A 57,671-nucleotide genomic window follows, 5' to 3' on the forward strand; every position below is an offset into this window, starting at 1 on the left:
AAGCGAATCCACGGTGCGATAGGTTACATGTCACCAGCTCGCTTTGCTGCGCAGTTCAAGAACAAAAAAACGGGATAAGAGTGTCCACTTTCTTGACAGAGGTCCAAAACTCCATCTATTTCGTTGGTAGCTGGGCGAAATCTGCTAGACTCCGTGAAATTAGCTGGAGAAATCGGCGTTAATTGCAAGCAAGTAGTGCGCTCATCCCATTGCCCTGCTCCTAAGCGACGATTCGTTACCTCGGCCTCAACCGGAGAAAGAATCTACCATTACACGGAGCTGCATCAACCCTCCCCGCTCCTACAAATACGTATAATTCTTATTAATAATTATCGCATTCATTCTCCACTGTGAGCCTTCGCAGGTACGAAATCTCAACTTCACGTAACCATCACTTTTTTGTGTGATCGGCAAAATATCCGTCGCAAATTCGCCCACTTTCAGCGGTTTTTCCGGCTTCCACATGCTTCCTCCAGAGATTTCTATCTCCGTATAGGAAGGTGCCCCTCCATCGCCGGATACGAAAAGCAAATCGTATCTGCCCTTTGGTAGCTCTACCACAAACGTCGCTTCGCTCCCTCCACCGACAAAATCCCTTCGCAGCTCGTCTGGTGTCCCGCGATCTATCGCTCTGAGATCCTCCGTACACTCCCAACCGATGCCGGAATAAGCCGTAAACATCGACTCCCGTGTTACTTTACGGAATGTCTGACCGAGAACACCTTCCACGTGAACCTGTCTGGGAAGCAGGATGTTATAATCCTTCTCCAGCGATTCCACGCCAAAGTCAAATCGATATGCTGCTAGCCTTGATTCTCGAGAATTGCCAGAGTAATAATCAAAGGTGAAATGGTCGAGCAATCTCTTATGCTGTGTGTCCGAATTTTTGCCAAGGAACACTCTTCGATGTGTATGAGCTTCATGCACAAGCGGATAGCCCTTCTTAACTTCTGACCCCTCGGAATCAGCTGCAAATAACTCAGGGATTATGAACTCCCCATGGGGATAAATCGCATACTCCCCGTTCTTCTCCGTATCAAACGAAATCCGTTCGCCTTCCTCCTGATGTTCCACTCTTCTCCAGGATTGACCCTCTCTTTTTGAAACCATTACGTCATTGCTATGGTGAAACGGATTGCGAATAACACCCCTCTTCCCAGCTTTACTATAGATGGTAACCCAAGTGGTTCGGCCATTTTTCAACTCTGCGCTAACTTCGAAGACGCCTACTGCCAGCAAGCCTCGAAAGGAGCAATGGCTCCACTCCTCATACTTCTTCCTATCTACCTCATGCTCGTAGAGACCAAATGCCCGCTCCAGTTCAGGCTCACCAGAAGGCAGCGCCGGGAACACGTCAATCACTCCATCGTAGCTCTGCAGCAGCATTTCGTTTACAGCTGCGACCATTTCTCCAGAGGCTTCCATCATGTGTGGATGGTATAAAGGTTCATTCGTAATGTTGCAGTAGTTCATCCAGCGTTCCGTTTCTTCCGCAAACAAGCCATTGCTCCTGAGCGACAAATCGATGCCTTGCTCATAAAGCAGCCTAAGCGCCGTGTTGCCCTTCCCTAATCTCGAAGCGGCACAGGAAAGCCAACCGAACTGAAACATGCCGTATTCCGTCCGATTTGCTGCATAACGAAGCGTATTTTCTCCTCTTTTTCGCAGATGAGGTTCGCTATATTTGTTAATTTCTCCAATGGGATAAATGGGCATAAGGAGCGAAGGATGTCGCAAATGCAAGTCGGCAGGCGCCCATTGCGAATCCAGGAAGATATCCCCGTACGAATTGGAAACAGCCGTTGGATACAAGGCCAAGTTGTCCGCAATCGCGCTCCACTCGAGTCGGTCAGCTTCCGCTTCACCGAGCAGCTCGCCTGCTTGCGCAGCTATCTTCAGCAAATATTTGATAGCAGCAAGGGAACAAGTTGAATTACGAGTCAAAGGCCCCTGCTCCGGCGAAATGTCAGGGAATACTTCATAGCGACCAGATTGCTCATTCAGCTGTAAATAGCCTTCGAAAAATCTGGCAATCTGTTTAAACAGCGGATACGCCTTTTCTCTAAGAAAATCAATATTCATGCTGTAGCGATAATAATCCCAAAGGAACTGTGCGCACCAGGGCCATATGCTGACATACAAGGCATGTGGATAATCACCAGCAACGCCTTCGAGCCCATGAAACTGCTGCGACATTCGCTCAGCGAGCTGAACATAAGAGAACAGCCCCTCATTGAACACTTCAGCTACTTCAAGGCGATTAGCCGTATAAAGCGGCCAAAATGCCGCTTGAATATTAACGTCCCAGTACCACATGCTGCCCCACTTGGTTGGCTGCTTAATATCCCACAAGCCGTTTAATCCGCACGCTTGCTCGCGCATCCTGCCGCCTTTTCCGCTGCTGCAAGCGATTGCGTATAGATTGATATACCAGAGATCTTCGATCATTTTATCCGGCAAGGTGATGGAGGTGCGAGACCAGAAACTTTTCCAATAGGCTTGATGATGCTCCACCATGTTGTCCACTTCCACATGCGAAGTTGGCTTCGCCAGTCTCATCAGAGCGGTCGAAAGCAGTTCCTTGGTCTCCTCCTCTGTTACCACCGTTGTTAGCAGGGTCAGTGTTGCCTCCGCATCACGGAGGGCAATTCGCAGGCTATCATCGGGACCTGCAACAACGCTTCCTTCGGCACCGATGATCCTCATCATCACGATGAACGAAAACGGATCGTATTGGTCCTTCTCTTCACCGTCCGGGTAGAAAGCGCCCACGTAGTAAAACGTCGTATCATCCAATTGATGATAGGTCACATTCATATCCACATATCTTCTACGGGGGACAGATAATGCTACTGAGGGTAACAATGCCCCATTCGTCTGACTGATTGTGGTGATGACGTAATCTCCATTTTGAGCAATCATCATGCTCACGCCAAGCTTATCCTGATCTTTTTCCACATTTAACTGAACAACTGCCCTTTCAATATCAAGTGATAACGAATATTTATCAGGATCTGACAGCTCCTCACATGGAAATAAGTGAAATTCCCCCGTTGGATAATGAGAGGACCCTCCCGAAGGTTTGCCATATTTCCTGTACATGCTGTTCGAGTTTAACGCATCCCCATATAGAAATAATGGGCCCTGTTCGGGATGACGATACATCTCTGCAGCCAGCTTTTTTAACTCGTCAAATGTGCGCCCGTACTGAACGGTGAAATCTGGACCTGCACCATTCCGGTATTTTTTGCTGTAACGATGAAGCTTTTGATAATAAACTTCATAATGATTGAGCGCAAGCGTCAGCTTGTTATCCTCGAAATACGCCATACCGCCAAAGTGTCCATTGCCGATCGGTAAAGCCTTATTCCAACTGCTCGGAGCATTATCGAATGTCACACCTCTCACAGGATCCCCTCCTTCTGCATCTATCTCATGGTGAAATCGTCCCTTTTTACTCCTTAATGGCGCCAATCAGCACACCTTGGACAAAATATTTCTGAAGGAACGGATACAAGCAAATGATCGGCAGCGTAGAAACCATAATGGCCGCATATTTAATGGTTTCTCCAATGGCATATTTGTCGTCGCCTCCGCCTGCCATCATCGAATCCGTATTGTTGGAAATCAGAATTTCACGGAGCACAAGCTGGAGGGGATACGCTTCACGGTTCCGCAAATACACAAGCGCGTTAAAGTAGGAATTCCAATGCCCTACTGCATACCACAAAATCATAACCGCAATAACCGGCATAGAGAGCGGGATGACGATTCGGAATAAAATCACCCAATCATTTGCGCCATCCATCCTAGCCGACTCCTCCAAGCTGACCGGGATGCCTTGAAAAGAAGTACGCATAATAATCATATTGAACGTATTAATCGCACCCGGAATAAGGATGGCCCACATCGTATTCATCATGCCAAGAGAGTTCACGAGCAGGTAACTCGGGATGAGTCCCCCATGGAAAACCATCGTCACGACGATAAAGAACATGATCATATTTTTAAAATAGAGATTCTGTCTGGACAACACATAGGCGCCAATCGCCGTCATAAGCAAGTTAATCGTCGTTCCTAGCACGACATAGATTAGCGTATTCTGATACCCCTTCATGATCATCGGATTCTCGAAAACAGCCTTATAGGCACCCAGATCAAAGCCTGCCGGTTTGAGCATGATACCTCGATGCTGCAGCAGTGATGTCGCATCACTTAGCGAAGCGAATGCCACGTATAAGAAAGGATACAGCGTGACCCCGCATAGCACGAGCATCAGCAGCATATTGAAGTAGCCAAATTTTCGCTCTCCACTGGTTAGTTTCATGTGCAAATCTCCTTACCACAGTTTGTTCTCGCTGATCCGTTTGACAAAGCTATTCGCCGCAACGATGAGAATAAAGCTGATTACCGAGTTAAATAACCCGACCGCTGCCGTGAAGCTATAGCTTGCCTCTAATACCCCTTTGCGATAGACATAGGTCGATATAACGTCTGCTGTTCCATAGGTAAGCGGATTGTAAAGCAAAAGCACCTTTTCGCTCCCAACCGTCAGCATATTGCCCATTTGTAAGATAAACAAGATCACAATGGTCGGCATGATGCCTGGAATCGTAATATGCAGCGTTTGCTTCCAGCGGTTAGCTCCATCCATCCTCGCCGCCTCATACAGCGTAGGATCGATCGTCGCCATTGCCGCCAAATAAACGATAGATCCCCAACCAATTCCTTGCCATATGCCAGACGAAACGAACAAAAAGCGGAACCATTTTTCATCCTGCAAGAAATCAATCGGTTCGATGCCAAAGATGCCGGTCAATTGATTAATAAGACCCGTGCGGCTTAAGAAATCGATCATCATCCCGGCGACAACTACAATCGAAATGAAATGCGGCAAATAAGAGATAGACTGTACAACCCGCTTAAATACGCTATGGCGGATTTCATTGAGCAGCAGCGCCAGAACGATAGCCGCCGGGAAGCCGAATAGCAGATCATAGAGGTTGATTAAAATCGTATTTTTAATTAAGCGCCAGAAATAAATGCCGTTAAAAAAGCTTTCAAAATGTTTAAATCCGACCCATGGACTCCCCAAAATCCCTTTCGCTGGCGAAAAGTCTTTAAAGGCAATTTGCAATCCGTACATCGGTCCATAATGAAATAGGAGGTAATAAGCAATGACGGGAAGTGCCATGACGTAAATGGACCAGTGCCGTTTCACATCAGCGCGTATGGTTTGCAGGACAGTCGGATTGCGAGTTGTTTTCGTTGTCGTTACGGCATGTTCAGCCGCACCATTTGCAGGACTTTGCCTCATCGTCTCCCTAACCTTTCTTTCAAGTTTCCGCAAGAAAACGAGGGGATAAACAAACCCGTTCACCCCCCCATTCAATTACTTTTTATCGTTTATTGAAACGCTCAAGCGCCCCTTGCTGGATTTTAACCGCTTCATCAATCCCCATGCCCTGAATCTTCTTCACATATTGATCGAAGTTATTGATCGGTTCGACCCCCATAATGAATTTCAGCAGCATCTCATCTTGATACGTTTGGATGTCCGTTACAATGGATGCAAATTTGCTGCTCTCATCCTGAGTCGGAGAAACAAGCGGGATCTTCCGCTCTGCCGTTGGCTTCGACCAGATTTCCAATGCTTTCTTCTGCTGTGGCAGAGCCAGATATTGCATTTGGAAATTATCGCTGAGTACAAAAGGAGCACTCCAAGTTGCCCGATTATACTTGGCAATCGCTTGCTGGATACTGGTCCCTGCAGGAGGATTCAAAATTTCAGGAAGGAAGGTTGCTTTGCTATTCTCCAACTTGTAGCTGGTGCCTTCCACCCCGTAGTTGAAGAGAAGATCGCCTTTATCACCGTAAGCATAATCAAGCCATTTGACGGTTTCGATAGGGTTTTTGTTGGCTGTTGAAATCGCCGCTCCAACGCCGTTGTAGGCAAAATCCTTTTGCCCCCAAATCGCTTTATCGCCTGCTTTTAAAACCGGATAAGGAGCAGCTTCCAGATCAAATTTGGGATCTTTGTCCTTCATGAGTCCTGCATATTTACCAATGCCTCCCCCATTAAATGAAGCGGTTGCTCCTATGAGATTGGTCGTCATTTTGTTGTCAAATAGTTTATCGTTAGGCGCTGCGAAATCCTTATCCAGCAAGCCTTCCTTGTACCATTTGTTCATCGTGGTCAGGAATTCCTTGTACTCAGGCTGGATCGGGCCGTATTTCACTTTTCCCCCGTCTTGATAGAAGCTGTAGTTAATGCCCCAAGCTCCGAGGAAAGGCGCGTCGGTAGCAAACAGATTTTTGTCCAAATAAATCGGAATCTCATCCGCTTTGCCGTTGCCATTCGGGTCCTTTTCTTTAAATGCTTTGAGGACGGTGTACCATTCGTCGATTGTCGTCGGCATCTTCAAACCCAGCTTATCCAGCCAATCCTGGCGGACCGATGGCCCAAAGAACACTCTGACTTTGTCATCGCCACGCAAGAATGGGAAGGCATAAATGCTTCCTTCATCTGTTGAAATTTGCTTTTTCCAATCCGGATGTTCATTCAGCAGCTTCTTAAGGTTTGGTGCATATTTATCGATCAAATCGTTCAATTTAATGATTTTTTTATCTAAAATGGCTTTTTCTGGTCCACCGGGGTATCTAACGACCGCACCGCTAGTGGCTCCCCAACTAGCTTCAATGACATCTGGCAGCTCGTTGGTCGCAACCATTAAGTTGAATTGCTCTTGCGCCTGAGGAACCTCAAGTGGGGGATGTTGAAACTCAACCTTGACGCCGGTTACTTTTTCAAGCTCCTTGTACATCCCCATTTCAGCGTATGTTTTCATCTGACCTGAAGCTGCAGGGTGATTCGGAACCCAGTACGATAATTTAGTCAGCTTTGGCGGCTCAGCACTATTGCCTGACTGCGGCGCAGCCGATGAACTCTCGGTTCCCGAATTGCTGCTGCAGGCAGCTGCCGAAGCCACCAGAGCCGAAAGCAACACGATAGATCCAACTTGTTTCAAACGTTTCTTCATTCTTCATGCCTCCCTTTATATGAGTAACCCTAAGCTTGGTTGGCACCGCAATCGTCAGCCAGCACCTGTTCCCAAGTATGCTTCTCCGGCCTCAACCTGACTACTACCTAGTTCTCGTCCCCGTTGTATTTAAGTAAGAAATACGGGTAATATGAGAATTCGTCAGTCCATATTAGAAATCGTCAGTAGCCAGCGCGAAATAAATAAGCAGCCTCAAGAGGCTGCCTTTTATGCGTCTGAACGAATGATTTCCGGCAACATCGTTTCACGATATTTACCCGGCGTTACGCCCTCGAGCTTCTTGAAAGCTCGAATGAAAACGACATCATTGTTGTAGCCGATCTTTTGAGCGATCTGTACAATGGTCAGTTCCTTGTTCTCCATTAACTGCTTCGCCTGTTGGACCCGTTTATGCGTAATGTAATCCAGCAGGTTTTGTCCCTGATTTTTTTTGAAGAAGGTAGAAAGATATTGCGGTGTCATTTGAATACGTTCCGCAATTTGTGCCACACCAAGGTTCGAGTCATCGAGGTGCTCGTGGACAATGCCTATAATTTCCTCGAGGCGCTGCGTACTATGATCAGATCGATCCACATTAAACGAACGGGTAAGCGTCTCGAAAAGCTCTTTTGTTTTCTTGTACATCCCTTGCGCTGTTGGATAGCTGAACACTTCCTTGATTGGATCGAAGTCAGCGCCAAGCACTTCCTCCTGATTTGTATTCGAGGAGTTAACAATTTTCAAAAGTGTACTCGTCACGTTGAAGAACAAACATTTGCCTAACTCTGGGGTCATATGACCGGAATCAAAATTCATCGCATATATTTTATTAAGCAGCTTTTCCACATTCTCAGAATCCCCGCTTCGGACAAAATTAATCAGCTGGATCTCACTTTCAACCGGATAGTAGTAATGCTGTTTAACTTCAAGGATATCCTGAAAATGGATCGTTGCATGTTTCCCCAGGATCAGCCTATATTCAAGCGCTGCCAGCGCTTCAGGATAGGAATCCCGAATGGCTTTGGGTCCCGAATGAATCCCGCCAACAGCAATCGTGATACCAATTTGAAATCTTTGCAAGGTGATGCCGAAGAGTGAATCTGCGATATCCCGAATATCGGATTCGGCGAATTTCTCTCGATTTGATGCTAGATTAATAAGAAGTACAATGCGATCTCGGTCAAGCTCGACCGAAAATCCCCGATGATTAGCCGCAATCAGATCCGTACCGATATTGGAAATAATAAATCTTGCATGCGCCCATTGCTGCTCATCTTCCTCCCCTAAAAAGGGAATATCTTCGATCTTAACGAGAAGCACGGCAAAGCAATCACTTGTAAATTTCAAATCCATAAATTGAAGCGAATCCCCGTTTGCTGCTGACACATCCACATCCATGTGACCATTCAGTAGACGGGTCAAATAGTTAGCCCGAATGAACGGAATTTGCTGCACTAGCGTCATGCGCAGGTTCTTCTCTTCATGGATAGAGCCCTCGACGGTTTGCCGAATAAACTCGTATTCATTCGAGGACGGGCGCCTGATCATTTCTTTTCCGCGCATAATCGCGTTTACCGTCTTTTGGAGAGGCTTGTACGTGCGGTAGGCGCCTATGCTGACAGCCACTAAACCGCAAATTAAGCATAAAATGAACAGGCCGATGGACCAACTCTGGATTTGATTCACCTGTTGCATAAACACATCATTGGGCATGATCGATACATATTTCCAACCAGCTTTTTGTGAGGAGGTAACCGAAACCACTTGATCGACACCTGCGAGGTGGTAATCAAAAGGGCCTGATCTTTCTTGAACGCGCCCTAATAAGTCGGATGGAAAAGGAGAGTCACTGTTGCTCATAATGGTGTTCCCAGCATGATCAATGATATAAACAGAGCTATGGCTGGCTGACTCCATTTGCGTGAACAATTCCTTGACTTGATCAACGTCAATCAGCACGATAAAGCTTCCGAGATTCTGGGATTGCGATTGAACGGGAAGTGATTGCATATAGGTAATCACGTTCTTCGGGACTTGCTCTTGCGCGCTAGATAAGGGAGCTACTGGCAAGTAAGACATTTTATGCTCCTTGTCCAGAAGTTGATGCCACCCATCGTATGACATGTCCCTATACGTGTAATAGACGGAATAGAAGGTCCGCGAATCCGTTACCAAGTCCGGTTTGACGATGGTATCGCTGCTTGCGAAATATACATAATAATCGAGGATAAAATTGCTGGTCATACTGTGATACTTGCTCATTTTGTCGCGCATGAATTGGATAAATTCATATTTGTCCACATCATTTGAGTTGGCAGGGATTCTAAGCATATAATCCAACTTCGGATCAAACACAACTTGGCGCATTAAGGTATCCACTTCTGCCAATTTGTTATCCAGTGACAGCTTCAACTGCTCGAGCATGGCGACGTTGGATCTCGTCGTGCTCCTCTCCAAGCTTTGTTCCACCTTGGTGTACAGAAAAAGCCCCATTGCAAGCGGTATCAAAAGTATAAATAAGTTGGAGGCGATGATCGTTGAAAGCGCACTTTTGCGGCTATCGACAAGGCGTAAAATGAAGGGCAATTTCAAAACAAGCCCACCGTCCATTCCGTAAACGAATTTACTAGAAATTGTATCTTCTCTTCACCAAAGATGCAATACAACATTTTAATCGTTGGTTGTGCCAACAAAAACATACACTACTATCGACACCACCACCAACTTCCACAACCGTCATTCGAATTTGCGCGGGGAGGGAACTGGAGTCCTTTATTTCAGCGAAAAATGAGATATTCCTCTCCAATCGGAACTACAGGCCCTTATTTGTCCTCCATGGCACGTTTCTCAGGTGAAATCGGCAAAATAGCGGAACGCAGTTCCCCTTACCGTGGAAAATGTGCCTTTCCAGCCAATTAGCGGACTGTAGTTCCCTTCCCACAAAAAATAACCTTCCCCTTATTCATGAGGAAGGTTTTTGGTGTTAGCTGAAAGATTCGTTCACTCTTCTATTTTTAATGAAAGTAATAAATATTGAACAATCGGCATTCCCTAACCCATAAAGAGACATGCAAAGAACCATACCACGGATCGAATCCTTTAATCTTATAGTTCTGTACGAAGACTCCATAATTCAGGGAAATAGCGCTGCGCAACGAGGTGTTTCAAATACTCAACACCAGCAGAGCCTCCTGTCCCCGACTTGAACCCGATAATCCTCTCAACCGTTACCATGTGATTGAATCGCCACTGCTGTTGACGGCTGTCGATATCTACCAGCTTCTCCGCCAGTTCATATAGATCCCAATAGCGCTCTACATCTTGATACACAGTCAACCAAGCGGCTTTGACACTGGCATTTCCCTTGTATTCCTGTGACCAATCTCGCTGCAAATGATCTTGATCAATTTCTAGGCCTCGCATAGAAAGAGCCGTAACCGCAGCATCATAAAGGCTAGGTTCGTTAAGAGCTTCGCTCAATTGTTGGTGGAGCTCCGGTTGGTGCTCATAGACAGACAGAACTTTGGTTTGTTTGCCTCCCAACATGAATTCGATAAGCCGATTTTGGAAAGATTGGAACCCGGATGACCTGCCTAGGCTGTTCCGGAATTGCATATACTCAGCCGGAGTCAATGTCGACAAAACATCCCAGGATTGGATCAATTGCTGCTGGATTCTAGAGACGCGAGCTAACATTTTGAAGGCCGGCTCCAAATTATTTTGCTGAATGAGAAGACGAGCCGCTTCCAACTCGTGCAAAATCAGCTTCATCCAAAGCTCGCTAGCCTGATGGATAATGATAAACAGCATTTCATCGTGATGCCCAGATAGCCGTTGTTGGCTGGACAATACTTTATCGAGTTGGAGATAATCTCCATAGGACATTTCTTTTGAAAAATCTCCATGAATGGCAGCATCGGCTGCTTTAGACTGCGTTTGTTCGTGGTTCTCTGAATTGGACACATCATTCACTCCTACTATTGATAATGTAAGTCGATTACTTCAAGGTACGCAGAACGGCTCTTACTGGACTTCCATCTGCCTCAACAAGCGGTAGAGGAAGTGCTATTAATTCAAAATCGCCAGGCTCAATGTGCTCCAGATTAATGCCTTCCAAAATATGAATATCGAAGGTATGCAGAGCATGATGGGCGGACAACGCCTTGCTGTCTAGCGGGTCAACCGAGGGGACATCCACACCAATAAGCCGTATTCCCTTTTCCGCTAAATAAGGCCCTACATCCTCTCTCAGATAAGTGATCTCTGTAGGAAAATCCTTCGGATTTGTCCAAGAATTGGTGCGGATTAACAAACGAGTGATGCCATCCATATCATACGCCTTCAAATCCTCGGCACCGATGCTCGATTTACCTGATATGTCAATAACACGCGCAACTCCGATGTACAGCTCCAGATCTAGCTCCATGACCTTCCGACCTTCATTGTCAAAATGGAATGGCGCATCGATATGCGTACCCGTATGGATACTCATCGTCAGCTTCCCAACATTCACTGAACCGCTTTGTTCCTTCGTCCAACTGACCTCGTAAGCGAAAGGCGTATCCCCTGGCCAAGTCGGCACTCCTGTTTGCAATGGGCGAGAAATATCAAACATGATCGTCATCATTTCCTTTCAACATATGGCGGATCGCTTGTTAAGCGACTACATCGCGTGTGTTCTCGAACTTCTCATACTGCTTTTCAACCATGATGACTTTCAAACGCTGCACCGTCTCCCACACCTCATCGTAAGTTGTATAGAGCGCAACGGGAGCGAGACGAATAATGTTCGGAGCTCTGAAATCAGGGATAATCTTATTTTCTTTTAATGATTTGCAAATCCGCGCTGCTTCCTCATGCTCCAAACAGACATGGCCGCCTCTGCGTTGATCATCCCTTGGGTTCCCGATTGTGAAGCCCATTCCGTCCAATTCCTGTTCAATTAAATCGATCATATAAGATGTTATATGCAAAGATTTTTTGCGGAGATTCTCGATCCCGGCATCTGCAAACATTTCCAACGATCCAATAAGTGGAGCCATACTTAAGATATGCGGCGTGCCAATTTGAAAAGCACCAGCATTCTCCGCCGGAACAAAATGATGCTCCATATCAAATTGTTTGTCTTTCCGCGAACCGAACCAACCTGCCAAACCTGGCAAGCGACCGAAATGATTGCGATTTACGTATAAGCTTGCTGCACCGCCTGGCCCATTGTTCAAATATTTGTAGTTGCACCAAAATGCAAAATCAACGTCCCATTTACTCAAGTGATGGGGAACAGCTCCGACAGAATGGCATCCGTCAAAGCCAATAAGAATTCCACGAGCGTGAGCTTCAGCCGTTAAACGCTCTATATTAAGCAATTGTCCGCTTCGGTAGAGTACCGTCGGCAGAATGATCAATGCAACTTCGTCCGTCATGGCTGCAATGATATCATCCTCTTCAATCGTGCGCCCATCACGGCTTTTCACTTGCATCAAATGCTCGGAAGGATCGTATCCATGCAGCTGCAATTGACTTTGAAGGGCATAAATATCCGATGGAAAGGTCAATTCATCCGCCAAAATCTTCGTTCTGCTGCCCTCAGGCTTATAGAAAGTCGCCACAAGCTGATGCAAATTCGTTGTCGTGGAACCAGTCACAATGATCTCATCTTCTGAACCGCCAACTAATGGAGCGCTTAAGGCTGCCAATTTTTCAGAAAGATAAAACCAAGGGTATTGGCCTTGTAACCAGCCATCAATTCCTTGCATTTTCCAAGCATCAACTACTTCCAACAAAGTTCGCTCAGCGCGTCTGGATAACAAGCCTAATGAGTTGCCATCCAGATAGATCGATTCCGAATTCATATAAAACTCATCTCGAAAATGTGCCAGTTCATCTTCTTTATCAAGTTGTTGGGCAAATTCTTTGGAGTAATAATAGGGTTCTCTGGACATAAAGCCCTCCTTGTGGATTATGAAACTAGATCGAATCGTGCTAATCTTACTTAAAATCGTAGATGCCGTCAAATCTTATGCTGTTACAGGGATGGGGACACTTTTAAAAGCCCTTGTAGTCGGTTATTTACCGATACAAGGGCTTTTTGTTGGGTCAATTGTACACTGTACCTCTAGTTTACGCTTCCACCAAGATACAGGTGCCCTCAGGCACTCCGGAATACCTGATAAGTAGCGTCAGTGATTTCGGATCCCAGCTTTGTTCCAGGATATCCGATCCATCCGCTGTTACACGGCTAGGCTCTTGTTGCAAATAGAGTCGTGTGCTAACGATTAAACCTTCTGGCGCCTCGGAGACGAAGCGTAAAACTCCGCCATCAGCTTCTTCATCCCGAACTCGGGATGAGCTGACTAACACTGCTGGCGCCACCTTGTCGTGCGAAGCCAGGTCGAAGAGCAAACTGCCCGAGCCAACGGCTACTACCGGACTTCCTACGACAGAAAGACGGGCGTCGAAGAGGTCGATATACTCGCCGGCTATGGCAACAGCCTTCTCCGACAACGACTCCTTCATCACGCGAGTCGCGACATAAGGGCCACGTCGGATTTGGAGGTAATGCTTTTCACGATACGTCGCTTCCTCTCCGCGCAATGCAAGCGCGCGCTTCACGCTGTCTCGGACCCAATCCGCACCTTGTACCGAATCGGCCAGTTTGGCCGGATGCTCATGGCGAAGGATCACAGTACCCTCTCCGACAACGTGCTCGCCCTCTTTGGGTCGCCGCCCAAGCCCCAGAGCCTCAAAGAGATGATCTTCAGGCCGTTCGTAGACTTTGGCCCCTCTGTTCCACCATTCTTTCACATTATGGTATGGATCGCTGCCATCGCCTACATAGATTAACACGCCTCCTTCGCGAATCCATTGAGCCAAAACTTGATGTAAACCGGCATGTTCCGGTTTCATGAACTCATAACTTAGCATCAAGACCATATAATCATCCAGATAGCCTGGAAAATGCAGCAAATTGTCCAATTGCACGGGTCTTAGCGGTATGCCGTGCTTCACAAGAGGCAGCGCCATACCGTAAAAAGCTGACCAATTGAGCATCGCTTCATGGTGCTCCGAAGGCAGGATCAACGAGCTGATCGTTCCGTCGTAACGGAAATCACCATGAATCGCCTCCTGATCGATGTCCCCCCGCTGGAACATGGCAGAATTGGCCAAGAGGAGTCCGATTCCGACCGTTTGTTCCTCAGCCCCCACCTCTTCATGACTGTGCATATCCCTCAGCACATGCATGACGGTTAGCAGCTCAGTCGCGTAATCTGACGGAATCATTTCTTTGCCATCACCGTCCTCCTTCGGGTAGGTCAATTCGAATACCCTCCGGGGCCACGGACAAACTTCGTAATTGCTTACGTAAGGATGCAGCAGAGAAGCAATGACTGTATCTTCATAATTCACTTTGTAGTCAGACCAGGTGTAATTCGGGTTGTCTTCGATGGGATCGTGCAAAAACCACATATCACGGTTGGTACCGCGTACGAGTTCCTGCATGACGCCATATTCGAGAAACGCGGTTTCGAACGTCCTCTCTTCCCGGACGCCACGATACACATTCCTTGTGCGTGACGTTCCCGTCCATATTTGAGCGATGAAGCCGTCGCAAGCCGGCATATTCACAAGCATCGCTTCGGGACTAATAATTCGCCACTGCGTATAATTGATCAAGCTGTGCGTTGGAACATAGAACCGGATGGCGCGCCCATAGTTCACCTCAGCATACTCCTTCATTTGGGCGCATAGACGGTCCAGCGCACGATAATAAAGATACGCTTTGAGTTTGGATGCCCGGTACTGCGCGTCCGGGGACTCATGAGGCGGGATCCACGGCTCCTGGTAGTAGATGCGCCATTCCCGCTGAAAAGCTTCCGAATATCCGCCAGCCGCCCAAAATTCGGGTTCCTCCAGATGGATCGCCTCTGCGCCGCAATCAATTGCGCGTTTGATACCTGCCGCAAGGAACTCGCTAAAAGCGATCGTCGGTACCATATATGGCACATCCTTGCCATGAAGCAGATGGTCTCCTTCACGGTTCATCTGTGCTTCGTCCCAATGGTCGCGGCCGTCGTACTCCCCATATAAATATCCTTGATACTCTCCCCAAGACACGCCAGTCATTAAGTGGATGATGTATCCTCGTTCTTTCCAGCCTGCGATTCTCTCCTCCAAGTCATCCGAGATGCCGTACACCATAACGAAGTCGCTGCGCAAATCATACCTCGCCCCATAGGGGCGCGACTCTTGGAATCCCGTCCATTCCTGTCTCCGGGATGCTGATTTTGACAAAGGAATCTCCTCCTTACGGTGACGCCCCGGCACGGAAATGAATAAAGGGAGAGTTATGACCCCCTCCCGCTGTTCGCTGCCGGAACGGCCGCTTTTATGAGTTTGAGTTAGTTAGGCATTTGGAACTTCAGCACTTCTTTGCCTTTCAGATTATCGTTTGTGAATTTGATCGCTTCCCGATAACCTGTTTTTTCCATTTGACCTCGCAAATCGTTCAAGATCTTCAGTGCGGCTTCATCGGATTTGGCGAAAATCGCTTCCTTCCAAGCATCGCTTGTTTTATCCATAGACGGCTTTAGTGACTCCCACTTCGGAGACTTCGTAATGACGTCCAATGGGTTGTAAGCTGTGATGACTTTAATGCCGTTAGGTCGAAGAACTTTACGCGCTTTTTCCAGCGATGCCAAACGATTTTGGTCAGCCCAGATATCCCCGGCGCCCTTGGAATTGATGCGATCCAACCCCGTCATATTTTCATAGCCTACGCCGATACCTTCGTTCTTTTTCAACTTTCCGGTCTTGTCATTGACAAACTTATCAAACCATTCCTTCTTCGCTGTCGGTTTTCCATTCACATTATCCCAATGAACGCCTTGAACGCCATAGCGTGTTAGCAAAAATCCTTCATCGGAAGCTAAGAAATCTAGAAGACGAAGAGCCGCATCCACATCTTTCGCTTGTTTGGTGATAACGGTCACGTTGTTGCCTTGCACGCCAAGATCAACTGGACGATTAGCTTCGGCACCTGCTCTTTCGAGTGGACCGACTGGAACATAATCATTGCCAGGATGTGCTTGAACATAATCTTTTGAAGCATCAAGAATAGCAGGATAGTGGGCTGCCAACACAGCTACACGGCCTTGTTTTACTTTTTCATTAGCAATCGGATCCGTTTGTGTAAACGCTTCAGGGTCAAGCAAACCTTGAGAAATCAATTTGCGATAGTATAAAGTATAATCTTCATAGGCTTTTGTAAAGAAATTGTTTTCTAGTGTACCGTCTCCTTTATCCAAAAAGCCCGTGCCCATAAACATCGTGTCACCGATGTTGACAGCCCAGCCGTTATGGAATCCGCCGAGCGGGATAACGGGTTGTCCGCTTTCTTTCAGTCCTGCGTCTTTAATCTTTTTCAGGAAGTTATAGAAGTCATCCTTCGTTTTGACGGACTTAGGATCGACGCCTACTTTATCTGCGATGTCCTTACGCACATAGAACCCGTAAAGCCAATCCATGGCGTCTTTATCGGTTGCTGGATGGTTCTGATACAGCAAATATTGTTTACCTCCATAGGCATCAATTGCTTTTTCGTAAAGGGCTGGCGATACGTTTTCTTTGGCAACTTCTTTGGAAAGGTTCGGATAATTGGCTAACTTGCCAGAAAGGTCGACCAATTGGCCTTCTTTGGCAGCTTTAATGATGCCATCGAGCTCGCCGCCCCACGCCGGACCCGTATAGATATCTGGAAGGTCTTGGGTTGCGAAGATCGTGTTGACTTTCTCAACTTCGCTGCCTTTGGTGTACTCCATCTGAACGGTGACACCCGTTTTCTCTTTGATCACCTTGGCAACAGCATTCATATCACTTTCTGAACCGCTAGAGCCATTCCAGTTATTTAAAATTTTGAGCGTAACCTCTTTCTTGCTTGAAGGTGCTGCAGAAGAATTTGGGCTTGCAGACGGTTCTTCATTCTGGGTACAGCCAATCAAGCTACCAGTTACCGATACAGCTAACAACACAGAAGCACCTTTCGACCACCATTTTTTCATGAAAACCCTCCTTCATTTTTATATGATAAGCCCCCAATCTGGAGAGCGATTATCCCTTGACGGAACCTAACATAACGCCCTTGACGAAATATTTCTGTAAAAATGGATACACACACAAAATCGGGAATACCGTGATGACCAGCAGCGCCATCCGCAGCGATTCGGGTGTGGAACCAGCAGGACTTGCGCTAATCGTTTGTCCTCCCTGTTGGGCAGCACGCTGCATCGAATTCGATAGCGCTTCAGCTTCAGTCAGCATTTGCTGCAAGAGCGTTTGGACGGGAATTAAATTTTTGTTAGATACGTAATAGGCTCCCGAGAACCAATCGTTCCAATGGGCGACACCGATGAACAAACTGATCGTGGCTAACACCGGACCGGATAACGGCAAAATGATTTTCAGAAAGATCATGAAATCGCCGTACCCGTCAATGCGGGCTGATTCGTCCAGTTCTTCCGGTATTCCTTGCAGAAATGTCCGGATGATAACGATGTGCATGAAGTTAAACAGCATCGGAATGATGAACACCCAGAACGTGTTGATCAAATGGAGCTTCTGTAAGGTGATGAAGTAGGGAATAAATCCCGCGCTGAAAATCGTCGGCAGAAAGATGTAGAATGTGAAGAATGTTCTTCCAGGCAATGTTTTCTTCGACAGCGCATAAGCCATAAGGGTGCATAGTAACACGTGCAGGGCTGTGCCAAATATGGTGCGCATCAATGTGATCTTATAAGCCTGCCATATTCGGGGATTATCAAACACTTGTACATAGTTATCCAGTGTAAACTGACGTGGCCAGAAGTACAGAGCGCCCTGCATGGAATCACTGCCTTCATTCAGTGAGTACACGAGGATGTAAATGAACGGGTAAATCATTGAAAAACCTATTAGCGCTAGAACCAGATAATTGACAATGCTGAACAAGGAAACATGGCGATTCATCTAAACACTTCCTTAAAAAAGGGATACGTCGCTGTATTTCCTCGCTATACGATTGACAACGAGAATCAGGACGAGACCGATTATGCTTTGAAATAATCCTACTGCCGCCGCATAGCTGAGCCGGCCTCCACTAATACCGGAGCTGATGACATGTACGTCAAGTACGCTGCCGATTCGTGCCGTTGCCGGGCCATTCAAGAGAAGCAGCTGCTCGTAGCCGGCGCTCATTAATCCTCCGACTGAAAGTATGAACAGGATAACGGCGATATTGCGGATACCAGGTATGGTTACATGCCACATCTGCCGAAAGCGATTTGCACCGTCGATCTTCGCCGCTTCGTAAAGCTGCTGATCGATCCCGGCAATGGCAGCCATATAAATAATGGAGTTCCAGCCGATATTTTTCCAAATATCTGAACCAACGATCATTTGATAAAACCAGGTTGTATTGTAGAGAAATTGGATTCGCTCCATGCCCAGTGATGCGAGCAAGTCATTCATCGGTCCTCCGTAAGGGGTCAGGAGACGCTGCATCAGTGTCACGACGACAACCCAGGAAACGAAATACGGCAAATAAGAGAGCGTTTGAATCACTTTTTTGAATTTTAGCCGGCGTACTTCATTTAAGAGTATTGCAAGAATAATTGGCATCGGGAATCCGATGAGCAGTTTCATCAGACTGATAACTATTGTGTTCCTGATGAGCTCGGTTGATTGATAGTAATCAAAAAACTGGCGGAAATATTTCAAGCCGGCCCAGGGACTTCCGGTGAACCCCCCGTTAAACGTAAAATTACGGAAAGCCACTTGAATACCGTAAAGAGGAACGTAGGAAAAAATGAAGAACCAAACGATGCCTGGGAGCATGAACAAGTAGAACACCTTATGCTGCCAGATGCGCTTCCACAGCAATCGCTTGAACAACGATGCTGTCTGGCGCTTAGTATCAGTTACAGAATTAGTTAATGATTCCAATGTAAGCGCTCTACCTCCTTCTGGGGCTTGCTCTTGGTTTCGTTCCTACCTGTATCATACCGCCGGCGGATGCCTGCTCGAAAGTCCAAATAATTACGATGAGGTATCACTTTTTTCGGTAAATTCAGCGGTTACGCACGCTTGAGTTTTTCTCTGAATTGCGTTGGCGTCATCCGGTAATAATCCTTGAATACTTTGGTAAAATAGCGATAACTCTGATAACCCACCTCTTCACCGATTTGAGCTACCGTCAGACTTGTTCGCTCAAGCAGTTCCAAGCTTTTCTCCATACGCAGCCTGACTAGGAAATCTACGAAATTGTGACCTTTTTCCTGCTTAAATAAGCTGCTAAAATAAGAAGGGCTAATCCCTACATAATCGGAGATCTCTTGGAGCGATATATCCCTCCCTAATTTGAGCTTCATATATTCGATGCCTTTGGCCACCGGTGAAAGCGATAAGCCTTCGATCGCGATCGTTTGCACCATAAACCGAATCAACTCCTTAGCCTTCTCGACAAGCTCCACGTAGGTTTCCAGAAGGCGGATTTCTTCGATGAAAGATTCCATGATCTCACTGGATACAGGAAGTGACTTGACTTCCCTCAGCTGTCTGAACAGGCTGACCAACATCTCTCCTACTGCGAAACGGATCGCATCGGCCGATCCTCCGTTCCTGCACAAACTATGCACGAATTCGTCAAAGCAAGCGTAACCCTCTTGTTCATCATTTTGCTTGAAAGAAGTGATCAGCATCTTCTCAAGATCGATAGGGTAATAGTTTTCATTTTGTTTCTGCAAGTGAGAGCTAAATGTATGGACCGTTCCTTTCCCCGTGAAAAATTTATATTCCAAGGCTTTGACGGCTTGTTCATAAGCTACAGGAGCATCGGACACGTTCATGAACGCCATGCTGCACCCAATGGAAATTCGGACTTCAAATAGCCGTAAATAGGTATTCAAGGCCGATTGAAAAGCATGCCCTGTCCGAAGTCCTTTGTTCTCCTCTCCGCTTGCCGCATCGCCATTCATAAGAAACATGTACCGATTTGGAGCCAGCAGCACGGAATCGATAACACCATGGATTTGTGCAATTTCGCCCAAAATATTATGAACGATGAATCGGCACAGTTTCTGGTCTTCATCGTTGTAAAGCTCTGTGAATTTGACATAATCATCGATTTCAGCAACGAGCACAAGAAAAGAACAAGCGTTATGATGAAATTGCATCTTTGATGGTTCAAGCCATGGCTCTGGCGTCAACTGCGTTTCTTTGCGGACGAGCCACCGTTCGTAGAAATAAGCTTTTTCCAGCGTTTCCTTTTCCTTCTTCATCTGATCAGCGAAAATAATCTTACTTGATTGCAAGTGACGTTCGTCGAGTCTCAAGGCAACCGTCTCAAAAATTTCCGTAAGCTGCTCTTTTGTTGCGGGCTTCAGCAAGTAATCCCGTACCCCGAGCTTTATAGCCTGCTGTGCGTACTCAAACTCTCCAAAACCGCTCAACACGACGATTTCCACAGGTTTGCCCGGCAGCGAGCGGATTCGCTGCGCAAGCTCCAATCCATCCATGTTCGGCATCCGGATATCCGTCATGACCACATCTACATCCATTCCTTGCTGCAAGAAATCCCAGGCTTGCTGCCCGTCCTCCTTAATCGCGATGACTTCAAAGCCGATCTGCTCCCAATCGATGACTTTAGCGAACCACTTGCGTGTAGATAATTCGTCTTCCACGATAAGCAGTTTATACATGTTTAACCCCCTCCAAGATCGGCAGTGTAAGGACAACTTCCGTCCCATGACCTGGCTCTGACTTCAAGGTCAGACCATACTCATTTCCAAAATACATCCGAATCCGGTTGCTCACATTGCTGAGACCAATTCCTTTACGGGTTGAATCATTCGCGAAAAGTGCTTCCACCTGTGTTTTTGTCAATCCGACACCATTATCTCGAATCGTAAATAAGACCGCATGTTCCTTCAACTCGCCTATTACCGTAACATTACCGTCGGATATCCCTTTCAGCCCATGTTGAATAGCGTTTTCCAGGAGCGGCTGCAGAATAATTTTCAGGGTGTATAGCCCCGGAATACCGGGATCAATGATCCAGTTCACCGTATATTTGACGCCGAAACGGATTTCCAGAATCCGCAAATAGCATTTCGCATGGTAAATTTCTTCCTCGAAACGAATCGTGTTGCTTCCTTTGGAAACCGAAATCCGAAAGAGGTCGGCTAATGCTACCACCATGCCAATGGCCGTCTCCTTTTCATCCATATCGATTTCGTTCTTAATCGCATCCAGCGTATTGTACAGAAAATGAGGGTTAATCTGGGCTTGCAGAAAGTTAAGCTCCATTTCCCGTTTGTCCAATTTCTCTACATAATTTTGGTGAATAAGATCCCTTAAATTATCCAGCATATTGTCAAAGTTGCGATCCAATTCATCGACTTCATCCCCTTTCACGCGAACCCTGCGGTTCGTGGACAGCACGCCCCTTCCGGCACGGGAAACCTTGGCATGGAGACGGCGGATCCCGCGTGTCAGCTGACGGGTGATGAGCAAAGTCAGGAATGAAAAAATAATGGCGCTGATAATGCTAACCGTCAATATCGTTTGCCGCATTTCATTCACTTTAGATTGAATCATCTCTTTCGGAACCAAAAGATACATCGTCCAATCGACGTTCTGCAGTTTCCGATACCACATCACGTAATCGGTTTCTTGGATCTTAAAACTAAGCTCGGATTCAGATCTGAGATCTTCGCTGGTCTGTTCGATGATTTCTTGAGGAAGCAACTGGCCGAGCTTTTCGTTATCGGGATGGTACATCACAATCCCCTTGCTGTCGGCAATAATCAGTCTTCCGCTCGTGTCGGTCCTATCCTCCGACGTTTCTTGCACATTCGTGATGGATGGGATTTGGATTGTAAGCTTGATATATCCAATTTTCTTGAACTCGCCAATGCTATAGATCGGACGCACCAGCGCATAATAATATGTGGCATCCGACTGCTCCAGCATCCAAAATTTTGTATCAGGAATTTCGTTCATGCCTAAAATACGCTGCAATCTGTCAACAGGAAACAAATAGACGCCATCCGACATTACATCTGGGGAGATTGAAAAAAACTCGATACTCTCGACATCCGTCGCCTGATACGTTTGAACAAAGCGAACCGCTCTATTGATTTCCCGGTTCATGATGATGACGCCTTTTTCCCTATAATCCTCCTGTTTCGTCAGCACATTCTGTACGGCGTCCGAAACAGTCAAATTATCAAGAATACTTTCGTAGAAACGGATGTTGTAATAAATGCCGTTGCTCGACTGACTTAGTATTTTCTGATAAGAGTCGGAGACATATCGAATGATCAAATCAGACGTATGGTTAAGAAAGTAATTGGTTAACCCTACGATTGGAAGCAAAATCGTTACCATATAAACGAGCATCAGCTTCTTATGCAGCTTCAAGTATGTCAATCCCCCTTGGCTTATATGGGTCTTTTGGCCATTATGTTTCTCATCGTCTTCGTATTATACGGTATGTATTATCTATGTTCAATATGTCATTTAGATCATATTGAAATCCGTTACATCCGAGGGTAAAAAAAGGCTGTCCCAAAAGTCATCAAATGACCGAGGGAGAGCCCTTTTCTTGAACTTTCGGGACAGCCTCTTCAGATTAACGGGAAATTCTCCCGCTATTCAGTGGAGTAACGCAGCTAAAAGATGAATAGATGGAATTTCTCCTGTTAATGTGGACGATTGAGCAAGGAAGCAGGGTTGTAGGAGCAAATTAACGGGAGTTTTTCCTGTTAATTGACTTTCTAAGCCAGGACTCGCTTGAATTAACGGAAGGATTTCCCGTTAAATATTAAATTTGCTTAACGCGGCAAGCGGATCTTGACCGCCCTGACTGTGTCAGTCAATGGCGCGCAGCGAAGGTGTACGAACCTTCGCTCCGCAGACAAAAGAAGCTGTTCCAAAAGTTATCAAATGGCCGAGGCAGAGACTCTTTTTTGAACTTTTGGGACAGCCTTTTCTTTGTTATTCGGGTTTTGGCCCCGTCGTTTGCCTGACGACCAACTGAGGCTTCAACACCCTCTTGTTATATAGCACCGCAGATTTAACAGGCGCTTCGATTTGATTGAGCAATATTTTGGCAGCCTGTACCCCCATCTCCTCTTCAGACTGGGCGACATACGTGAAATAATTGAACTCATCAAAGCCCGGTGAAGGATCATCAAACGTAAGAATCGAGATATCTTCGGGCACCCGCTGATTCAAGCGCTTCGCTATTGAAGCGATATGCAGACCGAGCTTCCCGTTTAGGGTAATAAAAGCGGTCGCCATCCGGTTCTTCACATATCTGTACAACGCATGTTGGTCTTCCTCCAGATTGTTGTAATCGACATGGAATTCAGTCAATATTAAAGCCGGATTAATCAAGGCGCCTTTTTTCTTCAGGGCATCCATGTATCCGGATATCCGGTCCTCCACCGTAAACGTCGGCAGCGGCGAGTCGGAGCATATAGCAATGTCCCGATGTCCAAGCTCCCAGAGGTGATCTACCGCTAACTGCGCGCCAAGGAACCCATTGGAGCATACATAGTTCGTCTCTACGCCAGGAAAATAACGATCTACCAACACAAACGGATACTGACGCACTTTTAAAGTCAAAATCTCTTCATTATAGTTTTCCGCATCTGACGGGAAAATGATGAGACCGACAGCTCCTTTTTGAACCAGTTCGGCTATCCCTTCTTTTTCACGCTCAATGGAATTGTAAGTGTACAAAATAAGCGGGTAATATTCCGAATCCGCCAACACCTTATTGATCCCTTGAACCAAGCGAATGGCGAAAAAGTCTTCCATGGACGGAATAATAAAACCGATCATCTTACGGCGCGAGAAACTGCTGGTCCCTGATGAAGCAGCCAAAGTCTCTTCAGGTTTCGCATCCGATTTTTGCTGTTCGATTAACGATTGCACACCTTGATTGATGAAGCTTCCCCGCCCTGGAATCCGGTAAATCCAGCCTTCTTTAGCCATTTCGGTCAAAGCGTTGGCCACCGTAATTCTACTGACGTCGAACTGCTCCATAAGCTCTTTTTCCGACGGAATTTTGTCATTTTCAGACAGCTTCCCCGATCCAATCAGCGATTTAAAATACGTTTGTATTTGTATATATAGCGGCTGTCTCTCATTTTGCAACGTCGACCGCGCCCCCAACCTATTTAGATTATTTTAATTATATCAAATATGTCATTACGGTCAAGAACAAGTAAAGCTTAGACAGAAGGCCAAAGTGCCTTTCCATCTAAGCTCGTTTGATAGAATTACTTGCTAAGCCCTGCCAGTTCAATCGTCTTGATTTCAAACGGCGTGAAGTGAAGCTGAAGCGCATGGTTATGGCTGGAAAGCTGCTCCAGTTCGTTTTCCATCAGATCAACGAGCATCGCGTTTTCGTACGGTATAGCAATGCCTAAATCAGTCGTTACGTGTGATCCCGATGCTTCATAAAGCCTGATGATCAGAGAGTTCCGATCCTCTGCTTTTTTGACGGCCTCGATCATCACTTGAGAAGACTGGAGCGTGAAAAAAGCATTTTCTGCTGCCAGGTCGCCTGCTTTCGCCTGAACTGGGATCGTTTGAAGCGGCACATTGAATTCATAACCTTGTTTATACACTTCTGAGCTTACGAAATCCCCTTGGTGCGGAAGAAGCGCATAGGCGAATTCATGCCTAGCTCTATCGCATGTCGGATCCGGATACGAAGGACTGCGCAGCAGATGAATGTCCATTACGTTCCCCCGGGCGCTGAATCCATATTTGCTGTCATTTAACAGCGCTACACCGTAATCCGGTGCGGATAGATCAATCCACTGATGGGCACAAATTTCGTCCTTGGCAAAATCCCAAAGCGTATTTCGGTGTGTCTGACGTTTCAGATGACCGAATTGGATTTCGCAATTAACGTGCTCGGTATAGACCTGAACCGGGAATGAAGAACGAAGCATTTTACCGTCTTCCTGCCAATCCACTTTGCTCTCAAAGTCGACCCTCTTGCTGCCCGATGTCACAATGATGGTTTGAGTCAATGTTGATTTACCATAAGCATATTGCTGCTCAACGACCGCTCGCGGCCCGTCAACATAAGCCTTAGCAGCCGTCAGTTTCATCGCACCCGCCTGCATGTGTGTATAATCCGCTGGAAAATCCCATGCGTCTCCATCGTCATGATAAACGGCCAATACGTTCGCTTTGCTGCCGGCAGCGATGATTTCTTTCCCCAATGCTTTGTCGAAGACTGAGCTGATGCTCCCGTTCAGGTCGAACTCCACCCGCACAAGTTCGTTTTCCAACGCATCGCGATTTGCGCTTAGCGCGTTCAAATTCCAAACGGCCGCCTCTGCCATATCCATCGTCCGATATCCCATGGATGGTACCGTGGCTTGCATCCAGCTCCCTTGGATATGCAGCCATTCTTTACGCTCCCAAGGGAGTGAATTGAAGATAACGACCGGTTGCTTTTCCCGGGAAGTATCTATCCGTTTTGCTAATTTCACATAAGTAGAGTGAATGAGTTCCTGAACGCGGTTTAACAAGATTTCGTATCTCTCCAGCGATTCGTCATATACACGCTTAATCGATGATCCAGGTAAAATATCGTGAAACTGGTATAACAGCACTTCTTTCCAAATCTCATCCAGCTCCTTGCTCGGGTAAGGCGATGCATGCTGCAGATTGAGCGCCGCAGCAAATTCAAGCTCGCGAAGCGCCTTTTCAATTTTGCGGTTATATCGTTTATTTCTGGCTTGACTTGTGAGCGTGCCTTGATGCTTCTCCAGGTATAACTCGCCTTTCCAAGTTTTATACCGCTGACTGCCAAGCTCCAGCTTCTCAAAAAAGGTCAAAGCGGGTTCTTGCTTGACCGGGGCAAGCCCTTGTAAATTCTTTTCACGCTTCAAGCGCTCCAGATGTTCTTCGCCTGGCCCCCCTCCCCCATCGCCGATGCCGAATAAAAGCAGGCTGTGATCGGAGACATTTTTATCTGCGTATTCTCGTTCCGCTTTCAGAATCGATCGCGGCGCAGCAGGTCCATTATAGGTATCCTCCGGAGGCAGGTGTGTCAGCACACGGCTCCCGTCCAGCCCCTCCCACATAAAGGTGTGATGAGGGTGGTCGTTATAAACGCTCCAAGAAAGCTTCTGCGTCATCATATAGGTCATCCCCGACTTTTGCAGCAGCTGCGGCAGAGCAGCACTATAGCCAAAAATATCAGGCACCCACAAAATTTTCATATCTTTGCCAAACTCCTGCTGAAAAAAACGCTTTCCATATAATATTTGCCGTACCAAAGCTTCGCCACCGGAAATATTAGAATCCGGCTCCACCCACATGCCGCCTTGAACCTCCCACCGGCCTTCCGCTATGCGCTGCTTAATTTGCTCATACAGCTTTGGATGCTCTTCTTTGATCCATACATATAATTGAGGCTGGCTGGCGCCGAACACATAATCGGGATACTGTTCCATCATCCGCAAAACCGTCGCGAACGTGCGGGCTCCTTTGCGCTTCGTTTCCCTAATTGGCCATAACCATGCGAGGTCGATATGTGCGTGGCCGACCGCGCTGATTGACAGCGTTGGATCTCCTCCACGTTTGGTTAATTCAACGCCTAGAATATCACGGGCTTTCTTGACCGTTTCTTCATTTATTTCCACTAACAAAAGGTGCACATCGTAAAGCGCCTGCAAAATGCGATGTTTTCTGGCCGAATGCTCCTCCATGTGTGCCCCTAGTTCCAATAAAACCTCGTAGTCATAATAGAGCTGTCTCGTTTCTTCCGAACAAATGGCAACATGAGCCTCTTTTAGCGTCCCGCTTCGGTAATGGCCAAATAAGTCATTGCAGCCGGCATCGCCCCAAATATTAATCGTTTCGTCGCCATGTGCATTCGCGGAAATCGGAACAACGCGTTTGCCAGGCAAGCCAAGGGAAAGGTCAAATTCCGAGTTCACATTCGTGAGCCCCTGTGTGGGCGTCCCCTCTTCATCAAAGAGACATAGCTCTCCATTGATATCAATGAGCAGAACCACTTTACTTCCGGCAGCCGAAGCTGGTATCTCCCCTTGAAAATGAAACCATGCGCAATCCCAAAGCTCCCCCCATTTGTCCCCAGGCTTCAGCTTAATTGGAATTCCCGCCTTTTTCTCCTTATAGGAAACTGGCTCTTTGGTCACATAAGCGGTTACCGACAGATCAGCTACAGGCGAGTAAATTTGTTTTTCAATCTTATGCAATGTTTGTTTAAGCCGACCTAGGCTGATCGTTTCGTGAGGCATAGACTGCACCATCCTTCATTGTTTCAACTAATTTGCTATATTTATAATATATCATATATGTCAGTTTGTTCAATTGTTTTTTATTATTCATCATTACAAGCAATTACATGATATTTCGTGATTGATGCCTTTGTTGATTTACTTTTCATGTGGAATCATAGGAAGTAATGTTAGATATCCGGAGGTTTTGTCGAAAGGATTGACCAATAAAACCTTATTAAATATATTAAATATGGTATTTAAGTTGTTCGAGGAGGTGAACAAGGAAAGGCGCAAAACAATATTTACAACAAATAAAATGAGATGAGGTGTGCAATCGTGAATCGAAAGCTGCTAAAGATGAGTATTGCTTTGTTATTTACGTTATCTTTGCCATTACATGCATCTGCTTCTTCAGATTCAAAAGAGTATTCAAAAGAGCATTCAGATTCAATCGTTTGGCCAAAGCAGCAGGAACTTCCTACTTTTGCCAAAGTAGGTCGATTGGATGTTGCGGATGTCTATGACGCGCCTGGGGATATCAAAATCCTTATGGCCACCTTACAAGGAATTGTGAACCGTGAACAACCGCGAATCTACCTGATTGAAAATAAAGAAGAAGGCGAGAAGACTTGGCTGAATAATCTGCAAGTCCCTTACCACCAAGATGATTACTGGCAAATCGTGAAGAAATATGCCAATGAGATTAAAGGCATCATCGTTTACGATCCGCAGGTCCCTGATTCCATCAACGTCGCAACCACGCTCGCTGGATTGAAAAACGGTGTTGTAGCCAGCCCGCAGTTGGCGGAACAATTGAAAGCAGCTCCTTACAAACTTAAGGTACTTGAGGATTTGCAAGGAAAATTCAAGGACCGTTTGGATGCCTATACATGGCAGTATGAGCATCTGTGGAACCAAACGTCGCACCGGATGTTGGTTGGACTCAGCCCGAACACGTCCGTCAAGATCCCGCCAGGTCTTCCAGCTTCCTTCCAGACCATCGGGCAGGATACTACACAGGAACGTGATGGTAACAACCGGAAGACGTACGATTTCGATTTAACTTCTTATCTCGGGAAAGAGTCCGTGTATTTGCGCTTCGACGACGCTTTTGCACAAGACGGCTGGGGTCCTGCGGTTCATGATGTGACGGTCAAGGCAGACGGGCAGACTATCGCCCAGTTCATCCCAGGTACAACACAAGAAGAACCGTTCCTTTTCGATCGCCAGAATTCCCAAGTATCTTCGGGCAATGGCGGACACCGTTTCGCCGATAACGACCGCTACTTCGTGTATAAGTTCACTCCGCCTGCGGGTACGAAGCAAATAACCGCTTCCGTCGACATGTGGAACCAGTACAAAGTTTCAGCTGGCAATGTACAGCCGCCATCCTCTGAGGTTAAGGAACCTTATGGTTATCTCCGTGACTATGCCGTTGCGAATAAAGCAATGGTCTTCTGGCTAGACTCGAACGTGCCGGCACAGAAAACGCTCTTTGAGAAAATATTATCCGACGTAGAGCCCGGTTCTCCTTATCTAGGCTGGTTCAGCAATGATGTCGAAGGAGAATTTAGCTCCGTCGAAATCACGTCCAGACACAGTGTTTATGTGCTAGCAGCGGACTGGTTCAGCAACCTGACCGTCTTCTCCGGGACCAGAGCCGAACCTGTTAAAGCCAAACCGCTTGCTGCACCTCCATTGGAAAATAAAATATATGTCACCTATACGTTCAGTGAAGGCGACAATTTCCAATACAACCAGCATCGGATGCGAATCCTCTGGGATGACCCGAATCGCGGTAAAGTACCGATTAACTGGACGTCGAGTCCACTGCTCTATGATGGCGCACCAGCCATTCTAAACTATTATCAGTCGACCGCAACGGCGAACGACCTGCTCATTGCTGGGCCTTCCGGGGCTGGATACTTTTACCCGACTCCTTGGCCAGAATCCACATTCCCGGATTTCTTGAAACAAACGAACTCGTATCTCAAGAAGACCGGTATGACGGTTCCGTACATCTTGAACAGGGTAGCCAATGAAAACGTGCCGCTTAGCGATTCCAAGGCTGCCGCTTACCAGCGGTATTATAAAGCTCCAGGACTTTTCTTGAGCTGGGAAAGTCATTCCGGCGTTCAAATTCAGAACGGCCTTCCACTGTCAACCATTCATGGCATCGGTTCCGTTCCAGATGGCAAAAAGCTTCTTGATGAAGCCAAAGCGAACTGGGATGGCAAATCACCGCTGTTCGTCTCCATCGGGCTGTTAGCTTGGAGCATGACACCTACGGATGTCGCCGAGATGACAGAAGCGCTTGGACCGGAGTATCAAGTCGTACGCGCTGATCAATACTTTTCGCTGATCCGGAGTGCCAATGGACTTCCGTCCAAAGCACAATCGGATGCAGATAGCGATGAGTCTTCAGACCAGTAATCGCCAAACATGAATAGAAACACCAAGCAACCGTAGACATCTACGAGATTGATTGGTGTTTCTTCTTTTATAGCTATTAAGATTTAATCGAACCAACCATCATGCCTTTAATAAAGTGCTTTTGAAGGAATGGGTACACCAGCATAATCGGAATCGTTGCGATGACGATTACCGCCATTTTCAGTCCTTCCGGTGAAACGGACAGCAGCAATTCCGAGGATACGTCGGCCGAGCCCAAGTTATCCGTGATGACAATTTCACGCAGCCGCACCTGCAGGGGAATCAGCGACCTGCTGCTAATGTAGTAAATAGCTTGCGAATACATATTCCAGTTGCCGACGGCGTACATGATTCCCATCGTAGCCATAACCGGCTTCGATAACGGGAGTACGACACTCCAGATCATGCGGAACTCGCCGCATCCGTCCATTTTGGCAGAATCAAACATCTCCGTAGGCAGAGTCATAAAGAAAGACCGCATGACGAACAAGTTGTAGGCACTAATTGCGCCTGGAATGATCAAGACCCACAGTGTGTCGAGCATGTGCAGATTTTTGAGAAGCAGGTAGTTGGGAATAAGTGGCGCATGGAAAATCATTGTGAACAGGACCAGTAAAAGCGCTGGCTTCCTGTAAATATATTCAGCTCGTGACAAAGGATACGCTAAGCTAGCCGTTGCTATTAAATTAATCAATGTACCGAACACCGTAATGATGACGCTGTTTCGGAATGAGATCCAGATGGAAGGGTCCTTCAGAATCATGTGATAATTTTCGAGCGTAAAACCAACAGGCCAGAACCCTACGTTTCCGCTGTTAATTGCAACTGCATCGCTAAATGACTGCGAAATCACATTCAAGATCGGAAGAAACATCGTTAGGCCGATTACAAGCAGTAAAATCATATTAAATAACTGAAATGCGCGCTGTCCTTTTGTTAAAATCACGTTCCCTCTTCCTCCTTTTGACTGAACTCATGTTAGTACAAGCCGTTGCCAGTCGTTCTTTTACTCAGCGTGTTGCCAAGCATAATAAGTAATAAGCCAATAACCGATTTGAAGAGTCCAATTGCTGTTGTATAGCTGTATTGACGGTCTATAAGACCAGCGCGGTAAACGTAAGTATCAAGGATTTGACCGTTCTCACTGTTAAGCGAGTTCAGGAAAACGTAGACCCTTTCAAACCCGAAATCCAGAAAGCTTCCAATATGCAATAAGAACAAAATTGTAATGGTAGGCACAATGGACGGAAGTGTAATCGATATCACCTGGCGAAACTTGCCCGCTCCGTCGATTTCAGCTGCCTCATAGAGATCTGGGTTAATGCCCGCGATAGCGGCCAAATAAATGATTGTTCCCCATCCGCTGTCCTTCCAAATCCCTGAGGTGATCAGAATTGATCGGATGTAGCTATTTTCACCAAGAAAATAAATGGGTTCGATATGGAACAAGCCTAGGACGTGGTTGAAAATGCCTGTAGTCGGCGAAAGAATTCCGATCACAATCCCGCCTACAATGACCCAGGACAGAAAATGCGGCATGTAGATGACCGTTTGCAGCACTCTTTTATACCCATTGAATCGAATTTCATTTAACAGCAGCGCGAGGATAATCGGTATGGGAAAGGCAAAGAGCAAATCGTACATGCCGATCAATAGGGTGTTTTTTAAAATGGTAAGGAATTCATCATAAGCGAACATCCGTTTAAAGTGTTCCAAGCCGACCCATGGACTACCGGTTATTCCTTTGAAAATATTGTAGTTCTGAAAGGCAATAGACGAACCGAGCAAGGGAATATATTTAAAAATGACAAAATAAATAAGCCCCGGAATAGAAATCACGTATAAAGGCCAATGTTTCATGACAAAAGCTCTTTTCGCTTTTCTCGATGCAAATGTATATACCGTCTGTCCTGCTGAATCTGTCTTTGAAGCCATGGTCGTCTTTCCTTTCTTTCCATCTGAATGTTTAATGGACTCATCATACTATGGGCTTCCTAGTGAAACCATGGAGAAACTTCATTTCTAGGTGTGTTTTTCAACAATCTGAACATAAAAAAACCTTGCCAGCGGCAAGGTTCACACAAGATATTCCAGTTATCTACCTATCGTTATCTCAACCATCTTAACTCCGAGCTGAAGTAGGCATCACCATGATCAACTTGGTTCCCTTCTCCACTTCACTCTCGATCTGCAAGCCATACTGCTCGCCAAACACCATCTGAATTCGCCGATGGACATTGACAATACCGATACCGCCAATCCCTTTCGAAGCATCATTCTCTTTATCCGCAAGCTGGTTCGTATGCAGTTTCTCACGCAGCTCCTCCAACCTAGCTTCGTTAATGCCAAGGCCGTTATCTTCAACGCTAACCCAGAACTTATCTTCATCCTCACCAGCATCGATACGAATAGAATGATAATCCTCCACACCATCCGCAAAAGCATGCTGAAAGGCATTTTCAATCAGCGGTTGCAGCGTTAAGCGAACCATATTGTTGAGCAAATAATCGGGATGAATGCTAACATCGACTTCAAACTCCCGTCCGATGCGATGCTTAAGAACCACAAGATAGAACATGACATGTTTTAGTTCATTCGATACTGTTATTTCTTCCAGATTGGTCTGCACGGAATACCGCAGCATGTAAGCAAGCGCTTTGACAATTTCATAGATCTCCTTCGAATCCCTAATGACCGCATAGCAAACAATCGTTTCTAGTGTGTTATATAAAAAATGAGGATTAATCTGCAGCTGTAAAGATTGCAGCTCTGCCTTTTGGCGTTCCATCTGGCTCTTCTGATCGCTTAGCTCGGCTTGGTAGACCTTATCTACCAGCTCTGAAAGGCGAGTCACCATGAGATTGTACCGGCTCATCAGCTCTGCGATCTCATCCCGATGCTCCGGAAGCGGAATTTGGACCCAATTCCCCTGTTCGGTTTGACGCATGGCACTTCGCAAGATACGTATCGGCCCTGTGATCGATCTTCCGAATCGGAAGGCTATCCATAGCGCGATGCCCAGTGTAAAACATCCGACAACGATCGTTGTTGTCCGAATTGTATCGCTCGGTTTGCGCAGCTCCTCCACCGACATCGCAACGACCAGCCGCCAATTGCCATAGGTTGATCGGCGGCTCATGAACATCTGCGGCTTATCATCGATTGCCGCCATGAAAGCGTGAGGACCGGCCTCTAGCACCTGACTCCGTATAGACTCGGGCAATTCCGCGGTTGTCTTTTCTGTATCTGGCTGATACACATACTTGCCATTATCATCGGCAATGAAAAAGTAGCCATCTTCCCCCAAGTCTATGCCTTTCCACAGCTCTGATAGCTCGGCCGCCCGTAACTCCACCACAAGGATCCCTTTGGGCTCCGTAGAGGAAAGCCCACGAATCTGCCGGACCAGTGTTATATTTTGTTGTCCAGACAGAATACTATGGTTCAGTACACTTAAGCTGCCATCCGGCTTCGTATTTGCTTTGAAAAATGCCAACTGTTGCTGCGCTTCTTGCTGATTGAACGATCCGCCAACGGAATCATTATAAAAATACATCGCATTTTGATTAAAGCTAATCATATAGATATTGGAAATTTCTGGATTTCGAGCAAACGCCGGCTCAATGATAAGCTCCTTAATGAGCTTCCTCACCTCATAATAGGGGTAGCCAGTTTCTCCCTCAGGCAGATCAATGAACCGTTTGACATAGTTGCTGCTTAGCAAGGAAACCATGGACCGCTCATAGCTTCGGATATACAGATCCGTATGGTGCGCTGCATTTCCTACCACCTGTGTCAGCTGCTTCTCCACGATTTGATCAAGTTCATTGGATGAACTCCAGTAGGAAAACACACCGACACTAGTCAAAGAAATCATAATAACAACAAAATAGGATAGAAATAGCTTAGGATATAAATTTAATTTTTTCATTTCATCCCCAGCGATTCCCGATAATCCGAGGGTGAAATACCAAAGACTTTCTTAAATGTTTTTGTAAAATGGGGGTAATCGTCGTATCCTACTTCTGCCGCTATATCCACAGTTCGCTTATGTGGAATCGCCAACAGCTCGCGAGCCTTGTCCATTCTTTTATTAATCCGGTAGCTGATGAACGTTTCATTGCTCATTTTCTTGAACAAAGTGCTGAAATAATTCGGGGTAATCCCTACCCTATCCGCTACTTCTTTCAAAGAAATATCCACCGACAAATGATTATCGATATAGGTTTTGGCTTCCTCCATAGGGTCCTTGAAATTGCCGCGGCGCACAACCAAAATATCCATCATAACGGTTTGCAGACGCTCCTCAAACTCCTTAAAAAGCTCCGCCTTCGAAGAGGAACGGAAGTCCTCGGTTAAATCAGCGCTGACCACGCGATTTTTCTCTTGAAATTGCTTGTGCAGCAATACGGCCGCATCGTTGAGCTGACCCTTCAGCTGAGGCGCAGACAAGTGGGAGCAATGTTCTTTCCACTCCTCCATAATCTTCAGCAATTCCTCCTCCTGCAGCAGCCAAATGCTGTTTTCTATCCGTTCAACCCATTCTACATAACGGGAAACAGGTATATATCCTTGTGATTGCGATTTCATAATGATATCAAATACATCATGGAGGTCCGGCGGTGTAACCGGTTTTAGCAAATAGTGCTTGACCCCGTACGACAGACACTTTTGCGCATAATCAAAATCACTATAACCTGAAACAACGACCATCAGAATATGAGGGTATTTCTCGTATACGTTTCGGCATAGCTCTAAGCCGTCCATTCTGGGCATTCGAATATCCGTTAGAAGCAGGTCTGGTTCGAACCGAGTCATTTGCTCCAGAGCATCAAGCCCGTTTACCGCGGTTTCAATTTGTTGAAACTTATGGGTATAGCTCTGTGCCATCATCATCAAGCCGCTGCGAATTACCGGTTCATCATCTACAATTAACAGTCTCATGTTGTCAAGCCCCCACCTCTAACGTTTATCGAACATAATACGCCTAAGAAAAAAGAGACTTGTCCGCCGATTGCGGGGACAAATCTTTTTTCTTTGCATTGAAATTAGTTTATGTTTTTGGAAACGATAGCCCCATTGCCCTTCTTGTAACGCTCAGTCGCTTCTTTCAGGATATCGTTGCCGCCTTTCGTTTTGTACTCCTCAATCACTTTCGGCCAATCTGAGATTGGTTCCTTGCCGTAAATCATTTTAATCATATGATCAATAATTAATTTAGGTCCTACATCATCGCCGGCAGGAGCTACATCCGGGTACTTCGAGAATGATTCAAGCTGCGGTACAAACCGGATAGAACCCAAACCTTCTTTGGAAACAATCGTATCTAAATACTTGATCATGTCGCGTCCGTCCGCAGACATCTCTTCTTTGGCTTTATTGTAGACTAGATCGTGTACAAACCAGAACATACCGCGGAACTGATCCTCTTCAATAGCTGAAGTTTCCGTTGGAGGAGTGAATTTGATATTGCCATTCTCGGTTGTATAAGTCTCTCCTTCGATACCGAATGAGAAATATTTCTCAGCTTCCGGAGTTAGCATCCATTCAAAGAATTGAATAATCTGGATCGCTTTCTCCTTCGAAGCCTTGTTATTAATGTAATAGGAAGTACCTACACTGGAATAGAGGAAATGTCCACCGACGTTTTCCGGTCCGCGAGGAGATGATATGATCTCAATTTTCCCATCTGGCACGAGGTTCTTCAATTTATTGCGGTAACCAGACAAGCTTTGGGCATTAGCTGACCACATACCTACCTTACCAGCTTCGATATTCTTATTATAATCGGTCGCGCTGATAGATGCGAAATCTTTCGGAATTAATCCTTCGTCAAACATCGTTTTAAAGGTTTGAAGCGCTTTGGTCATGTTCTCCACATCGAAGAATTTCGGTACGACTTGATCTCCCTTGACTTCGAATTGAGCAGGAAGCACATCGTAAGCTCCTAGAATCGTATCTGCGTACTTGAAGTTTTCGCGCATTTGATACGGGTTCTCTACCCCGTTGGCTTTCAGCGCTCGCATCAGCGTCATAAATTCATCAACCGTTTTCGGTGCAGGCAATCCTGTTTTTGCAAGCAGATCCGCTCTAATGAAGGTCGCACGGCGGGAAGGATTGGAAAGCCACGATGGAATACCGTAGATTTTGCCGTTAAAGCTGGTTTCTTGCCACGCTTCCTTTGGGACCGCTTTCATTATGTTTGGAGCATACTGCTTCAGCAAATCGTCCAAAGGCATGAACACCCCGGCTTCTACGGAGCCTGACATCCCTTTGGTCGTAGCGCCCCCAACATTTTGGACCACATCCGGAATATCATTGGAAGCAAACATCAGCGACATTTTTTGGTCAAAATCCTTGAGCGGAATCATGCGGAGGTCAAGATCTACATGCGTAAGCTCCTCCAGCTTTTTCACCCATTTTTCCTTATTTACATCTGCTGTTTGCTCCGCATATTTGAAACCGCTTGTCGTCATGGACATGGAAAACTTTTGAACTTCATCTTTTTTGGCTGTATCGCCAGACTTTGGATTCGTTGCTCCGTCACCACAGCCCGAAAGTGCGCCAGCTGTCAAAACCAGGGTTAATGCGATAACCATCCCTTTTTTCATTCGTTTCTGCCCCATTCTCTATCATAATTATCCGTCGGAACTGGATACCTACATCTTACCCTTCCTTGGATTGATGAGGAATGTGTTTTTTAACAATGGTGTTGTGTTTGTGTTAACACTTTATTGTGCAATTACTCGATAAACGCTGCCTGGCTGCACCTTGAAGCTCGTTAACTGTTCCCCATTGGAACGGGCGATCTCCTGATCGTTCAAAACAACGACAATCGGCAATGAGGCGCGAATCGTGCAACTATCATCCCGTGATGCCTGAATCGTCGCCTCGTTTAATTGCCCTTTTTCCCAAGCCAGATCAACAACATAACCGCCCTGCGCTCTCAAGCCTTTGATGGAGCCTAGATCCCAATCTCCAGGAAGAGCTGGCAGCAGATTAAGCTCGCCCATGTGACTCTGGAGCAGCATCTCGGCTATACCTGCCGTCGCTCCGAAGTTCCCGTCAATCTGAAACGGCGGATGTGCGTCAAATAAGTTCGGATACGTTGATTTCTCAAATAGATTCAACACATAAGCCAGCGCAGAGTCACCATCTCCGAGCCGTGCGAACATGTTAATGATCCAAGCGCAGCTCCAACCCGTATGTCCTCCCCCGTTAGACAGTCTGCTTTGCAGAGTCATCTTTGCGGCTTCGGCAAGTTCCGGCGTTGTATGAATGTCAATCTGTCTGCCAGGATGAAGCGCGAATAGATGGGAGATGTGCCGATGACCAGGTTCAGCTTCCACGTATTCCTCCATCCATTCCATTAACTGGCCATTAGCTCCGATCTGCGGCTGTGGAAGTTTCCCCATCCGGTCCGCCAATTGATCACGAAACGATTCATCGCAATTCAACAGATGGCTGCTGTTTATGCAAGCTTCGAACAAGGCATGAACGATCTGTGAATCCATGGAAGGTCCCATGCACAAAGTACCTCGGAGCCCATTGGGCAATAGGAAACTGTTTTCCGGAGAAATAGAAGGTCCTGTTACCCACGTTCCATCTGGGGCCTCCGTTAAATAATCCATGAAAAACTCTGCTGCTTCTTTTAAAATAGGATACGCCCGCTCACGTAAGAATTCCTTATTCCCTGTATAAGCATAGTGTTCCCATAGATGAAGGCTTAGCCACGCTGCACCCATCGGCCAAAGGACGCTGGTTGCGAGAATGCCCTCAGGACGGGTTTCGGCCCATATATTCGTATTGTGATGGGCGACGAATCCTCCGCATCCGTAAAGCGTCTTCGCCGTTATTCTCCCTTTGACTCTCATTCTTTCAACGAGGTCAAACAGCGGTTCATGGCACTCCGATAATCCGCAGACCTCAACCGGCCAATAATTCATTTGCGTATTAATGTTAATCGTATATTTAGACTCCCACGGAGGTGTGAAGCTATCATTCCAGATCCCTTGCAAATTGGATGGAAGACTGCCAGGACGGGAACTCGCAATGGTCAAATAGCGGCCATACTGAAAGTATAACTCAGCCAGCATCTTTCTATGCTTCGAGCTCCCCTCTACGACGGCTTTCATTAGTACGTCCGTTGCCAATGGCTCCTCCTCATTCGAAGCAGACAAGCTAAATTGAACACGGTCAAATAACGTTTGGTAATCGTCAATGTGCCTTTGTTTTAGCTCCGAATACGCGTAGGCTTCTGCTTTCTCAAGCTGACGCAAGCAGGCTGCCTCAGGATCAGCCTCTCGGAAGGTACTGTTAGCCGCAAACAAAAGCGTCACTTCAGAAGCGCCTTCTACGGAAATAAAATCGCCAATCGTCTGAATAACGCCGTCAGAAGCCTTCGCTTTAAGCACTCCGCTAAATGAAACACCGTCTTTGCCGCATTCTCCATTCATCACAATGCTGTCCGAAGTCCTTGCATAACTGTCCCCTTCATAAGGACGCCGGTTCAAATTCACACAGAAGGTTAGACCGCCAGGCTTGCTGCAAGTCATATGAATCGCCATTACCTGATCCGGATAGCTTGTGAATATTTCCCTGCTATAAGTCGCATCACCAATATTGAAGGCTACTCGAGCTATACCTGTCTGCAAGTCCAATTCACGAAGATAGGAGTGCGTGTCCCCCTTCAAATCAGTGAAAAACAGCTTCATCTCCCCAAGAGGCTGGTACGGATTATAATATTTGGGTGAGGAAAACATGGACATCCTCGCTAGATAGGTCGCTTTCTCCACGTCCCCGTCAAAAAGCAGCTTGCGAATGTGAGGGAGCTGCTGGAGCGCATCCGGGTTTTCCCCATCTTTCGACCCGCCGTACCAGATGGAGTCTTCGTTAAGCTGAATCTTCTCCTCCTTGACCTGGCCAAAAATCATTCCGCCTAATCGGCCGTTTCCTACCGGCAACGCTTCCGTCCACTGCTTAGCAGGCTCCCGATACCATAATTTGAGCTCCTTATTTTCCCCATCTTTGTGAGTTCTCATAATGACTCCTTGTCAACATAGATTTTTGAGCACGACAACACGCGTTGCCTTGAATCCTTTCGAAGCGTCCGAAACGCCCCATCCTTAAAGATAGCTTAACAAAACCCAAACGCGATATGTTTTGCCTGATTACGATAAAATGTTGCTGTATTATGATTTCAGCTTGAGGCACCATCGTGAAAATGACTGATAAATAGGAAAAGAGGCTCTTCCAGCAGTCATCAAATGACCGAGGGAGAGTCTTTGGGGGACTTTTGGCAGCCCCCTTATATTAACTGGAAATACTACCGTTATTTAATTGATTTATACAGCTACAGGGTGAATAAATGGAATTTCTCCTGCTAATGGGGACGATTGAGCCAGGAGGTAGGGGAGTTGGCGTGGATTAACGGGATTTTTTCCAGTTATTTGTATTTCCAAGGGGAAATCCCTTGAAATAACTGGAGTTTTTCCCGCTAATCGCTGCAGCAGCATAAAAAACCAACAAACTAGACTGCGGAGGAGTTGTTAACTCCTCCCACCCACCCCCATCCTCCCGCGGATGGGAACTTCAGGCAGCCCAGCCCCGCTATTCGCAGAAATAGCGGACTGTAGTTCCACCAAGATGGCTAGCCAGCCAACTTAGCTCTGGGTCGAACCTCCCACCAAACTCCGCTGTATCGCCGAGTTTCCACCCATACAGAAAAAGGCATGATCCCATAGGATCATGCCTCTTTCTGTATCCAATTCACAACGGATTATTTTACCCCTGTATACACAAAAGCACGAATGATATGCCTTTGGGCAAAACAGAAAGCAATTAAAATTGGAGTTACCAGGATCATATTTCCAGCCATAAGCACGTTCCAATTAGCGACCCCTTCTTCTTCCCGGATCCTTGCAATCCCCAAAGGCAACGTTCTCGCAACGTCATCTGTCGTCATCACAAGCGGCCAGAAGTAATCGTTCCAGTGAGCAATAAAGCTGAACAAGGCAAAGGTCGCAAGTACCGGCTTAGCCATAGGCACCATTAATTTAATAATAATTTGCCACTCTTTGGCGCTATCGAGACGTGCGGCTTCAACCAGTTCTTCCTGCACCTGTTTAAAGGACTGCCTCAAGAGGAAGATGCCGAAGGCGCTGGACGCAAAGGGAAGAATAAGGGCAAGATGCGTATTCAGCAGCTTCCATGTACTCAACTGTAAATATACGGGCAAGAAAATTAATTGTGACGGGATCATTAAGGTCACCATCACCATGCCGAACAAAATGCCCGATCCCTTAAACTTATAGCGAGCAAAGGCATATGCCGCAGGAATAATCGTAAGCATCTGCAAAGCTAGAATACTAATTGAGATAACAATACTGTTCGAAATATAGTGTAAAAACGGACCAGATCCCCAAGCTCTTGCATAATTGCTCCAAATGAAGTGCTTTGGAATCCAATTAGGCGGAAAAATCATCGTTTCTGGCAGCGTTTTAAGAGAAGTAGAGAGCATCCATACAAATGGCATGGCAAAAACAAGGACTAGAGCAATCATGCCAATCACGCTTATGGCACGGATGACATACTGCAACATTTTTGATGCGATTTCTTCTTTGCTATTTACATATAACAACGTACGATCAGCATCAATGGTCTGTTCAGCTTTCAATGGAATCACTTCCTTCTATTGATAATGCACGCGTTTGGACAACATTTTAAAGTAGATGATGGTTAGTACTCCGACAATGAACAGTAGGATGACTCCTGCCGCAGAAGCGTAACCGATTTTGAAGAACCGGAAACCATATTCATAAATGTAATAAACAAGCGTATTCGTTGTGTTGACCGGTCCCCCTTGCGTCATGATCGCGATCGTTTCGAAAACCTGAAAAGATCCGATCATATTGATGATCACCAGGAAGAAGATCGTAGGTGAGAGCATGGGAAGTATCAATCTGTAGAAAGTGGTCCAAGGTTTAGAGCGATCAAGAGCTGCCGCTTCGTAGATGTCTTTAGGTATGCTTTGCAGACCGGCAATAAATACCAAGGTGTTGTAGCCAAGCCCTTTCCAGACAGCAACGATAACTAATGAAATCAGAGATGTCTTTTGAGAGGAAAGCCAGGCGAGCTTAGCAAAACCAAACAAACCGATAAACCAGTTTAATAAGCCGTATTGCGGGTCCATCACCCAAGCCCAAATCATCGAAATGGATACCCAGGAAACAATATGCGGACTGAAGATTGCGCCCTGTACAAAACTTGAAAACATACTTGTTTTATTCAGCCACAGCGCCAAAAGTAAGGAGAGTCCGATGATGAACGTGACCGTTAAAACGGTGTAGATGGACGTATTTGTTATTACTTGTATAAATTCTTTTTCCGTTAAGAGATCTGTAAAGTTCTGCAACCCAACAAAATTCTTATTAGGGCTAATAAAATTCCAATCAAACATGCTTAGGTACACCATATAGATGATTGGATATATAAAAAATATTGAAAACACAGTAATGGCTGGAGCAACCATCGTATACGGACGCAGCTTTTCCCACATTGTCATATTAAACACCGCCGCCAGCAACAAGGATTCTCTCACGTTGTACATGTCTAGATATATCGCGAATTCTTTGACCATTTGAGTCAAAATAGTAAAGCTGATCATAAGGAATCAATGCTTTAATATGATCAGCCGTTTCCAAGGAGGTAAGGAAGGTCTTTACGAAAAACGTTCCCATGTTGGAATCGATTTGATAAATATTTTCTGCCCCTAGGCTTTCTCTCGTAATGATTTCTCCTTCTATTACAAAGCCATCTGTATAATCCTTCGGAGACATCAACACATGTTCAGCCCTGAAGCCGATATAGCCAATTTCCGAAGCCGTCTCCACATTCAACCCTTGTACATGACCATAATCAAAAATATTCATAGCCGGGGTACCGATAAACTGTGCTGTGAACATATTAACCGGATCATTATAAAGCTTCAATGGTGAGTCTGTTTGTAGAATAACACCTTTATTCATGACGACGATCTCATCACCCATCGACATAGCTTCCACTTGATCATGGGTTACATAAACAAAGGTACTGCCCAGTCTCTTATGAAGCTGAATCAACTCCGTTCTCATTTGGTTGCGCAGCTTAGCGTCCAGATTGGAGAGCGGCTCATCCAAAATAAATACCTTTGGCTTTTTGACCATTGCCCGGGCCAATGCAACCCTCTGACGCTGTCCTCCGGATAAGTTCTGCGGCTTTTTGTCCAGATGAGGAGTTAATGCGACGATTTCACAAATATCACGGATTAACGTCTCCCGTTCCATTTTGGGTACTTTTCTATTCTTGAGTCCGAATTCTATATTTTCACGTACGGTCATTGTTGGATATAAGGCATAGTTCTGGAATACCATGGCCACATCCCTGAGGCCTGGCTGTGTATCATTTACACATTTGTCACCAATCCATATTTGTCCTTCGGTCTGTTTTTCAAGCCCTGCAATCATGCGCAAGGTTGTTGATTTGCCGCAACCGGATGGGCCAACAAGAACAGTAAACGACCCGTCTTTGATCGTCAGATTCAGACCGCTGATAATCGTTTCGTCTTTATATTTTTTCCCAATATTGACTAATTGGATCTTTGCCATACGCTCATCTCCTTTACATTTTAACTGTATACGAATTCATAACTTGTTTATGTTCCTGAATAGCGTGCATCAGCTGCATTAATTCATCTAAGGAATGCAAGTGTAAGTCCCATTGCTTTTCGTCACCAGTCTGATAAGGAGTAATAAAACAGGTTCGGCCGCCGATTTGTTTGACAGGATATAAATCGTTCCACGGATTATCTCCAATCGACAAGATTTCATGAGGAAGATATCCTTCTTGCAGTAACGACTCGGTGAATTTTTTTATACCAAACGGTTTATCAGCACCACAATAGATTTCATTAAACATGTGGTGTATTTGCATATAGTGCAAAAATTCGATACCGGATTTTTCATACGTGTTGGTCATCAATATTTTTTTGTCTACAGCTGTCAAGTTCTGAATGGTCAGAAACAAATCTTTATGTAGTTCAAATTGATAAGGCTCAAGGAGCATTTCTTCACGAACGCGTTCAAAAGCAATTCTCATTTTTTCTTCAGATATCTTGTATTTAAAGCGGATTGCCCCAACAATCCCCCATGGATCCCCCATATAGATGAGATTGGAATCATAGAGAGATAAGGATCTATACTTCTCTGCAAACTCTTGCTCTTCAAGCGGGGTGCCCTTTGAAGTAAACCCTTGGACAAAGCTGCCAGCATGTTGGACAAGCACTACCCCATCTAATTTATGATAGAAATGACCTAGTTTTATCGGGTGATTACCGGATAATTGGTTTCTCGATGCTGCTATTGAGGCATCAATCTCCTCTTCCCACTCCGTACCTTCTAATAAATAGCGGATGTAACGGTCCATGAACGTATCTTCTTGGTAGAGCGTTCCATCCATATCAAAAATCACTACTTTAATGTTAGATAACCATTCCACAGGTAAGCTCAACCTTTCTTCTTGGTGATTTGAGAGCAAGCCAGCTTCCCGCTTCGATAGAAAGTTGCTGGCCTGCTCTCATGGAATGAACTGGGAGTCCTCCCCAGTCTGATGATTACTTACTCAACAATTTATTCGCTTTTTCCGCAGCCTCGTTCATGGCATCTTGCGGTTTTACATCTTTTTCAAGGATGGCTTTGGTCATGGCATCGATGATCGTTTTTGAAACTTCTGCGTAGGCATTAGCGTTCGGACGAAGTACAGCATACTGTAATTGATCGGAAGCTACTTTGTATTGTGGAAACTCTTTATAGTAGTTTTGCAGCTCATCACTTTGCAAAGCAGATAGACGGTTAGGCAGGTATCCAACATATTTATGTTGGTAGATCGTGTTTTCCTTAGATGTCATGAACTTCACAAACTCCCAAGTTGCTTCTTTTTCAGCGTCTTTCAGCTTGGATGTGATGGCCAATTGGCATCCGCCTGTTGGAACTCCATACGATTTATTAGCAGGCATAAAGTCGGTTGCCATTACAAAGTTATTCCCTTTAGCAACCTCTAAGCTTGCAGAAACGCCGGCTGTAGATCCGATTTTGAAAGCGGAAATCTGGTTGGTCCAGTCCTTCTCCGCATCCGCACCTGCTGTCTTCCCTACAGTAAACTTGATAAGACCGTCATCGGACATCTTCTTCCAAAACTCTACCGGTGCAACACCTTCAGCCGTGTTGAAAGTGGCTTTTTTCCCGTCCTCGCTTAGGACCTTACCACCGCTTTGAGCAACGAGCGCCTCATATTCCCATACGCCAACGGCCATCGTCAAAGGTGTCTTCCCTTTTGTTTTCAAAACGCGGGAATACTCCTCTAATTCCTTCCAGTTTTTCGGACCGGCAGGATCCAATCCAGCGTCTTTTAACATCGTGACATTTTTATAAAAGATCGGCGTACTTCTCATAAATGGAATCCCATATAGCTTGCCATCCACGTAGGCATTGCCCATAAGGCCTGGATTAAAATCCTTAATATTGACTTGCGCCTCATCCCTTGCTGCCAGAGGAGTCAAATCTACAAGCATGCCTGAGCGTGCGAAAATCCCGGTAGATGCAATTTCAAGGTCGAAAACAGCAGGTGCGTTCCCAGCAGCAAAGGCAGCTTGCACTTTCGCATGAAGATCATCGTAGTTCCCTTGGTTCGCTTGCTGAACTTCAATTTTGTTCTGTGACTCATTGAACTTTTTCACAAGGTTTTGTTTCGCTTCTTCAATTTTCCCACCGTTAGCTGTCCAATATTTAATAACGATTTTCTCTTGTGATGAGGAAGCCTTACTTGCCGAACCTGAAGCTGCCTTATCTCCTGCACCACCTGTTCCGCATGCTGATAGCATGATGACTGAGCTTACCGTAAGAATCGATACCAATTTTTTCTTAAACATTTGTAGTTCCTCCCAATTTTTTAGTATGAACCCATAAAGAAAGAAGCCTAAATTAACCGCCGACTTAAAGTCGGCCGCTAATCAGGCTTCTCCACTACTCCAACCTACTGCTATTTACTTGTCTGGCTTCATCATAATCGCTGAGTATTAAATGAGTGTTAAGTGGTTATTAATATTATGAAAATTCAACCAAGTTCAACCTTCATACAATATTCCGTATCATCTTATCTTCTGTGGTATAGATTTCTCGCCATAAATCCGATTTGGAGGCAGATACCGCCGTTGCTCCATGCTTAAACCCATCCATTACCTGGCTTCGCTCATACACCAAACCGCCTGTAATGATTGGAAGGGTAGTGAACTTCTTGATCTCCCCGATCATTTGTGGAATTCGCGCTGGCATAACCTCAATGATGTCAGGCTCTACTTGAGCAAGACTTTTGAATATGTTCTCCACCCCTTCCGTATCCACTAGGAAGAAGCGTTGAATGGTAAGTAAACCCATTTTTTTCGCTGTTTTTACAACATTCGTTTTCGTAGTAATGATCCCTGTGGGTTTAATCACTTTAGCTAAATAGTCCATACCATAAGAGTCGGTACTTAAGCCGCCTATTTTCTCCAAGTGAAGGAAGACAGGCAACTGGTGCTTATTGAACAAATCGACATAGCCTTTGATAACACCGATATGCCCCGTTAAGAGAAATACGCCGCTTAATTGGTTTTTAAGTGATAAGGCAATTTCAATTTGCTTTGGCTCCTTGATGGAAGCCACCATTCGGTGTGTGCTTAATCTTTCAAAAAACATTCCGCCTTCATCATTCATAAGCCTTTTCATCCATCAAGACCTCCCCTGATAAGAAACTATATTTGTTCCGCTTCTACTCGTAAAGAGACCGTGCATTCCCGATCTGAATCTACACCGCGTGCGGTAGGATTATGTCTAAAATGCTTCATATTGTTGTACAGCATCTCAACATTCCCTGTAAGAGCTGCATCCGTAAAATCAATGGCAGAAATACGAATCTCATCTTGATCAACGTCCACGATACGCAGTCCATGCTGATCTAGACAGGCAGATAGTTGAACAAATGTCCAGTTATTTTGCTTAACAATTGAATCAATATGGGTATGACCGTTAAAATAAATTCCTACGCCTTCTTTTTTGCTTAAAATCTTCATCATATCAATGCTTGGATGAATGGAACCTTTATCCTTATTGGAATTTGTTGTCGTATTATAGACGGGATGATGAGCAAAGACTAAGACAGGTTTCGTCCCAGATGCCGTGATGACATCTTCGAACCATTTCAATTGCTCTTCGTCAACCCAGCCTCCCCAATCCTCAAAATCCATTTCTTTGGCTGTATCTAGAAATACAAGCACGACTTTCTCGTTTGTTACTGCGTGATAGCGATCTTGTCCCGTAATTTCGAGAACTTCCCTTCTTGTTTGAGCATACAGATCATGATTGCCCAAAGCATGATAGAACGTTCTATCGCTTTCTCGCAACTGCGCATAAACTTCACGAAGCTCCGAGGAATGCCCATAATTCGTTAAATCCCCTAGAGAAATATGAGCATCACCATCTAATTCTAAAAAGCGTCCCAGTAAAGTTTGATAGAAATCATTACGTGCCTCTAACCACCCCGGAATTGTTTCGTCAATTGCGTGATAATGTAAATCTCCCATTACGACTAGCTTCATAAGATCTCTCCTTCGCTCACTTATAATTTGATGTTAGCAATCTCATAGTAATGATAATTAACTAGTATTAAGTGGGCTTACAATTTATTTATAAATTTTGTAAATATTTCACTTGATTTTTCCAAAAGATTTATGTAACCCCTTTTAATTTGGAAAATTATACAAATCCTTGCATTTACGAGACGTGAAATTCCTTGACAACAGAGTGCTTTATAGTAATATTGAACGTAATCGAATATATTGATTTTTCTTATCAAGAGTAGGTGGAGGGACTAGCCCGATGATACCCGGCAACCGACAAACCTTTGTTAACAAAGGAATGCACGGTGCTAATTCTTGCGGAAACGCTAATTTAAGCGAATCTGGGAGATAAGAGCGAGGATATGACTTTGAATTCCCATGACCTTTCTCTGTTTCCAGAGAAGGTCATTTTTGCATTTTCGAGCCATTACAGTTGTTTAAAGGAGTGACAAGATGCTGATCACGATGAATGAAACTATTATGCCTCCCCTTCATCATGCTTTGCTAAATTTAAAAATCAAGATTACTCGAATAGAATGTTTCCGATATGACGATGTGCTTATAGAAAAGCTGCAGCTTGGAAACGGGAACGATGCTATCTGCGGGCTAATTGCTATCTCGACAGATGCAGGAGTCGTTGGCTTCAGAGAATTTGCCATCCCTTCTAGCAGCTTGAAGTGCGATTTGACTACGTGGGTTGCTCTTTTTCAGCGGATTAAAGGTCTGACTTTGATCGAGAGTATGAACTATGCTGAGCGAAAACAAGAAGCGTGGGGACCCCTGAGATTAAATTTAATTGAGTCTGCATTATTGGATATAACTGGAAAACTAGAGCCGGCCGCACAAGACAGCAAGGATCAAACATATCTCTTGGATCGGGCATACTTATTCGACCATGCACAAGCGTATATCTCCTTTTAAGCATAAATTGACAATTAAAAAGTACTCATGTTAGATTGTATGTACTTATATGATAATAGAGCGACTTCCGACCTCCCCTGTGGGAATATAGACCGGAAGTCTTTTACCTTTTTATCACCTAACATGCATCGTTGAAAGGAGTAAATCTTCTTGTCAGATACCGTCAAATCAAACAAAACCGGACATCTATGGCTCATAACAGCTGTAGCTTTGGGTACGCTGCTCAACCCTTTAAACACAACGATGATTTCCGTCGCTTTTTCCAGGCTGCAGGAAGAGTTCCATGTCACGTATGCCTCGATTTCTTGGCTCATAGCAACCTACTATGTGGCTAGTGCTGTAGCACAGCCGGTCATGGGGAAGGTCGGTGATTTATTCGGCCGCAAAAAAATCTTCCTGCTTGGACTCGCCCTCATTACCGTCTCTTCCATGCTGGCGCCGCTATCAACGAGCTTCGGCTGGCTGATGACTTTTCGTGTCATTCAAGCGATCGGCAGCTCCGCCTTATTCCCCAATGGCATGGGCATCATCCGCTCGGTCATCACGACGAATCAAGCGAGAGCGCTTAGTGTCATGTCGGTGTTCTCCTCGACCTCAGCGGCGCTAGGTCCATCGCTCGGAGGATTTTTAATTCAATACAGTGACTGGCCGTCTATTTTTCTCATTAATTTTCCGTTTATAATCGTTTCTTTCGTGCTCGCTCTCCGAATGATGCCTAAGGATACACCCCGGAAGCATGCAGGTGCTGGTTCTTTGGACATTACGGGCATTGTCTTTTTCACCGCGCTGATTTTTAGTTGGCTGTTCTTTTTCCTATCGTTCAAATCAGGTGTCAACTGGCTATTGCTCCTGCTTAGTCTAGTGCTTAGCATTGGTTTTTATTGGTATGAAGCCAAGCGAAAACAGCCATTTATCGATGTCCTGTTTCTTAAGCGGAATGTCGATGTTTGCTTTGTTTATTTGCAATTTATTTTAGTCAATATTGTGTTTTACTCGATTATGTTTGGTATCCCTTCGTATTTGCAGCAGGTGAGGCATTATAACGGACAAGAAGTGGGATTGATCATGCTGTCTATTTCAGGCTTCGGTATCCTCGTTACCCCGATTGTGGGCAGGTGGATTGACCGTTCGGGTTCGCGAACTCCACTGCTGGTCGGTACGCTATTCGTTGTGGCTGGAACCTCCATGTTATTAACCATTCACGATAGCTCCACTGCGGTTTGGATCTTTATTTGCTTATCTGTGCTCGGCATCAGCAACGGTTTCCAGAATCTTGGGCTGCAAACAGCCCTTTATTCCTATGTTACAACGGCAGAGACTGGCATTGCCTCGGGGATGTTTATGACTTCGCGTTTTATGGGAACAATTCTATCGTCGAGCTTGCTCGGAACGGTTTTCAGCAGTCAAATCACGACCGAACACTTTCACAGTTTGATTATCGGGTGCGTTATAATCAGCGTGCTGATGCTTTTATTGTCCCTTCGCATGTTCTTTAGAGGGAGAAGCGGTGCGGAGCAAGTCCAGCCGCTGTAGCTTTATCATAATGAATTTATTCATAAGGAGGTGGGAGTGATGGATAAGAGCAACAACCAAACTGTAACCTTGGGCATGGGATGCTTCTGGAGTCCTGATGCTTTGTTCGGGCAGCTGACTGGCATCACGAGAACGCGAGCGGGATTTGCTGGAGGAACGACTGAGAACCCGACTTACAGGCAACTTGGAGATCACTCGGAGACCGTCGAAATGGATTTCAATTCCAACATCGTAAGTTTGGAGACTATCTTGAATCTGTTCTGGAGCAACCATAATCCAGTAAATATTAATGATTACAAAGGCCGGCAGTACAGATCCTTGGTACTATATCGCGACCCCGTTCAGATGAACATAGTCCATAAGGTCATGGCTAACAGAGAGGAACAAGGGAATGGAATCCCAGACACCGAAGTTGCTCCCTTTATTCGCTTTTATCCTGCTGAGGAAAGGCATCAGAAATATTATTTGAAACGGTATCCCGATGCGATCGACAAGCTGAGAACCTTTTTTCCAACCGATGAAGAACTGACTAACGCAACCTTGGCCGCAAGATTAAACGGATTAGCGAAAGGTTATACGAATATGGATAAAATCATCCATGAAATCCGGACTTGGCCGATTAACGATGAGGAACAAGAAGAGATGATTCGACTAATCAGACGAATAAAATGGTAAGAGCATGGTCACCTTCAACAATGAGAAAAGGCAACCGATCTATTTAGATTGGTTGCCTTTTCCTGATTAATTCGTACAATATTTCTACCTTGTTCCCCCATGAGTTCGTGTGTTGCCAGCCACCAAAACCATATGGCTTAACCTTTCCTCTAGAGGTGGCAATATTTCTGCCGTGTTGTCCAGTTTTATTGCTTACCACCACCGCAAGCTTCGTATGGGAACTAGGGTCCCCTATTTTGGATAAAAACGAGCTGTTTCCTATCTAGGCGGAACTACAGGCTCTTATTTGTCTTCGATTGATGGTAGACGGTCCGGTTTTACACCAAAATTGGCAAAATAGCGGAACGTAGTTCCCCCTACTCATGGATATTGTGCTTTTCATTGAAATAGCGGACTCTAGTTCCCTGAATGCCTCCAATCAGATAAAAAATCCTTATATACAAAACAAAGAACCGCAGTCAATTGCGGTTCTTTGTTGTATCCAGTTATCCCTGCTGATTATAGCCGTTTCCGATGCCGGGAAAAGGGGAAGGCCGCGACACATATCCCGTATAGGAGGCTTGCGGATGCTGCTCCGCTTGCGGTGAGTAGTTGTCAGGCCGCGCCTGGCGTTGATGCCTGCAATCAGCCGGCGGCCCGATTGTAACGGTACTCTTGACCGGCGCCAGCGCCTCCGTTATCAGTTCTTGATTTAGGCAATATGTGTGAGCGAGCATGTTTCTCGGCGCCAGCCTGAGGAAGTCCGATACCGCGATAAATTCCGGTACTGGCGCATCGAAGATGGCGAGCAGATGCGTATCGTCTTCGGTAGCCATCTCCCAGTGGAACCAACCCTGGGGAATATTAGCTACCTGGCCTGGCGTAATATTGAAGTTAAGCACCATTTTGGTGAACGGATTAAGGATTGACACCACCGCTGCGCCTCGAATGCAATAGACCAATTCAGATGCGTTCTGATGAACATGCGGCTCGACCACATTCGCTTTGGATAAATAGATGTCGAGCAGTGAGACGTTACCCAGTGTATTCAACTGCTGAATACCCAGCGTGTTGATGAAATTGTTCGCATCCTTAGTGAATGTTCGATTGTTCTTCAGATCGTAGAAATATTGTACGTTTGGAGAAGTGAAATCCATATAGGATACAGCCATACGCTCAGCCTCCCGATTGTAATATCATCTTTACTAAGCGTATTCCACTGCATCTACACCCATGACTAATGCACTTCATTCCAGGTAAACTTTCATTCCACATGGCACATCATCCATTCCCCCATTTTCCAAAAACAACATCAAAACCGGCTTGTTCGCATGCTTTTCCAATTTTTGAATACATTTAACTATTCGATAAACAGGAGGACACAAGTCATGTCACAACATGGGCAATCGTTTATGAGAGGTACGCTGGTTTTGTCTGTCGCCGCTTTCATCAACCGTATTCTCGGTTTTATCAGTGGTATGTATATCGCTCGCGTGCTCGGCGCAGAGGGAATCGGCATCTTGATGATGGCGCATCCGCTCGTCCCGCTCGTCATTACGATAACAGAGCTTGGATTGCCGGTAGCCATTTCAAAGTTGGTCGCAGAGGCCTACGCTCGCGGCGAACGGATGAAAGTGAGACGCATTCTACATGTCTCACTTGCTGTCACGGGGTTCTTGAGCGTAGCACTCACGACCATAACGTTACTTGGATCTGAGTGGATCGCATCCATTCTGCTAAGCGATCAACGCGCTTATTACGCGATGCTCGCAATAACGCCAATCGCACCGATCGTCGCTGTCTCCGCTGTATTAAAAGGATATTTCCGCGGCGTTCAGCAGATGAAGACTATCGCCGCTTCCGATGTACTGGAGCATACCGTTCAAATCGCCTGCGTGCTTGCGCTGGTCCACCTGTTGCTGCCATACGGCGTCGCTTATGCAGCCGCTGGAGCAATGGCTGCCTCTGTCATCAGCGAAGCAATCAGCCTCCTCTTCCTGATGACAAGCTACAAACTGTTCGGCGAATCGAAGATGCCTGGCGAGACTTGGGCGAGCCACCTGAAACAAGGTAGAAGCACACTCAGCGAGCTGCTGCAGATCGGACTTCCGACCACCGGTCACGGAATTATTCATTCGTTATACAGCACCTTCCAGCCGCTTCTTATCACAACGAGTTTGGCACTCGCTGGCGTCGGCACGGCGCTTGCTACAAAGCAATTCGGCATGCTGGCCGGCTATGCGTTTCCGCTGCTGTTCATGCCTAGCTTTATCACGCAGTCCTTATCCACTGCGCTCATTCCTGCGATTGGGGAGGCTGCGGCGAATAAGAACAGCCTGCTCATCCATGAGCGGATGAATCAGGCTTTGAACTTGGGGCTTCTGATTGGCGCCCCGGCAACCGTTATCCTATACGAGTGGGCTACTCCGCTAACAACACTTGTCTATAATGCGCCAGAGGCAGGATTGCTTCTGAAAATACTAGCGCCGATGTTTTTCCTGCATTATTTCGACGCCCCGCTTCATGCGATTCTGCTCGGACTCGGTCGTGCGCAAGCTACGCTGTGGAATTATGTAATAGCCACCGCATTCAAGGCTGTCACGATCTACGTTTTAGGCAGCCAATTGGGTATCATCGGTGTGGCTTATGGCATCGGTATCGGCATAGTGATGCAAACGGTGCTGAATTTTTTCTCCATCTCCAACTCGATCGGATTCTATTGGAATATTCGTCCTTATATCAAGGTTGGGATCAGCATGATGCTGATGGCGATATGCGGTCACTGGATCTATCAATATGTTACCAGCCATGGCATGCCGCAAGTTTGGTGCGTAACCACTTCTATCCTCTGTTCCTTGTTTCTCTATTTCGCCGCACTCGTTTTCACAGGCACGTTGAATTGGAAAAGCTCCCGTCACAGATTTTCAATTCCCTGGTAAGCAAAAAAAGAGACCCTCAGCTACGGGCTGGGGGTCTAAGTTTTATATATAAAAGAGTGGTCGACTTTTATTATAGGCTTGTTAGATTTAACTTTGATAGCTAGCTGCTGCGTTTTTATCGCCAACTTTAACGGTAACATCCTTCGTTTGGCCATCACGTGAAATGGTTATTTTCAGTTCATCGCCCACAGCCGCGGCTTGCACAGCTTTTGTAATGTCCTCCGTGCTTGAAGATGCCGTACCATTTACACTCAAAATAACGTCGTATTGACGAATGCCCGCCTCAAAAGCTGGCGTGCCATGCTCCACTTCAGCAACTACGGCACCTTTTGTGCTGTTGATTTTTAAATCTGAAAGCATATCATCCGTAATATTTTGCAACGCTACACCGATGTAGGGTGCTGGCTCTTTGGGAATCGTTTCGTTATTTTTCAGCTTATCTACAACAGAACTGAACGTGCTTGCGGGAATTGCAAAGCCAATGCCTTGCGCTTCAGAGTTAACAGCAGTATTGATGCCAATAACTTCACCATTCAAATTTAAAAGCGGACCGCCGGAGTTACCTGGATTGATGGCAGTATCCGTTTGTAATAAATGCTTATAATTTCGAGTTCCCTCGGTATCATCGATGCTGATCGCACGTTCTTTGGCGCTTAAAACACCAGTAGTTACGGAGTAATCGAAATCATACGGGTTACCGATCGCAACTAGCCAGTCCCCTACTTGCGTGTTGTCAGAGTTGCCAATTTTCAAAGCGGGAAAAGCTTTATCTCCTTGAATTTGAAGGACAGCCAAGTCGAGATCATAGCTGCTTCCAAGAAGTTTGGCCGTAAATGGTGTATCGTAGCCTTGTACGTAGACGCTAATTTCGTCCGCGCCATCAATCACATGCTCATTCGTTAATATATAACCACTTGAGTCGAAGATAAAGCCCGACCCAATCCCATTTTCAATGGTATCTCCACCTTGAGTACCTTGTGGAAATGTGTTTCTTCTATTCTGTCCATTATTCGTCTGTTTTACTTTTGTTTCAATTTTGACAATGGCTGGACTCGCAGCTTTTACAATGGATGATACGCTATTTGTCCTTATAGGCGATAGCGATGCCGTCTGGACATTAGCTGCTGCCGAATTAGCAGCTGCAGCGGCGCCTGATTGAACGGGAGCAGCATCATACCCAAACAGATTCAGCTTATCCGAAGTGAACATCAAACCACCAATAACGACTGCGCCAGCCATAAAAGCTGCAAACATAGATTTAAATTTAATACTTCCCGTTTTGTTTTCAACCTTTATATCATTTACGTTGATCATATCCTTCATATCCTTCATCTCTTCATTCATGCTATTACCACCTCTCGAGTGCCATTTAGTTAATTATTGTTGATAATTGAAGTATAGGGCACTAACCTGAAATGTTACTTAAGCTGGGCTGATAGGCATATGAAAGTTAACTGAAAGTATGCTGAAGGCGCGAATAAACACAAAAAAGCCTCTAGAACACACTTATTAAGTGCTTCTAAAGGCTTTTTGGCTTAGTAAAATCTAAGCTACTCCACGCGAGTTTCTTCTTACCAAAAAGAAGTAAGCGAACATTGCTGCGGCACTCGTCATTAAAATAATTACGCCCAGCGGTACAGCGGTATTCTCACCTGCGATGCCGACTAGCGGTGAGACAACAGCCCCGAGCAAAAAGGGAATAACACCAAGCAGCGCAGCAGCGCTGCCCGCCATATGACCTTGGCTTTCCATGGCAAGCGGGAATGCTGCCGTTGACGTAATGCCGATTGCTGCTACGAAGAAAAACAGCGGAATTACCAATGCGAAAAGCGGTCCATGAACGATGGCCACCACTAAGACAGTTATACTGGCAAAAAAGGCAAGCCAGAGGCCGAACAACAGAAAGGCGTGTTCGGATACGCGATGCGACATCCGCCCCACCACTTGGGAGCCGATGATTAAGCTAATCCCGTTCGATCCGAACAATAGGGCGAATACAGTCGGCGATGCTCCGTAAATATTTTGATAGATAAAAGGCGTCCCCGACACATACGCGAACACACCCGCGATCATAATGCCCTGTGCCAGCATGTAGCCGACAAACTGGCGATCTCGCAGGAGCGAGCCGTAGTTCCTCAACTGCTCCATGAAATTGCTAGGCCTGCGACGATCAGGTGGCAGGGTCTCCTGCATTTTCCACTTTGTCATCGTCAGTAGATATAATCCTAACAACGCCAGTGCGATAAACACACCGATCCAGGTAGTAAAAGATAGAATCCCGCTGCCAGTTACCGGTGCCACGAGCGGGCCCAAATTTCCGACAAGCAACAGCAAGGAAAAAAACTTGGTAAGCTCGTGACCGCTGTACAGATCACGTGCGATTGCGCGGGAAATGACAATGCCAGCCGAAGCTGCAAAGCCCTGTATGAACCGGAATGCGATCAACACTCCGATATTAGGGGAGAATGCACAAGCTAATGAGGCGACGACATATACGGCCATAGAAATAAGCAGCGGGTTACGCCTACCATGGACGTCGCTTAACGAACCCATGACGAGTTGGCCGATGCCGAGACCGAGTAAACAAGCGGTCAGACTGAGCTGCACAAGTGAAGCTGTTGTACCGAATTGCTTCACAATCTCCGGAAACGCGGGTAAGTACATATCAATCGTAAAAGGCCCGAGTGTCGAAAATAAACCGAGCAGCAGTGCCAGTCTAAACACATGCTGATTGTTCTTGCTGGTCATAATAAAGATGATCTCCTATTCTTCATTCCATATCCGAATCTCTTAAAGAGAATCTGATGTTCATCCTATCACAAATCAGCAAATTCCGACAATGAAATTTAACACCTTACATATTTGCGTTTGAAACCGATTCTCCCTTTATCTGCATCCTTTTGAATCCGTTCGGAAGCTATCAGGAAACTACTTTTCTTCTTATCTTTTTGGACTTCTACCGGGCCAACTGCCTTGGCAATCTCGACCGCTTTGTCATGAAGTGGCAAATAGGATAACCCTACGGTATAAATGAAATTATTCATAGCATATTTCGTTCGTTCGGGCGCATCATGAATCGTATTTTTCACCCTTTCAAGCATATCGGCAAGCTTGCTTTCATCAAATTCGCTGTCCGGCCGATTACCCAAAAGCCAACAGTAACAACTCCAGCCCGCTGACATTTTCAACTCTTCACCGCTTAGGATCCATTTGTCGGCAACTTTTTGGGCAATATCTGTTTCTGCCAAGGTTACTGCAACCACAAAATCTGACAGCATATAAAAATAAGCCCCATCTATCCAGCGCTCGAAATCCGCCTCAGTCATCGCCTTTGGATCTGCAATTACGCCGGCAAAATACATAGCGTCGTAGTTCCCTGTATTGTAAAGCTGCTCTGCCAAAGGTTGATTGATCTTAATTTTCTTGGCAATAGGTTTCATCTCGCCGGTAGTTACACCAAAAAGAGGTTCGTGCGCACCGTTGGAGGCGTAAATTTTCTTGATTCGTTCCTTGCTCAGAGCTTCAAGCTCCTGCATGACGGTTTCTAAGTTCATTGTTTAACACTTCCTTTTTAAAGTCAGTAAGCTTTCTCTTATAGTTAATATAGAGCGGTCGTAACCTTCTGTCCTTGAAGTAATAATGTCTCCAAAACAGACCCGTTTCATTTATTTGGTCTCCTTGTGCCTCCGAGTGTCATTGTGACAGATTTGATTACAAAGGCGAGTTGTCCAAGCCAAGCCGCCAATAGAGGAACTACAGGGCGCTATTTGAGCTAAATCAGCCTAATCTCGTTCCAAACGGAACTACAGGGTCTTATTCACCCTCAGATTAGCGTATTTCCGCCAAAATCGGCTGAATAGAGGATCATAGTTCCCACTAACTTGCAAATTCCGACTTTTCAGCAAAATAGCGGATCACAGTTCCCTCTCCCGTATCAGCACGGTCCCAATTATAGGACCATTCATCGACTCCTATCACCTACCATTTATCCAACTCCATATAATAACTTTAATATCTTTCAGAGGATTAGGCAACAACATGGGATTGTGGAAATCGCATTAGCACCTATCAAAGCAAGCCATAATAAAAAGAACCGTTTCTCAGAGAGAAACGGCTCTTCTTCCTAACCACTTAACATCTAGATCCCTAAAAATTAAAACGTATTATACACATTTTCGCATTCTTTCGCGGTCGGCTCATAAAAACAGTGAAGCTTGTATCGCCCAACGTGCGGCTGATTGTACCAGGTTGATGGACATGGCTGTGGATTTTGAGCCGTTCCTGGGCGGAAATACCAGAGGGAGAATTTGCCCGGCCAATGCCGCTCCCCATTCACAGCCCGGCGCGCCAGACGGCGTTCTCTATCCCTTGCATTTTGATAGTACATACCATGAAGCAGTGCTTCAAACGCATGCGGCTGGTTAATCATTTGGGGAATTGTCCGGATTCCTTTGAAATCGGAGCAATTCGCTCTGATTCGGTTAACACCGACATTGCCCACAAGGAGCATTCCCATTTCGCCTTCACCCACAGCTTCCGCTCGAAGCAACCTAGCCAACATATCAATATCCTGATTCCTGGCCTTTACGACTGCCATCGGCTCACCCTCTTTTAGACTATTCTAGACACATCATATTGTGGGCAAAGCAGATGTGTTACTTGCTTTTTTAATGTGCCAATTATATTTCTTTTATCTAGAACTCAGAGTTAGGATATTATAATGGCCTCAGCGCGCTTACCTGCCGGTGATGTACCTATAAAAAACGATTCGCCCATCGCGGCTTGAAATTACATATAACCAATTCAACAATTGAATATAAGGGACAAAGCACGGAGCTAAGCCAAAATGAATTCATGTTTTTAAAAGTGATGATGCGAAATATCGAGAAAATTGTTGCCTGAATGAATCTTTTTAGCAATATGGATGCACGTTACTAATCAACATAGCGATTCAGTAAATCAACAAATACACTTGGCTCGTCAACCGCAAATCGCCGGATTCCCATGTTAAGCAGCTCGAATAAGTCTTCCTGTTCAAATTTGAACGGCAGCACTTCCAATTCCAATCCCGCTTCTGCCAGATGAACAAGAGCATCTTGAATAAACGTCTTCTGTAGTTTGTAGCGCCACGGCTGCTTCTCTTCGGCATCTG

At 45.8% G+C, this 57,671-nt stretch carries 40 protein-coding genes and 1 riboswitch (1 of these 41 running past the window's edge); of the genes, 5 read left to right on the top strand and 35 right to left on the bottom strand.

The features are described 5' to 3' along the window. Positions 1-300: 300 nt before the first annotated feature. From AC58UW_RS28460 to AC58UW_RS28535, 16 genes are all read right to left on the bottom strand, one after another. Positions 301-3,408, bottom strand: a complete 3,108-nt coding sequence (locus AC58UW_RS28460; protein ID WP_497423931.1) for a glycosyl hydrolase family 95 catalytic domain-containing protein — start codon at positions 3,406-3,408, stop codon at positions 301-303. 46 nt (positions 3,409-3,454) lie between these two features. Then, positions 3,455-4,327: a carbohydrate ABC transporter permease gene (locus AC58UW_RS28465; RefSeq protein ID WP_497423932.1), complete on the bottom strand. Its 873-nt coding sequence runs from the start codon at positions 4,325-4,327 to the stop codon at positions 3,455-3,457. A gap of 12 nt (positions 4,328-4,339) precedes the next feature. Beyond that, on the bottom strand, positions 4,340-5,350 hold the full coding sequence (locus AC58UW_RS28470; protein WP_497423933.1) for an ABC transporter permease: 1,011 nt from the start codon (positions 5,348-5,350) through the stop codon (positions 4,340-4,342). A gap of 49 nt (positions 5,351-5,399) precedes the next feature. After that, positions 5,400-7,040, bottom strand: a complete 1,641-nt coding sequence (locus AC58UW_RS28475) for a type 2 periplasmic-binding domain-containing protein (RefSeq protein ID WP_497423934.1) — start codon at positions 7,038-7,040, stop codon at positions 5,400-5,402. A 228-nt stretch (positions 7,041-7,268) separates the two neighbouring features. Then, complete coding sequence (locus AC58UW_RS28480; protein ID WP_497423935.1) at positions 7,269-9,650, bottom strand: helix-turn-helix domain-containing protein; 2,382 nt, start codon at positions 9,648-9,650, stop codon at positions 7,269-7,271. Between the two features lie 495 nt (positions 9,651-10,145). Next, on the bottom strand, positions 10,146-11,003 hold the full coding sequence (gene kynA, locus AC58UW_RS28485) for a tryptophan 2,3-dioxygenase (protein WP_497423936.1): 858 nt from the start codon (positions 11,001-11,003) through the stop codon (positions 10,146-10,148). Positions 11,004-11,037: 34 nt separating this feature from the next. Continuing rightward, positions 11,038-11,664: an arylformamidase gene (gene kynB, locus AC58UW_RS28490; RefSeq protein ID WP_497423999.1), complete on the bottom strand. Its 627-nt coding sequence runs from the start codon at positions 11,662-11,664 to the stop codon at positions 11,038-11,040. A gap of 31 nt (positions 11,665-11,695) precedes the next feature. Further along, complete coding sequence (gene kynU, locus AC58UW_RS28495) at positions 11,696-12,982, bottom strand: kynureninase (RefSeq protein ID WP_497423937.1); 1,287 nt, start codon at positions 12,980-12,982, stop codon at positions 11,696-11,698. Between the two features lie 178 nt (positions 12,983-13,160). Further along, positions 13,161-15,332: a hypothetical protein gene (locus AC58UW_RS28500; protein ID WP_497423938.1), complete on the bottom strand. Its 2,172-nt coding sequence runs from the start codon at positions 15,330-15,332 to the stop codon at positions 13,161-13,163. A gap of 107 nt (positions 15,333-15,439) precedes the next feature. After that, positions 15,440-17,098, bottom strand: a complete 1,659-nt coding sequence (locus tag AC58UW_RS28505; protein ID WP_497423939.1) for an extracellular solute-binding protein — start codon at positions 17,096-17,098, stop codon at positions 15,440-15,442. A gap of 49 nt (positions 17,099-17,147) precedes the next feature. Beyond that, a complete protein-coding gene (locus AC58UW_RS28510; protein ID WP_497423940.1) occupies positions 17,148-18,041 on the bottom strand; it encodes a carbohydrate ABC transporter permease in 894 nt (297 codons plus the stop codon). Positions 18,042-18,053: 12 nt separating this feature from the next. Then, positions 18,054-19,016 (bottom strand): ABC transporter permease, encoded by a 963-nt coding sequence (locus tag AC58UW_RS28515; RefSeq protein WP_497423941.1) that lies wholly within the window; start codon positions 19,014-19,016, stop codon positions 18,054-18,056. A gap of 131 nt (positions 19,017-19,147) precedes the next feature. After that, positions 19,148-20,770, bottom strand: coding sequence for a response regulator transcription factor (locus tag AC58UW_RS28520; RefSeq protein ID WP_497423942.1), 1,623 nt, complete (start codon positions 20,768-20,770; stop codon positions 19,148-19,150). After that, positions 20,763-22,493 carry a sensor histidine kinase gene (locus AC58UW_RS28525; RefSeq protein ID WP_497423943.1) on the bottom strand — a complete coding sequence of 577 codons (1,731 nt, stop codon included), beginning with the start codon at positions 22,491-22,493 and terminating at the stop codon, positions 20,763-20,765. The genes AC58UW_RS28520 and AC58UW_RS28525 overlap by 8 nt, the downstream gene beginning before the upstream one ends. Before the next feature lie 576 nt (positions 22,494-23,069). Continuing rightward, positions 23,070-24,236 (bottom strand): GntR family transcriptional regulator, encoded by a 1,167-nt coding sequence (locus AC58UW_RS28530; protein ID WP_497423944.1) that lies wholly within the window; start codon positions 24,234-24,236, stop codon positions 23,070-23,072. Between the two features lie 125 nt (positions 24,237-24,361). Beyond that, positions 24,362-27,370: an alpha-mannosidase gene (locus AC58UW_RS28535; RefSeq protein WP_497423945.1), complete on the bottom strand. Its 3,009-nt coding sequence runs from the start codon at positions 27,368-27,370 to the stop codon at positions 24,362-24,364. Between the two features lie 318 nt (positions 27,371-27,688). Here AC58UW_RS28535 and AC58UW_RS28540 point away from each other — a divergent pair, with 318 nt between their 5' ends. Next, positions 27,689-29,785 carry a GxGYxYP domain-containing protein gene (locus AC58UW_RS28540; RefSeq protein ID WP_497423946.1) on the top strand — a complete coding sequence of 699 codons (2,097 nt, stop codon included), beginning with the start codon at positions 27,689-27,691 and terminating at the stop codon, positions 29,783-29,785. 76 nt (positions 29,786-29,861) lie between these two features. Here AC58UW_RS28540 and AC58UW_RS28545 read toward each other — a convergent pair whose 3' ends face one another. The 13 genes from AC58UW_RS28545 to AC58UW_RS28605 all read right to left on the bottom strand — a co-directional run bounded on the left by AC58UW_RS28545 (position 29,862) and on the right by AC58UW_RS28605 (position 46,451). Then, the gene (locus AC58UW_RS28545; RefSeq protein WP_497424000.1) at positions 29,862-30,689 is read right to left on the bottom strand and encodes a carbohydrate ABC transporter permease; all 828 of its coding nucleotides are present in this window, start codon (positions 30,687-30,689) and stop codon (positions 29,862-29,864) included. A 74-nt stretch (positions 30,690-30,763) separates the two neighbouring features. Further along, entirely contained in the window at positions 30,764-31,720 is a 957-nt protein-coding gene (locus tag AC58UW_RS28550) for an ABC transporter permease (RefSeq protein WP_497423947.1), read from the bottom strand. 187 nt (positions 31,721-31,907) lie between these two features. Continuing rightward, entirely contained in the window at positions 31,908-33,716 is a 1,809-nt protein-coding gene (locus AC58UW_RS28555; protein WP_497423948.1) for a cache domain-containing sensor histidine kinase, read from the bottom strand. Continuing rightward, a complete protein-coding gene (locus AC58UW_RS28560; protein ID WP_497423949.1) occupies positions 33,713-34,729 on the bottom strand; it encodes a response regulator in 1,017 nt (338 codons plus the stop codon). Before AC58UW_RS28560 ends, AC58UW_RS28555 begins: the two co-directional genes overlap by 4 nt. A 104-nt stretch (positions 34,730-34,833) precedes the next feature. Continuing rightward, positions 34,834-36,396, bottom strand: coding sequence for an extracellular solute-binding protein (locus AC58UW_RS28565; protein ID WP_497423950.1), 1,563 nt, complete (start codon positions 36,394-36,396; stop codon positions 34,834-34,836). A 120-nt stretch (positions 36,397-36,516) separates the two neighbouring features. Next, on the bottom strand, positions 36,517-38,826 hold the full coding sequence (locus AC58UW_RS28570) for a glycoside hydrolase family 95 protein (RefSeq protein WP_497423951.1): 2,310 nt from the start codon (positions 38,824-38,826) through the stop codon (positions 36,517-36,519). Between the two features lie 737 nt (positions 38,827-39,563). Beyond that, positions 39,564-40,385 (bottom strand): carbohydrate ABC transporter permease, encoded by an 822-nt coding sequence (locus AC58UW_RS28575; RefSeq protein WP_497424001.1) that lies wholly within the window; start codon positions 40,383-40,385, stop codon positions 39,564-39,566. A gap of 90 nt (positions 40,386-40,475) precedes the next feature. Next, positions 40,476-41,393 carry a carbohydrate ABC transporter permease gene (locus tag AC58UW_RS28580; protein WP_497423952.1) on the bottom strand — a complete coding sequence of 306 codons (918 nt, stop codon included), beginning with the start codon at positions 41,391-41,393 and terminating at the stop codon, positions 40,476-40,478. Beyond that, a complete protein-coding gene (locus tag AC58UW_RS28585; protein ID WP_497423953.1) occupies positions 41,350-42,429 on the bottom strand; it encodes an ABC transporter ATP-binding protein in 1,080 nt (359 codons plus the stop codon). Before AC58UW_RS28585 ends, AC58UW_RS28580 begins: the two co-directional genes overlap by 44 nt. A 13-nt stretch (positions 42,430-42,442) precedes the next feature. Further along, positions 42,443-43,318 (bottom strand): HAD family hydrolase, encoded by an 876-nt coding sequence (locus AC58UW_RS28590; RefSeq protein ID WP_497423954.1) that lies wholly within the window; start codon positions 43,316-43,318, stop codon positions 42,443-42,445. Between the two features lie 115 nt (positions 43,319-43,433). After that, positions 43,434-44,747 (bottom strand): ABC transporter substrate-binding protein, encoded by a 1,314-nt coding sequence (locus AC58UW_RS28595; RefSeq protein ID WP_497423955.1) that lies wholly within the window; start codon positions 44,745-44,747, stop codon positions 43,434-43,436. Positions 44,748-44,949: 202 nt separating this feature from the next. Next, positions 44,950-45,582 (bottom strand): glycerol-3-phosphate responsive antiterminator, encoded by a 633-nt coding sequence (locus AC58UW_RS28600; protein WP_497423956.1) that lies wholly within the window; start codon positions 45,580-45,582, stop codon positions 44,950-44,952. 26 nt (positions 45,583-45,608) lie between these two features. Further along, on the bottom strand, positions 45,609-46,451 hold the full coding sequence (locus AC58UW_RS28605; protein ID WP_497423957.1) for a metallophosphoesterase family protein: 843 nt from the start codon (positions 46,449-46,451) through the stop codon (positions 45,609-45,611). 247 nt (positions 46,452-46,698) lie between these two features. Continuing rightward, a riboswitch (SAM riboswitch) is annotated at positions 46,699-46,827 on the top strand. A 98-nt stretch (positions 46,828-46,925) separates the two neighbouring features. On the opposite strand from AC58UW_RS28605, the gene AC58UW_RS28610 reads away from it, so the two are divergent. The 3 genes from AC58UW_RS28610 (at position 46,926) to AC58UW_RS28620 (ending at position 49,601) form a co-directional block, all read left to right on the top strand. Continuing rightward, entirely contained in the window at positions 46,926-47,393 is a 468-nt protein-coding gene (locus AC58UW_RS28610; RefSeq protein WP_497423958.1) for a hypothetical protein, read from the top strand. A gap of 150 nt (positions 47,394-47,543) precedes the next feature. Next, positions 47,544-48,926: an MFS transporter gene (locus tag AC58UW_RS28615; protein WP_497423959.1), complete on the top strand. Its 1,383-nt coding sequence runs from the start codon at positions 47,544-47,546 to the stop codon at positions 48,924-48,926. 39 nt (positions 48,927-48,965) lie between these two features. After that, entirely contained in the window at positions 48,966-49,601 is a 636-nt protein-coding gene (locus AC58UW_RS28620; protein WP_497423960.1) for a peptide-methionine (S)-S-oxide reductase MsrA, read from the top strand. Between the two features lie 485 nt (positions 49,602-50,086). Here AC58UW_RS28620 and AC58UW_RS28625 read toward each other — a convergent pair whose 3' ends face one another. Continuing rightward, positions 50,087-50,752 carry a cupin domain-containing protein gene (locus AC58UW_RS28625; protein WP_497423961.1) on the bottom strand — a complete coding sequence of 222 codons (666 nt, stop codon included), beginning with the start codon at positions 50,750-50,752 and terminating at the stop codon, positions 50,087-50,089. A 216-nt stretch (positions 50,753-50,968) separates the two neighbouring features. Here AC58UW_RS28625 and spoVB point away from each other — a divergent pair, with 216 nt between their 5' ends. Then, the gene (gene spoVB, locus AC58UW_RS28630; protein WP_497423962.1) at positions 50,969-52,519 is read left to right on the top strand and encodes a stage V sporulation protein B; all 1,551 of its coding nucleotides are present in this window, start codon (positions 50,969-50,971) and stop codon (positions 52,517-52,519) included. 87 nt (positions 52,520-52,606) lie between these two features. Here spoVB and AC58UW_RS28635 read toward each other — a convergent pair whose 3' ends face one another. The 5 genes from AC58UW_RS28635 to AC58UW_RS28655 form a co-directional block, all read right to left on the bottom strand. Beyond that, a complete protein-coding gene (locus AC58UW_RS28635) occupies positions 52,607-53,863 on the bottom strand; it encodes a S1C family serine protease (RefSeq protein ID WP_497423963.1) in 1,257 nt (418 codons plus the stop codon). 201 nt (positions 53,864-54,064) lie between these two features. Beyond that, on the bottom strand, positions 54,065-55,267 hold the full coding sequence (locus tag AC58UW_RS28640) for a multidrug effflux MFS transporter (protein ID WP_497423964.1): 1,203 nt from the start codon (positions 55,265-55,267) through the stop codon (positions 54,065-54,067). Between the two features lie 98 nt (positions 55,268-55,365). Continuing rightward, entirely contained in the window at positions 55,366-56,073 is a 708-nt protein-coding gene (locus AC58UW_RS28645; protein ID WP_497423965.1) for a DNA alkylation repair protein, read from the bottom strand. A gap of 599 nt (positions 56,074-56,672) precedes the next feature. Continuing rightward, the gene (locus AC58UW_RS28650) at positions 56,673-57,116 is read right to left on the bottom strand and encodes a cell wall hydrolase (RefSeq protein WP_497423966.1); all 444 of its coding nucleotides are present in this window, start codon (positions 57,114-57,116) and stop codon (positions 56,673-56,675) included. 337 nt (positions 57,117-57,453) lie between these two features. Further along, positions 57,454-57,671, bottom strand: the 3' end of a protein-coding gene (locus tag AC58UW_RS28655) for a glycerophosphodiester phosphodiesterase (protein ID WP_497423967.1). The gene runs 610 nt beyond the window's last position; only the last 218 of its 828 coding nucleotides appear in the window; its start codon lies beyond the right edge, outside the window; it ends in the stop codon at positions 57,454-57,456.

The sequence above is a fragment of the Paenibacillus sp. J22R160 genome (assembly GCF_059692135.1).

Coding starts and splice junctions, on each gene's coding strand:
- AC58UW_RS28465 (WP_497423932.1), bottom strand. CDS start 4,327: ATGAAACTAACCAGTGGAGAGCGAAAATTTGGCTACTTCAATATGCTG.
- AC58UW_RS28475 (WP_497423934.1), bottom strand. CDS start 7,040: ATGAAGAAACGTTTGAAACAAGTTGGATCTATCGTGTTGCTTTCGGCT.
- AC58UW_RS28480 (WP_497423935.1), bottom strand. CDS start 9,650: ATGGACGGTGGGCTTGTTTTGAAATTGCCCTTCATTTTACGCCTTGTC.
- kynB (WP_497423999.1), bottom strand. CDS start 11,664: ATGACGATCATGTTTGATATTTCTCGCCCATTGCAAACAGGAGTGCCG.
- kynU (WP_497423937.1), bottom strand. CDS start 12,982: ATGTCCAGAGAACCCTATTATTACTCCAAAGAATTTGCCCAACAACTT.
- AC58UW_RS28505 (WP_497423939.1), bottom strand. CDS start 17,098: ATGAAAAAATGGTGGTCGAAAGGTGCTTCTGTGTTGTTAGCTGTATCG.
- AC58UW_RS28510 (WP_497423940.1), bottom strand. CDS start 18,041: ATGAATCGCCATGTTTCCTTGTTCAGCATTGTCAATTATCTGGTTCTA.
- AC58UW_RS28520 (WP_497423942.1), bottom strand. CDS start 20,770: ATGTATAAACTGCTTATCGTGGAAGACGAATTATCTACACGCAAGTGG.
- AC58UW_RS28535 (WP_497423945.1), bottom strand. CDS start 27,370: ATGCCTCACGAAACGATCAGCCTAGGTCGGCTTAAACAAACATTGCAT.
- AC58UW_RS28545 (WP_497424000.1), bottom strand. CDS start 30,689: ATGATTTTACTGCTTGTAATCGGCCTAACGATGTTTCTTCCGATCTTG.
- AC58UW_RS28550 (WP_497423947.1), bottom strand. CDS start 31,720: ATGGCTTCAAAGACAGATTCAGCAGGACAGACGGTATATACATTTGCA.
- AC58UW_RS28555 (WP_497423948.1), bottom strand. CDS start 33,716: ATGAAAAAATTAAATTTATATCCTAAGCTATTTCTATCCTATTTTGTT.
- AC58UW_RS28560 (WP_497423949.1), bottom strand. CDS start 34,729: ATGAGACTGTTAATTGTAGATGATGAACCGGTAATTCGCAGCGGCTTG.
- AC58UW_RS28565 (WP_497423950.1), bottom strand. CDS start 36,396: ATGAAAAAAGGGATGGTTATCGCATTAACCCTGGTTTTGACAGCTGGC.
- AC58UW_RS28570 (WP_497423951.1), bottom strand. CDS start 38,826: ATGAGAACTCACAAAGATGGGGAAAATAAGGAGCTCAAATTATGGTAT.
- AC58UW_RS28575 (WP_497424001.1), bottom strand. CDS start 40,385: ATGTTGCAGTATGTCATCCGTGCCATAAGCGTGATTGGCATGATTGCT.
- AC58UW_RS28580 (WP_497423952.1), bottom strand. CDS start 41,393: ATGTACAACGTGAGAGAATCCTTGTTGCTGGCGGCGGTGTTTAATATG.
- AC58UW_RS28585 (WP_497423953.1), bottom strand. CDS start 42,429: ATGGCAAAGATCCAATTAGTCAATATTGGGAAAAAATATAAAGACGAA.
- AC58UW_RS28595 (WP_497423955.1), bottom strand. CDS start 44,747: ATGTTTAAGAAAAAATTGGTATCGATTCTTACGGTAAGCTCAGTCATC.
- AC58UW_RS28600 (WP_497423956.1), bottom strand. CDS start 45,582: ATGAAAAGGCTTATGAATGATGAAGGCGGAATGTTTTTTGAAAGATTA.
- AC58UW_RS28605 (WP_497423957.1), bottom strand. CDS start 46,451: ATGAAGCTAGTCGTAATGGGAGATTTACATTATCACGCAATTGACGAA.
- AC58UW_RS28610 (WP_497423958.1), top strand. CDS start 46,926: ATGCTGATCACGATGAATGAAACTATTATGCCTCCCCTTCATCATGCT.
- AC58UW_RS28620 (WP_497423960.1), top strand. CDS start 48,966: ATGGATAAGAGCAACAACCAAACTGTAACCTTGGGCATGGGATGCTTC.
- AC58UW_RS28625 (WP_497423961.1), bottom strand. CDS start 50,752: ATGGCTGTATCCTATATGGATTTCACTTCTCCAAACGTACAATATTTC.
- spoVB (WP_497423962.1), top strand. CDS start 50,969: ATGTCACAACATGGGCAATCGTTTATGAGAGGTACGCTGGTTTTGTCT.
- AC58UW_RS28635 (WP_497423963.1), bottom strand. CDS start 53,863: ATGAATGAAGAGATGAAGGATATGAAGGATATGATCAACGTAAATGAT.
- AC58UW_RS28640 (WP_497423964.1), bottom strand. CDS start 55,267: ATGACCAGCAAGAACAATCAGCATGTGTTTAGACTGGCACTGCTGCTC.
- AC58UW_RS28645 (WP_497423965.1), bottom strand. CDS start 56,073: ATGAACTTAGAAACCGTCATGCAGGAGCTTGAAGCTCTGAGCAAGGAA.
- AC58UW_RS28650 (WP_497423966.1), bottom strand. CDS start 57,116: ATGGCAGTCGTAAAGGCCAGGAATCAGGATATTGATATGTTGGCTAGG.